Below are 57,671 nucleotides of genomic sequence, written 5' to 3'. Positions count from 1 at the left end.
ATGGAGAATAAAAACGGTCAGACGAATTGGAATCATTTTGAACAACAGCTTTTTCAATTGGCAATTGCTCTATACCCGGAATGGTTTCTGGTTTTTCCTCAACTATAGGTGCAGTTTTAGCTGGTTCTTCAACTTTTACATCACCTCCACCATCGGTTTCTATTATAGCGATAACATCGCCAACTTGTGCAACCTCATCTTCTTTAAATAGTTGTTTTACTAACTTTCCTGCAACTGGTGATGGCACTTCAGAATCCACCTTATCTGTTGCTATTTCTAAGATGGTATCATCCAAATCGATAGAATCACCAGGTTGTTTTAACCATTTAATAACTGTTGCTTCAGCAACACTTTCACCCATTTTTGGTAATAACAGTTCGTATTGAGCCATATTTTATAACAGTATTATATATTGGTATTGCGACAAAAATACAGTTTTTATTCGTTGTGTTGGTCTTCTCTAAGTAGATTTAATAACATCATTAATGCTGAAGCAGCAGAACGTTCGATGTTTTGAATACGCTTGTTGCTGAAATTAAACACTTTAGCAACCGTTTTATTTTTACTTGAAATTGCAATCCATACGGTACCAACAGGCTTGTCTTCTGTTCCTCCGTCCGGTCCGGCAATTCCACTTACCGCAATAGAATAGTCGGTTTTGAATTGTCTAACTGCACCTTCGGCCATTTCGGTTACGGTTTCTTCACTTACAGCCCCAAATTTAGTTAATGTACTTTCTTTAACACCCAAAATTGATTCTTTCAACTCGTAAGCATACGCAACAGCACCACCCCAATAAACTGAAGAGCAGCCTGGATGCTGCGTTATTAAATGTGCGATATAACCACCGGTACAACTTTCTGCAGTTGACAAAGTTAAGCTTTGCTTTTTCATGATGTCGATAATGGCTTTCTCCAATGGAACGTCATCATCTATAACTACAAATTTTTTAACTTTTGCTATGATTTGATTGGCATATTCATCAACTTCCGCTTTTAAGTTAGTTTCATTTTCTCCCTTAGCAGATAAACGCAAACGTACCTGACCAAGTTTAGGCAAATAAGCTAATTTAATATGGGCTGGTAAATTGTCCTCAATGTCTTCAATTTCTTTGGCTAAAAAAGATTCGCCAATATTTGCTGTAAGGATGGTTTTATGAACGATAGATGGAAGTTTGAAACGACTGGTAATCCGAGGTAAAATCTCATCATCCACTAAATACATCATCTCATACGGAACGCCGGGCATGGATACAAAAATCTTGTCATTTTGTTCAAACCACATACAAGGTGCTGTTCCATTTCTGTTTACAATGACCTCACAACCATCAGGAACATCAGCTTGTTGCATATTAATATCAAGCAATGGGCGATTGTATTTCTTAAAGATGGAAGTCACCATTTCGAGCGCACCTTCATCCCTTCTAAAACCCATTCCGAAATACTTTGCTAATGTTTTTTTAGTAATATCATCTTTCGTAGGACCTAATCCTCCAGTAATTAAAATAATTTCTGCTCGTTTTTCAGCATCAGCTAGTGCCTGTAAAATATGAGTTTCATCGTCAGATACAGATGTGATTTGCTTTACGGATACACCTATAGAATTAAGCTGTTTTGCCATCCAGGCAGAATTGGTATCTACGATTTGGCCAATGAGGATTTCATCGCCAATGGTTATAATTTCGGCTAACATATTTTTATTGGTAGGTGTTATAAAAACCTTGTCTTTTACTCAATTTTAAATCTTGTAGTATAGATGATTTTACTTTTATCGTTACAGAATAACTTTTATAAGCACCGTATGGAATCCAGTTTACACTCATATCCCAACAATGCAAATCGCGGTAAATGGCAATGTTCATTGGTGTTAAACCCTGGTTTTTAAAATCGTAACCAGAGTTAAAAGTGAATTTCCATTTTGGTGTTAAATTAAAATCACCATTAAAGTTTAATGTATTTGTAATTGTGCTAACGCCTAAATTGTTCGTATAATCAAACCTGTATTGAAAGGCGAAATTCCAGGGAATGTTAAAATCAACGAAAGCATTTGGATCACGATTGATTGCATTAAGCTGTTCTGATTGCAAAGGCGTCATACCTTGTTTTTCAACCTGCCCCTTTAATGCATCATAATTTTCATTCTTCTTTTTAACAGCAGCAGCATTAAATCCATAATCGAAAGAGAAACCAAAATTGGTTAATCTAGGGAAGTATTTTCCGTCTTGCCAAAAATACCTGTCAATCTCTACGTTTTGAACAAATGCCCCATTATTTGTTGAATCGCGAAGCACATAAGGATTTAAAGTGCCATTATAATTTATACCTAACTTATCGGTAAACTGCGAACGACCACTAAAGCTAATCGGAGTTAGTTTTTTTGATGGAGCCAATAGGTTGTACGAACCACTAAAACTTAAACCCTGTATAATTGGAATCTTTCTAAAGCCGGTTCCTGTAGTATCTTTAGGTGACCGAACTTTTAATTCTGTCGTATTATCTAAAATAAAACCAATAGAGGCTTGTTCTGTTGAAAAAGAACCAGGATATGCCATGCCTTCTAAACTGGAATAGGTTACTGGTCTGCCTGTACTTGGGTTTATTATAAACTTGCCATTCTGATCTATTGCTTCTTTAAAAATGCCTTTGCTTGGGTCGGTAAAATCTGGTGAATAACTAAAACTAACAGAAGGTGTCATTACATGGCGCAGTTGCTGAATGTTGCCCAGATTTTTAAATTCTCTTGTTTTACCATACACTTTCGTTGACATGCTGGTTGACAAATTATAACTTCCACCTCGTTTAAAACCGCTTAAAGTATCAATTCTTGATGTGTAAGTTCCATCTGTAAACGTAGTAAATCTTTTATTTATCGATTGAAAATTCCAAACTTCATTATACGTACCACCCATACTAAAGGTTAAATATTTTAATAAAGTAAAATTCATCCCGATAGGAATACTGTGGCTAAAACCTGTTTGAAGCCTTCTTAATCCTTCAGGTTTAAACAAAACACTGTCGGCTGTACTAATGGTGTTGTTACCCTGCAAACTATAGCCGACCGTAATTTTTTGATACCACTTTTGTTCACCACTTCTGTTTTTCGAATCAAACGGACTTATAGTGGACATGTTTAAGTTAAACTGTGGCAATTGCAAATATATTTGCCTGGTGCTAAAAGTTTGTTGCGCACTTAAGGCAGTACTAAAATTGAATAAACCACCAGCCAACACTTTTGAATACGCAATACTACTTGTTGATGTATTTGTTGCTATAGCTCTCTGATCATAAGTGGTATTGGCAGCGGTGGCTTGATAATATGTACTTGAACTTACGTTTACACTTGCGGTAAATGTAGAACCAGGGCTTGCATTTGGGTTTTGACTATGCGACCAACCTATCCGGAAATTTTTACCAATGTTCTCTTGCCCCTGAATACCATTTTTAGTATTGGCATAATTAAGGTTAATGTTTCCATTAAACTTATATCGTTTTATATAATTACTACTTAAAGTTGCCTCGTAAGAACCATTTGTATAGATCGTTCCCATTAATTTAGCATCCCAATAATCGTTTAAGCCTAAATAATATCCCGCATTTTGAAGGAAAAATCCACGAGATGCATCCTCTCCCGGTGTAGGTAATATAATACCTGAAGTTCTTTTATTTGTTTTTGGAAAAAAAGCAAAGGGTAAAGCAAATGGTGTTGGTACATCTTCAATTTGCATATAAACCGGTCCAGTAATTATCTGCTTTTCAGTTGCAATACCTTTGCTAATCATTAAACCGAAATGCGGATGTGGCAAATTACACGTGCTATACATCATATTTTTAATGTGTAACTCGTTATCTACTTGCTTTTTACTTTGTCCGCCAGAAAAGAACCCACCCTCTTGTTCAGAATATACACCGTAAACTTTTGCCCTAGTTGTAGCAGAATTATAGTATAACGAATCTGCTACCGCCGAACCTTCTGTACCCGATTTAAAAATTGGTCTACCAACGTATCTTTTCGTTTTCGGGTCCGTTTTCCCGCTTGCGTAAATAATATTATTTTTCTGGTCGTAACGAATATAATCAGCATCCAATTCAAAATCGCCATAAATAACTCTGGCATTTCCATACATATAAATGATGCTTTTGTCTTTGCTAAACCTTACAGAATCAGTGGCTTTGTATTCGATCTTCTTATCAAGATCGCTATTATTTTTTACTTTGATTTTAGTTGTATCCTTCTTAGAAGTATCTTGTTGTACAAGTTGCTGCAATGAAAATCCAGAATATGCGTTAGCTTTACCAACATAGAATGTTAATAAAATGACAGAAATTAGTAAAATAGAATTGCTAAGAAGTTTCAAATTCGTATTTGAATGTTATTTTTGCACAAATGTTTAATCAAAAACGTTCAAAATTAGTGAAAAATATACCATTGATGTATCTTAAAAACCTTTTAACACTTATTATTTGTTTAACACTCTTCAATACAATTGATAATCAAGCTATTGCGCAAGAATATAAAATTAAAACAATTGTTATTGATGCCGGCCACGGCGGTAAAGATGGCGCCACACATGGGGTTTATTCTAAAGAAAAAGATGTTGCTTTAAAAACAGCATTAAATCTTGGAAAAGCAATTCAAGACAGTATACAAGACATTCGGATAATATATACCAGAGAAACAGATGTTTTTATTCCTTTATATGAAAGAATAAATATAGCCAATAATGCGAAGGCAGATTTGTTTATTTCTATCCACCTTAATGATATGCCTGTTCGGGTTTCTCGCGTGGTTGATTACTACAAGAAAGTTAAAGGTCGCAAAGTTCCTGTGTATAGAACGATTACATCAAAAAGTACGTCAACAAGAGGAACAGAAACCTTCGTTTCGGGTACAAGGAGATTAGGCGAGCAAGATGAAGTTATCAAACGTGAAAACGCATCCATGTTTTTAGAAGATAACTACCAAAAGAACTACGAAGGTTTTATTGCAAATACACCTGAAAACGATATCATGCTATCAATTATGAAGCAAACAAATCGCGAAAGGAGTTTAAAATTTGCATCGATGTTGCAGCAAGAATACATTAACGTTGGTAGAATTAATAGAGGTGTACAAGAAAAAAGCCTTGCAGTTTTGGCCAGAGCATCAATGCCAGCGGTTTTAACGGAGATTGGTTTCGTTAGTAATCCTGAAGAAGAAGATTATATGAATTCACCGGAAGGACAAAGCGAAATTGTAAATGGAATTATTAAAGCGATAAAGAACTACAAACGACTTGCTGAAACATCGTTTTAAACTACCCTAATGAATTTTAAACATCCCATTATATTAGCATTACTGATTACTTTTTTTACTTATTCCATAAATACATTTGCGCAAGGATATAGAATAAAAACCATCGTAGTTGATGCCGGACATGGAGGTAAAAAACCTGGTGCATCTGGTAGTTTTTCTAAAGAGAAAGATATATCATTAAAAGTGGCTTTAAAATTGGGAGCGAAAATAAAAGAGGCAATGCCCGATGTAAAAATTATTTACACGAGAACTAAAGATGTTGATGTAGATTTATACCGCAGAGCAGAAATTGCTAACCAAGCCAACGCCGATTTATTTGTTTCCATCCATTGCAATTCGATGCCGCCAGGAAACAAACATATTAAAGGTGTTGAAACATTGGTAGCAGGATCGCACAGGTTAAAAGAGCAAGATGCGGCAATTCGGGAAAACGCAGATATTAAGCTAGAAAAAAATTATAAAAGCAAGTACGATGGCTACGACCCAAATAACCCTGCAACGTTTATTCTATTATCACTATTAAAAAATGCCTTTAGAGATAAAAGTATTAAATTTGCAAAGATGGTTCAGAATAGCTACACAAGCAGAGATGAAAGACTGAGTCGAGGAGTTAAAGAACAAGGTGTTTTGGTTTTACAACGATGCGGAATGCCAGCTGTTTTAACTGAGGTAGGTTTTATTAGTAACAAAGATGAAGAGAAGTACATTAATTCTGAATCAGGTCAAAATGAAATTGCTTCATCAATCTTAGCAGCAATAAAAACCTATAAAAAAAATGTAGAAGTACAATAAACTGGCATCATAAATGATGATTCGTTTATTTTAAATTAGTATTTTAAACCAAACAAAATAGCAGATACAAGCATTATGTAATTACAATTACATTTTTAAGTATCTAATATCAACAAATGTACTAAGGCGAAGATAAATTATTAATTTTGCCGTTTGTAGCCATTAAAGAAAAAACACTCATGAAGATTAAGAACGAAACCAAAGTAGGTATTTTAGCTGCTTTTGCAATTGCTTTATTAATTATAGGATACAATTTTTTGAAAGGAAATTCAATATTTTCTAGCGAAACCACATTATACGCCAGATATGGAAGAGTAGATGGTTTAACAGTTTCAAAACCAATCTTAATTAATGGTTACCAAATTGGTCGTGTTGCTGCATTGCAATTAGAACCAGGAGGAACAATTTTAGCTACATTGAGTATCAATAGCAAATACGAAATCCCAGAAAACAGTATTGCAAAATTAGAAGGAACCGACCTTTTAGGTAGTAAGGCAATCGTAATGTCTTTAGGTACATCTAAAAAAATGGCTGAAGATGGCTTTACTTTAAACGCAAATGTAGAAAAGGGATTAATGGAGCAGGTTGAACCGGTACAGAAAAAAGCTGAATTGATTATTGGTAAAATGGATTCAATCCTGAGCAGCGTAAATTCAATTTTGAATCCTAACTTTCAAAAAAATGTTGATAAGAGCTTTAGCAGTATTGCCGGAACATTAGCATCATTAGAAACAACATCTAAAAAAGTTGATGGTTTAGTTGGTTCTGAAAGTGCTCGTATCGAAGCTATTTTCAGAAATGTTGAAGGCATTACAGCCAACCTAAATAACAACAACAAGAAAATCAGCGATATTTTAACAAACATAAATACAGTTACAGATAAATTTGCTGCCGCTAATTTTAAAGAAACTTTAGATAAAGCAAACAACGCCATAGCAGATTTACAAACTGTAATATCAGGAATTAAAGATGGTAAAGGAAGTCTAGGCTTATTGTTGAATGACGACAAAATGTACAACAACCTAAATAGCGCTTCAAAAAATCTTGATGAGTTGATGATAGATTTAAAAGCCAATCCTAAACGTTACGTTCACTTCTCGGTATTTGGAGGTGGCAATAAAAAAGATAAATAATTAATTAATATATAGTTAAGAGCCTTGCAGTTTAAAATTGCAAGGCTTTTTTTATACCTATACCATCAAGAAAAGTAATTCCAGTATTATTATTTTATGTTTTCTTTTTAGTTGCTAAATCTCCAAAAAGTTAAAAAGGTATCGATGCAATATGATTTAATAAATTTTGTTCAATTACAATTGAAAAGTCCTGCCTTCTATAGCTAATTCTGTATTTTCGAAAACGGATTGGGTTTCTTCCAATAACATTTGAAGCGTTTTATAACGTGAGGAAAAGTGACCAATTAATAATTTTTTGGCGCCAACAACATTGGCTATCTCGCCAGCCTGAAGCGCAGTGGTATGGTGGGTTTCGTTTGCCCTATCCAAAAGTTCATGCAAAAAGGTTGCCTCATGGTATAGTGTATCACAATCTTTTATGGTCGAAAAATATCGTTCATCATACATCGTATCAGAACAATAAGCATAACTTTTAGGCGGATCTGCAGGTGTAGTGTAATCTTCGCTTTTTATAATTTTTCCATCTGGCAATTCTACATCAATACCTTTTTTTAAGGCGGTGTAGTAAGCCATAGGTATTTCATCAGCTTTCTCTTTAATCAGTTTTCTTTGCCTTGGTTTTTGCTCAAATAAAAATCCTGTTGTAGGAATTCTATGATTTAGCATGATGGTCTTAACCGTCAACTCGCTATTTTCAAATATTTTAAATGATTCATTAGCCTCGATCGGAAAGAACTCTATCGGATATCTTAAAACCGTATCGGAGTATTTAAACTGAATCTCCAAAATTTCGAGCAATGGCTTGGGACCAAAAATTTGCATGGATTTGGTTCGACCGTTTAAATGCAAACTAGAAAGTAAACCGATTAAACCAAAATAATGGTCGCCATGTAAATGACTTATAAAAATATAATCTATCCGGGTTGCTTTTAAATTGTATTTGGTCAGTTGTTGCTGCGTACCCTCGCCACAATCTATTAAATAATATTTTTCATTACAATTTAAAAGCTGTGCTGATGGATTCCTGTTGAACACAGGTGTTGCCGAACTGCTTCCTAAAATTGTAACTTCAAATTTCATAATGGTAAGATGTAAAAAGCCTCGTAGATGTAAAAATCTACGAGGCTTAAATTATTTTAGTGAAAATTATTTCGTGCCGCCTCTAAATTCTTTTTCCAATTCATTCATAAAGATAAAATCAGTTGCTTCTTCTAATGTATTTACAAACGTTACAGATTGGAATATGTTTGATAATTCGATTATCGGAGCTATTTCATTATTTATCCCTGTTACAATGAACAATCCATTTGCCGCCTTACAGAGCCTATCTCCTACTAACAAACAACTTAAATCCTGCGCATCATTACAATCTTTCACATGACTTAAATCAACAATAATATTTTTAAATCCCTCTGCATTAAGTAAATACAGTTCAGATTTTAAACCTGGTGCGTTATCATTTGTAAACTTAGGTTCTTTTAATTTTAAGGTTACGTATTTTTCGTGTTTATCTACTGAAAACTTCATCTCTTCTAATCTTTAATATACGAATGTATAAAAATTTATAAGGTTTCTAAAGCCTTTAAAACATTGCTTTGAATACGGTTAGAAATTGCATCGGCATCAGCTTTTATAAATGCTTCTCCAACAATTTTCTCGTAAAGTTCAATATACCTTTCTGAAATGGAATTTACAATTTCTACTGTCATTTCTGGAACAAGCTGACCATCTTTGCCTTGAAAACCATTTTCTATCAACCACTTTCTTACAAACTCTTTTGAAAGTTGTTTTTGAGGTTCATCAGCATTTTGACGCTCTTCATATCCATCAGCGTAAAAATAACGTGAAGAATCTGGCGTGTGAATTTCATCGATTAAATAGATTACACCATCGGCCTTACCAAATTCATATTTGGTATCAACTAAAATTAAACCACTTTTCGCAGCGATTTCTGTTCCACGTTGATATAAAGCATGCGTATATTTTTCTAATTCTTCATAATCGGTAATTGAAACAATTCCTTTTGATAAAATATCTTCTTTAGAAATATCTTCATCGTGCCCAACTGATGCTTTTGTGGTAGGTGTGATAATCGGTTGAGGTAATTTATCGTTCTCTTTTAATCCATCAGGTAATGAAACTCCACAAACGGAACGTTTCCCGGCGCTATATTCTCTCCATGCATGTCCTGCCAAATAACCTCTGATTACCATTTCTACTTTAAAAGGCTCACAAATTCTTCCGATGGTAACCATTGGGTCTGGAACATCAATTACCCAATTTGGAACAATATCTTTTGTAGCCGACAAAAATTTTGCGGCGATTTGGTTTAAAACCTGTCCTTTAAATGGAATAGCTTCTGGTAATACCACATCAAATGCAGAAATACGGTCAGACACAACCATAACCATAACTTTATCGGCTATTGTGTAAACATCGCGTACTTTACCTTTATAAAAATTACTTTGATTAGGAAAATTAAAATGGGTTTCTTTTAGTGCTTTCATGAGGGGATAAAAATAAATAAAAAAGTCGGAAAGTCCGAGGTCGGAAGATAGAAGTCAGCAGATAAAATGTATAAATAAAAACCCTCGTAGTCTTATCAACTACAAGGGTTAAATTATATTTAGTAATTCATGCTCAATTTATTTCATCAGCTTTATAGCAATTAAGACCCTGAATTGAATTCAGGGTGACGGTTGTCCTCATCTCTTTTCGAAAACTAATTGTTTCCATAAAATTAAATGTAACCGAAGTTTTATTAGAAGATACTAGATAACGTCTGGCCTATCCTCACCGTCATGCTGAATTTATTTCAGCATCTTTCCTGCTAATAAGACCCTGAAATGAATTCAGGGTGACGGGCTGTCGTAGCATAACTTCGGATACCTAACTTTCTAACTTCCAACTTACTGGATATCTCCGTAAGCTTTTAATATATCTCTTACCAATTTATGGCGAACAACATCTTCTCCGCTTAAATAAATAATATCGATGCCTTTGATGTCTTCTAAAATCCTCAGGCCATTAAACAATCCGGACATTTGTTTTTTAGGTAAATCGATTTGGGTTACATCGCCAGTTACAATAAACTTAGCTGTAGGGCCCATACGGGTTAAAAACATTTTAAGCTGCATATCAGTCGCATTTTGTGCTTCATCCAAAATCACAAAGCAGTTATCTAAAGTACGGCCACGCATAAATGCCAAAGGCGCAATTTCTATCGTTCTGTTTTCGATATAGAATTTTAACTTTTCAGCAGGAATCATATCATCCAAAGCATCATAAAGTGGACGTAAATATGGATCGATTTTTTCTTTTAAATCTCCTGGCAAGAAACCAAGATTTTCACCTGCTTCAACCGCAGGACGAGTTAAAATAATCCGCTTAATTTCTTTGTTCTTTAAAGCACGAACAGCTAAAGCAACAGCCGTATACGTTTTACCAGTACCAGCAGGACCAATTGCAAATAAGATATCATTTTTGGTAATGCTACTAACCATTTTGCGTTGGTTAGCGGTTCTGGCTTTTACCAATAAGCCATTGGTGCCAAATACAATTACCTCGCCACCACCGCCTGATGGATCTACAGCAGATTTTTTTTCTACGCCAATCGCCTTAGCGCCCAGAATAGATTCAACATCGTTGCTAGTCATAGAACTATATTTCTCCATGTGTGCAACCAGCTGCGTGAACTTATCTTCAAACGCTTTAAGTTCCTGTTCATCACCCAGAACGGTAACTCCACTACCCCTCGCAACGATTTTTAATTTAGCGAAAGCACCTTTAATCATTTCGTAATTCTCGTTGTTCGCTCCCCAAAAATGAGCAGGATTTACGGTATCCAGAGTTAATTTTAATTCGTTCAAGCTGTAGTATTTTAAAAAGTTATCGGGGTATATTAATTAAAATTTGAATATTTGCACACGTTTGTGCTTGTACACAAGAATAAGCAATAATATTGAATTTTTAATGGCGATAATTACTTTAACAACAGATTTAGGTTCGAAAGATTTTTACCAGAGTGCCCTTAAAGGTAGTCTGTTAAGTCTTATGCCTAATGTTAATTTAGTTGATATTACTCACGAAGTTCCTTCATTCAATATTTCCTATGCAGCATTTGTTTTAAAGAATGCTTATCCATATTTCCCAAAAAATACCGTGCACCTTATTGGCATCGATTCTGTTTATAGCGAAAACACTAAATACATTGCCGTTAAACACCGCGATCATTTTTTTGTTGGTGCCGATAATGGTATTTTTTCTTTGCTTTTTGATGATATTCCTGAAGATGTTGTAGAGCTAAATATCATGCAAGATTTGAAATATCTTCACTTTCCATTGGTTGATATTTTCGTTAAAGCTGCTACACATTTAGCAAAAGGAGGACGCTTAAAGGATATTGGTTTACCTGTAGCAGAGATTGAACAAAAGATGCTTTTACATCCTGTAATTGAGCGGGATATAATTAGAGGAAGTGTAGTTTACATTGATACTTTCTGCAATGTAATTACAAATATTACAAAAGATCTTTTTACAAAAATTCAAAAGAATCGAGAGTTTACGCTTTACTTTAGAAAGAGTGAAACCATCACTCAATTAAGTTGGCATTATAACGAAGTTCAAGAAGGTGAAAAACTTTGCTTATTTGGTATTAGTAACCACTTGGAGATTGCTATTAATAAAGGTAAAGCAAGTGGATTGTTAGGATTACATCTTGGGGATATTGTGAGGGTTGAGTTTCATTCGTAAAAGCTGAAAGATTAAAGACCAAAGCTAAAAGATTAATTTCCCAAACTATATAAGAGCGGTCGTCATTGCGAGGCACGAAGCAACCTTAATGCGTTCGCTGTAAACCAATCATTTTAAGATTGCTTCGTGCCTCGCAATGACGTAGTTCAAATCCAAACAACATCTACTCTTTTTACGTTTATATCGAATGATGAAATATTTTTTCTTGTGCTCCATCCTATTCATGAGCATTCAAACTTTTGCTCAAGCAGATACAGCAAGTTATGCAGCTCAAAGGGTTAAAGTGAATTCTTTATTGCAAGAACGTAGTCAGCGGTTTGGACAATACGACGAAAGTTTGAACCAAAGGACAGGCATATTTGGCTGGCAAACTAAGAAGGACATTAAAAATTCCAATGAAATACTCCGTCAAGTGGTATTAACGGATAACAATATTTTTAAGGAATTGAAAGTTTTGATGGACTATAAAGACCTGCAAAATCAACAAAAGGTAGCCGTTGCAGATAATTCTCAAGAAAGAATTGAAAGTTACATGCGAACCATCAAAAAGTTGCAAGACCAGAACGAAGAGCTGAAAAGCGATTTGGCTAAGAAGAATAATCAAAGTGTATCAACCTACATCATTGCATTTCTACTTTTAGTTATGGCCGGTGGATTTTATTTCTTCAATAAGAAATTAAAAAAATATGAAAAAAGGATTGTTTAAGATTTTGTTAAAAATCAATAAGGTAATATTACCTAGTCTTTATAAAAAAGACCCCAACAAGCTTACTCCTTTTCAAAAAGCAGTATTGGGCTATCGTTATTGGGTATTGACAAAGGCTTTAGATTAGAAATATAAACCTTATAGGTTTTTAAAACCTATAAGGTTTGAAAAAGAATTTATTTCTTAAAATGCTCAATAATCAGCGTAGCCAATTCTGTACCGATACGCTCTTGCGCCTCGTTTGTTGATGCACCAATGTGTGGTGTTAATGATATTTTAGGATGTGTTAAAATTTCAGCCAATGGTGTAGGCTCATTATCAAATACATCTAATCCAGCAAAAGCAACTTTACCAGAATTCAAAGCCTCAATTAAAGCAGGCTCATCAATTGTACCACCACGAGAGCAGTTTACAATACCTACGCCATTTTTCATTTTTGCAAATTCTTCAGTACCTAAAATAGGTTTATCTGCAAATGGTGTGTGTAAACTCAAGAAATCACTTCCGGCAATTACTTCATCTAAAGAAACCGTTTTAATCGGAATACTTACCGATTGTCCGCCTTGAAAGTCCAAAGTTATTTCAGTTTCAGATGGATATAAATCATAAGCCAAAACATTCATTCCTAAACCTAAAGCTACTTTAGCCGTTGCTCTACCAATACGACCAAAGCCAATTATACCGATGGTTTTACCGCTTAATTCAGTTCCTTTTGCATACGCTTTTTTTAGGTTATTGAACTGCGTTGCACCTTCAACAGGCATTTTACGGTTAGCATCCTGCAAAAATCTAATGCCTGTAAATAAGTGAGAAAATACCAATTCTGCAACCGATAATGAAGATGCAGCTGGTGTATTAACAACCGCAACACCCTGACTACGAGCATATTCTACATCAATATTATCCATACCAACGCCACCTCTTCCAATCAACTTAATATTCGGAACGGCATCAATCAATTCTTTTCTAACTTTAGTTGCACTACGAACAGTAATTGCATCGTAGTTTTTCAAAGCCTCAGCCAATTGTTCTTTTGGAATCGTTTCTGTATCAACCTGGAAACCTGCTTTTTCTAATAATTCTTTACCGATAGGGTCAATTCCATCGTTTGCTAATATCTTAATCATTGTTTTTATCATTGCACAGATTTTTTGGATTACACAGGTTATCAAAATGCATCTGTGTTTATCTTTTCTTATCTGTGGTAAAATGTAAATTTTAATTTGCTTTCGCTTGTTTTTCTTCGAATAACTGCATCGCATCAATTAATGCATGTACGCTGGTAATTGGCAAAGCATTATACATAGATGCACGGAAACCGCCCACACTTCTATGGCCTTTAATACCAACAATTCCCTCTTCTTCAGCATATTTCAAAAATGGTTTTTCCAATTCAGGATTTTCCATTACGAAACACACATTCATTCTAGAGCGGTCTTCAACGGCACAGGTACCTTTAAATAATGGATTTCGGTCTATTTCTCTGTAAAGCGCTTCTGCTTTTTGCTTATTCTCTTTTTCAATTTCTGCCACACCACCTTTAGATTTTAACCAACGAAGATTAAGAAGTGCTACATAAATAGAGAAAACTGGTGGTGTATTGTACATCGAACCATTATCAATATGCGATTGATAGTTTAACATCGACGGAATTTTACGGTCGATTTTACCCAAAACCTCATCCTTTACTACCACAATTGTCAAACCCGCCGGACCAATATTTTTTTGTGCACCAGCATAAATTAAATCGAATTTCGAAACATCAATTACACGGCTCATGATGTCTGATGACATGTCGCAAACAACAGGAACATTCGTTTCCGGAACTTCAAAAAGCTCTGTTCCATAAATGGTATTGTTAGAGGTATAGTGGAAATAAGCGCTATCAGCAGGAATTTCAAAATCTTTTGGAATAAAAGTATAATTCGAATCTTTAGATGATGCTACTACGTTTACATTACCCACAAATTTAGCCTCTTTTAACGCTTTAGTTGCCCAAACACCTGAATCTAAATAACTTGCAATCTGTCCATCACCCAATAAATTCATCGGAACCATAGCAAATTGTAAACTTGCACCGCCCTGTAAAAATAAAACGGAATAACCCGATGGCAAATTTAATAACTCTTTCACCAACTTATCTGCTTCAGCAACAACGGCCTCAAATTCGGTTGTTCTGTGCGAAATTTCTAAAATCGATAATCCATCGTTAAAATCTAAAACTGCCTGTGCAGCTTGTTTAAACACTTCTTGAGGTAAAATACAAGGGCCTGCGCCAAAATTATGCTTCATCTTATTATATAAATGATTGTTGGCGTAAATGTAAAATTTTTAAAGCAGTTCTACCTACAAAATAGTATCATAAAAAATTAAATTTTGTTAAAAATTCAGCCAAAATCAGTGGTTTTATTACACTTTTTGCAATTAAAACGATTAACGTAATGTTGGTAATTTAATACGATTTGAAAAGCAAAACCAGTAGTCTTTAGGATCCAGCAGTCCCGCCATACGCTGCAATCTTTTTGTTACTGTTATACGGAACTTATCAGTTGCTGCAACAAAAAGTATTTCCGCTTTTGTCGGGTTTAAATGATTCAGGTTCCGTAATGCTTAGGTTGGTTTTCCAAACAAAACGTATAATTTGGCTATTTTTTATAATACAATTATAATTCCCATGATTGAAATCATGGGCTATGTTTCAAAATGTAAAAGCAATTGTAATAACCAGATAAATTTGCATAACCCACGATTGAAATCGTGGGTAACCTAATATTAACCTTTTCCCAGCCGCAGAACCCACAATTTCAATCGTAGGTTACCTCACAAAACCTATATTTCATCACTAAAATCCTGAAATCCTATAATCTTTTAATCCTGTTCCCAATCACTAATTAGTTTTTTAACTTCACAATTAATTTCAAATTAAACTGCCTACCAGTTAAATAATTCGGAATCGCATATTGCACATTATCAACATCTTTAAGCCAAAGATAGGATACTGTGTTATTAATATTCAGCATATTAAAAACCTCGAAAAACAGAATTACCGAATTAAAATTTTTATCTAAAAACTTAGGCTTATGTAATGCAGCATCATCTAAAAAATCTTTTGAAAAGCCGATATCAACACGTTTGTAGGAGGGTACGAAAAATTTATCTAAATACTTTGGTGTTTGCGATGGACCAATAGGCAAACGAGAACCATAAAGAGCGTTCAAATGCACTTTATAAGTCGGACTATTTAGTAATCTATCCTGAAAAAAAACAGAAAAATTAACCCTTTGGTCGGTTGGGCGTTTTAAATAACCAGGATAAATAGTTTGTCCGTTTTGCACATAACTATCGCCAACAATATCTTCATTTGCATGCATCACCGACATCCGAAAATACGAAACCAGATCCTTTACAAACTCGCCGCCAATACTAAAATCTGCTCCATAAGCATAACCTTTCGAAACCTCATTAGCTAAATATTTAATCCTTAAGTTATCAATTTTGTAAGGAATTAATCTATCAGAATATTTAAAATAAGCCTCAGAGGTGAATTTTAGCCTGGTTCCGAATGCATCAAAAGCATAATCGTAACCAACAGATGTGTTGTATGAACTTTGTGCTTTCTGGCTGATATTCAAAATTCCGGTAAAATCTCGAATGGTTCGGTAAGAAGGCGGTTGTTTATACACACCTGCGGTAAACCTTAAAATTTTATTATTTGAATTTGGTCGGTAAGCAATCAACATCCGCGGACTAATCAACAATTGTTCGCTTAAAGAACTGTAAGTGGCCCGAGCACCCAATTGCAATTCTGCATAATTAGAAAGCGAATAACTATCCTGTATATAAGCACTGTAGTTTTTAATATCAATATTGTTTTCTACGTTGATTACATTTTGCAGTACAACATCTTTTCCATTGTTTGGCAAAATATATCCGGCTGAATCAGTGTAGTTGTATTCGTTCAATCTATCATCATATCTAGATTTATCAAATTTCAATCCCCATGAAAAAACGTGGTTATTAAAATTCTGGTCGACCTTTATTTCTGAGGCAAAAATCTGGGTATTTAAACTGTTCCTACCATAATTGTAGTAACTACCAATTCCTCTGTTTTTAGTTACTGGACCAAAACTATCGGGTGAAAAAGTATTGTCAACCTCATCAAAAACATAACTACCATTAATATCAAAACGTTCGCGTTCGGTGATGTTGAAGTAACTGTTTATAAATTTAATAACCTGATTGGGCTTCGGTGAATAGGTTGCTGTAACTGCAGTTCCCAAAGTTTGGTAATCGTCAATCTCCTGGCCTGTGTAATCTACATCTAAACGTAATGTGGTGCTTAAAGTACCGAATTGTGTTTCACGATTGGTTGGTTCTAACTTAAACTGCCCCAAATTAAAATTTCCTAAAACACTGATATTAAACTTTTGAGAAAAATCATATTGATAAAGAATTTGTGCATCGCCAAAATTCGGACTATAACTCCCCTTTTCATCCTGTTTAATTAACACGCTCGAATTGTTTTTATAGCGCAAACCAGCGAGCAAAAAACTCCGTTTAAAAATCCGCTTTGAAGTTAAAGAGGTGTTTAAAAAACTGGTACTTAAGATGGTTTGATTGCTGTCGGGTTTATCGTATCGAATATCCAATACAGAAGAAAGTTTATCGCCATATTTAGCCTCGAAACCTCCTGCAGAAAATTTGGCTTTTGTAACCAATTCTGAATTTATAAAACTCAATCCCTCCTGCTGTCCGTTACGGATTAAAACGGGTCGATTGATTTCTACATCATTAATATAAATTAAATTTTCATCGAAATTGCCACCACGAACGCTGTATTGTGCACTCAATTCATTGTTTGTAGATACACCAGGCAATGTTTTGAGCATGGTTTCAAAATTTCCGGAAACCAATGGCATGGAGGCGATATCTGATATATTTATCGTGGTGGTATTACTTAGCTGATTTTGCTTATTGGTAATATTTACCTGCTCAAGCTCATTAATATTGGCTATTAAGTTTACTAGCTGCGTAATCCTGGCGCCAGATCGCTCGTTAAATTTTAAGGTTTGTGGTTGATAACCTAGTAGAGAATACTTAATGCTAAAGGTTTTCGACTTTGAATAAATGGTGTAAACGCCAAATTCATCCGTCACGGTAGATTGCGCCTGACCTAAAACGATAACTGTAACCTGAGCTAAAGGTAGTTTCTCATCATTATAAACTATTCCCGAAACCCTAACTAATGGCTGTGCTACAGCTAAACTGCAACCCGCTAGTAAAAGAAAAAGGATTAGCCGAAATTTGAGCATTTTTTAGCGTAGAGATTTGGTTAATTTTTTACCACAGATTCACACAGATATTTTATTTCGAAAATCCGAGGACGAGCATCTTGAAATTTATAAATACTGTGAATTTTCTAAATCTGTGTTCATCCTTTTCATCTGTGGTTAAATGCTAATACCTGTACTTAATAAATTTTTCATTTTAGAAATGGTTTCTGTCGGATTATCAGTTGCAAAAACTGCATTGCCAGCTACAAATGCATTAACGCCAGCAGAAACCAAGGCACTGATATTTTGTAAACCCACTCCGCCATCAACCTGAATTATCAATTCTTCATTTCTCCCTTGAATCAATCGATTTAAATTCTGAACTTTTTTATAGGTGTTGTGAATAAATTGTTGTCCGCCGAAACCCGGATTAACAGACATAATTAATACCAAATCCAAATCTTCAATTACATCTTGCAACAACGTAACAGGTGTATGTGGATTTAAAGCCACTCCAGCCTTACAACCCGATGCTTTTATCAATTGAATGGTTCTATGTAAATGCGTACAAGCTTCGTAATGAACCGTAATTCTATCTGCTCCAGCTTTTGCAAATTCGCCAATGAAATTATCTGGCTGAACAATCATCAAATGAACATCAAGCGGTTTAGTAGCATGTTTTTTAACAGCAGCCATCACCGGGAAACCAAATGATATATTTGGAACAAAAACACCGTCCATTACATCTACATGAAACCAGTCGGCCTCACTTTGATTAATCATTTCGATATCGCGTTGTAAATTGCCAAAATCGGCAGAAAGTATGGATGGGGCGATGATGTATTTCATTTAATTTATTTTGTCGTCATTGCGAGGAACGAAGCAATCTTAATGCACTTATAATGAATAAATGAGATTGCTTCGTTCCTCGCAATGACGAATTGGTTATACAATTTTAGCTATAGATGCAAGTTACAAAATCATTATTAAACAAAACAACCAACAATAAAAAACCCTTTCAGTTTTAGGCTGAAAGGGCTAATCATTTAATATCTTCCGACTCCGGTCTTCCCGACTTCGGACTTTACTTACGCTTGTGGCGCAGTTGGTTTTTCTGGTCTTGGCAATAATACTTTACGAGAAAGTTTCATTTTACCTTGTTTATCGATGTCTAATAATTTAACCTCGATTTTATCACCTTCTTTTAAAACACCGTCCATAGTTTCTAAACGCTCCCATGAAATTTCAGAGATGTGTAATAAACCATCTTTACCTGGCATAACCTCAACAAATGCACCGAATGGCATAATTGATTTTACTTTTCCTTGGTAAACTTCACCAATTTCTGGTTTAGCTACGATGTTACGAATGCGACTTACAGCAGCATCGATAGCCGCTTTATTGTCAGCAAAAATTTCAACGATACCTTTACCATCTACTTCTTCGATAGAGATTGATGCGCCAGTTTCGCGTTGCATTTCTTGAATAATTTTACCTCCAGGGCCGATAATTGCACCAATAAATTCTTTCTCAATAGTTAAAGAAACAATACGAGGTGCGTGTGGTTTGTAATCTTCATTAGGACTGCTGATGGTTTTCTTCATCTCGTTTAAGATGTGTAAACGACCTTCTTTAGCCTGTAGTAAAGCTTTAGTTAAAACTTCGTAAGACAAACCGTTGATTTTTAAGTCCATTTGACAAGCAACAATACCATGTTCAGTACCAGTTACTTTAAAGTCCATATCACCTAAATGGTCTTCATCACCTAAAATATCCGAAAGGATTGCGTATTTACCAGTTTTCTCATCGGTAATTAAACCCATTGCGATACCAGAAACTGGCGATTTGATTTTAATACCAGCATCCATCAATGCCAATGTACCAGCACAAACCGTAGCCATTGATGATGAACCGTTAGATTCTAAAATATCAGAAACGATACGGATAGTATATGGATTAGCATCACCTTGTGGCAATACTTTTTTCAAAGAACGTTGCGCCAAAGCACCGTGACCGATTTCGCGGCGACCAGCACCTCTGTTTGGTCTAACCTCACCAGTTGAGAAACCAGGGAAATTATAGTGTAATAAGAATTTGTTGTAACCGTTGAAGAACGCACCATCAATCATTTGCTCATCATCTTTGCTACCTAAAGTAACTGATGTTAACGACTGAGTTTCGCCACGTGTAAATACCGCCGAACCGTGTGCAGCAGGTAAATAACCAACATCACTCCAAATTGGGCGAATTTCTGTAGTCTTACGACCATCTAAACGAATACCTTCATTTAATAACAAATTTCTGATTGCATCGTACTGAACATCATGGTAATAATGTTTAGCCATTGCTTTAGTTAAATCTGCAGTATCTTCTGGCATAGCATCAAAAAACTCGTTAATAATGGCTGTGAAACCATCTTTACGAACATCTTTATTGCCACCAGCTTTCGCTACAGCATAAACTTTATCGTAAGTATCAGCATAAACCTTGGCTTTTAAATCAGCATCGTGGTCTTCGTGGTTATATTCACGTTTTACCGTTTTGCCAGTAGCCTTTGTTAATTCTACTTGAATTGCGCATTGAACTTTAATTGCATCGTGTGCAAATTTTAAAGCTTCAACCATTTCATCTTCCTGAATTTCATCGCACTCACCTTCAACCATACCGATATCATTAGCCGAACCAGCAACCATAAATTCTAAAGTTGCACGCTCTAATTGGCTAGCCAACGGATTGATTACAAATTTGCCATCAATTTTTGCAACACGTACTTCAGAAATTGGACCGTTGAAAGGAATATCAGAAACTGATAATGCTGCAGATGCTGCTAAACCAGCTAAACAATCTGGCATAACATCCTTATCAGCAGAAATTAATGAAATCATCACTTGTGTATCAGAGTGATAATCTGAAGGGAACATTGGGCGTAAGGCTCTATCTACCAAACGAGAAATTAATACTTCGTAATCTGATAATCTAGCCTCGCGACGTAAAAATCCACCTGGAATACGGCCAGTTGCCGCATATTTTTCTTGATAATCAACCGATAATGGTAAAAAATCAGTTCCAGGTTTAGCACCTACAGTAGATACTACAGTTGCTAACAACATCGTATCGCCCATTTTTACTACAACCGAACCATCAGCTTGTTTAGCCAATTTACCAGTTTCAATTTCTACAATTCTGCCATCGCCCAAATCGAACGATTTTTTTATTACATTCATCTAATTAAAATTGTGGTGTGTTTTCCTCTTTGCCCACACCTTGTTTATATATGTTTTTGTTTTTGCAAACTTCAGCAAGCCTTAAACCTGCCTAATTTCCATTAACTTGTTGTAAAGCTACTGAAAAATAAAAAGCCATTCTATAAAGAATGGCTCTTGTTGATAAAATTACGCTTATTTTTGTTTAATGATATCACGTAGCGATAAAGCTTTGATGATAGCACGATAGCGCTCAATATCTTTTTTGTATAAGTAAGCCAAAATACCGCGGCGTTTACCTACCAATTTTTGAAGTGACAACTGAGTAGAGAAATCTTTACGATTTTTCTTTAAGTGTTCTGTTAAGTGCGCAATACGGTATGTAAATAACGCTACCTGACCTTCAGCAGAACCCGTATTGGTTTCTACTTCGCCGTGTTGTTTAAAGATTTCGGCTTTCTTTTCTGGACTTAAATACATTCTTGAATAATATTAAAGTGTTTAATAATTAATTAATTGTGGCGCAAAGATAACGCTATTTTAAGTTATAAACAAGAGTAATTTGCAGATAGGATTTTTAAGCTAATTGCTTGATTATTTGGAAAGCAATGTTCCGTTTTTCATCGGTTACCAAACACCCGCCATCGCTACAATCTTTTTGCCTATCGTGTTTCCTTTGTCGTCTTTGCGAGGAGGAACGACGAAGCAATCTCATTCGGAAAATGTTGCAAAAAGGATTTTCGCTGAGTCGGGTTTAAAGAACTTAAAATTGTGAAAGAAAATTAGTTATTATTATTAGTGTCTAAAACTTAAAAGTAAACAAAAACTTAAAATACTAATAATATTAAAAACCCTACTTTTGCACAAATATTTAACCTTTGGAAAAGAATCAATTTAGTATTTTCGAAACCGAATTACGTGTACGTCCTGATGATATAGACATGTTTAATCATGTACATAACAGCAAATATTTGGATTACGTATTAGCCGCCCGATACGAACAAATGGAAAAATTCTATGGCATGCCATGGGAGCATTTTACTAAGCAAGGTTTAGGATGGGTAGTTAGTCACGTAGATATTAATTTCAAGCGCCCTTTGTTAATGAATGATTTGATGCTCATCCGAACAGGAATTTTAAACATGAACGATAAAGGATGCGCTGTGCAGTTTGAAATCATCAATCAGAAAACCAGAAAAGTAGCCTCTGATGGTATTTTTGATTATGTATTAATTGATTTGAACACTTCCCGGGGAACAAAAGTTACAGATGAAATGATTAAGGCTTATAGTATATAATATTTTTAAGTGGTCATTTCGAGCGAAGTTTCGCTTCGCTTCAGTCGAAGTCATGACTAGCTATTACTATAAATAAATTAATCAATTTCTATAAAATCAGTCATCAAAATTTGACAATCCAATAATTTATTTATCTTTGCCCTATCAAATAACAGAACGATGATAGTATCTGCAATCCGTTTTAGGTTTTAGATAACCGAGGATTCCCTCCCATTTTTCATACATGTACGCTTACACGCGTATCAACTGGTTTATACATTACATTTTACACTTATTTTATGTCACAGTCAACAAAGACACAGGGCAAACTATCTTCTTTTTTTGATGTACTCATACAATCTTTGAAAGGTAATGAAGTCGATCTGACTTCAATAAGTATTACAAGGGCAATTATTTTATTGGCAATCCCAATGATGTTGGAAATGGCTATGGAATCTGTTTTTGCTTTAGTTGATTTATATTTTGTTGGTCATTTAGAAAATAGTAGCCACGCAATCCAAACTGTTGGCTTAACAGAATCTGTTTTAACCATCATATATTCCTTAGCGATCGGATTAAGTATGGCAGCAACGGCAGTTGTATCGAGAAGAATCGGCGAAAAAAATCCAGAGGCAGCCGCAAAAGCTGGTATGCAAACTATTGTAATTGCAGTAGCTATTAATATCTTAATCAGCATTGCTGGATTGATTTATGCCAGAGATATCCTTTTATTAATGGGTGCATCCACAGAAACGGCGAATCAAGGAACAACTTTTATTCGCATAATGATGGGTGGAAGTATTATTATAGTGCTGCTATTTTTAATCAATGGAATTTTTAGAGGTGCGGGTAATGCTGCAATTGCGATGCGAAGTTTATGGATAGCCAACATTGCTAATATTATCCTATGCCCTATTTTCATCAATGGTTTCGGGCCAGTTCCTGCATTTGGCTTAACTGGTGCTGCAATTGCAACAACTATTGGAAGAGGTTTGGGGGTAACTTACCAGATTTATAATTTGTTTAATGGAAAAAATGCTCTAAAAATTCGAATAAATCAGTTTATTCCTGATTTTGAGCAAATTAAAGCTATAATAAAAATTGCTGCTCCGGCTATTTTCCAATTTGTAATTGCAAGTTGCAGTTGGGTTTTTTTAGCAGAATTGGTTGCAACAACAGGTGGTGATGAAGGTTCTGCAGGCTACCAAACCGCATTGAGGCTGATGATGTTTTTCTTATTGCCAGCCTGGGGATTAAGCAATGCGGCTGCAACATTGGTTGGACAGAATTTAGGTGCAGGCCAGGTTGATAGAGCTGAACAGTCGGTTTTTCAAACTATGAAATACATTTTTGTTTTTATGGCTGTGGTAAGTGTACTCTTTCTAACCTGTGGACATTTGTTTGCTGCATTTTTTACATCTGATGAAAAAGTAATTGAAATAGCAAGCCGAGCATTAAAAATTTTAAGTTTTGGCTTTATCATTTATGGAATGGGAATGGTGCTAACCAGCGCTTTTAATGGCGCCGGAGATACATGGACACCAACAAAAATCAACATTTTCGCTTTCTGGCTTTTTCAAATTCCATTAGCGTATTTTCTTGCTAAATATCTGGAAATGGGTCCGACTGGTGTTTTTATTGCCATCCCAACTGCAGAAGTTGGTATTGCAATAGCAGCATTTATCTTGTTTAAGAAAGGCAAATGGAAGAAAACAATGGTTTAATTTTAAACCTTTAGTAATTTTTAGCACACTTAAAGGGAAAAGCTCCAAAAGAACTACAGCCTTATGTTAAATAAACTTGATTGAAACGATATCCTTTTTTGCTGCAATAACATTCATTAGCGAACAGGTGTTCACAAAAAAGATAAAGTGGAAAGCAAGACGGTAGTAACCGAAGAAACAGTGATTTCAGTTTCCAAATAAAGCTAAATAACTTGTTTTACTACTCCATTTTCCATCCTAAATTTTCCATTAAAAACTATATCTTTGCGCAAAGATGAAGCATATACGTAATTTTTGCATTATTGCACATATTGACCACGGAAAGAGTACACTAGCCGATAGGTTATTAGAATATACTGAGACAATTTCGAAGCGTGAAGCGCAGGCGCAATTGCTCGATAACATGGATTTGGAGCGTGAGAGAGGCATTACGATTAAAAGTCATGCCATACAAATGAACTACAAAGTTGGGGATATTGAGTATAATTTTAACTTAATTGATACACCAGGGCACGTAGATTTTTCCTACGAAGTTTCGCGTTCTATTGCCGCCTGCGAAGGTGCTTTGCTTATTGTTGATGCATCTCAAGGTATTCAGGCTCAGACGATTTCGAACTTATACTTAGCTTTAGAGCACGACCTTGAAATTATCCCGATTTTAAATAAAATGGATCTACCTGGGGCAATGCCCGAGGAAGTGAAAGACCAGATTATTGATTTAATTGGCTGTAAACGTGAAGATATTATTCCGGCATCGGGTAAAACCGGCATGGGCATTCCTGATATTATTCAAGCTATTGTAGACCGTGTTCCAGCTCCGGTTGGCGACCCAACGGCACCTTTACAAGCGTTAATTTTCGACTCTGTTTTCAATTCGTTTAGAGGAATTATTGCTTATTATAAAGTAGTAAATGGAGAAATTAAAAAAGGTGATAAAGTAAAATTCATCAATACTGGCAAGCAATATTTAGCAGATGAAGTTGGAATTCTGAAACTGGATATGTCGCCACGTAGCGTGGTTAAAACCGGCGATGTAGGTTACATTATTTCCGGAATTAAAGAAGCTCGCGAGGTTAAAGTTGGTGATACAATTACAACTGTTGAAAGACCATCTTTAGATTCCATCCAGGGATTTGAGGAAGTTAAGCCGATGGTTTTTGCTGGTATTTACCCAGTTGACACCGACGAATATGAAGAACTGCGTGAGGCAATGCACAAATTGCAATTAAACGATGCATCTATCGTTTTCGAACCTGAAAGTTCGGCAGCATTGGGCTTTGGTTTCCGTTGCGGATTTTTAGGCATGCTGCACATGGAAATTGTGCAGGAGCGTTTAGAACGCGAATTCGACATGACGGTAATTACTACCGTACCCAACGTTTCGTACATTGCACATACTACAAAAGGTGATGAATTTATCGTAAACAATCCATCAGATTTGCCCGACCCAAGCAAATTGGATTCGGTGGAAGAGCCTTTTATTAAAGCAAATATTATCACCAAAGCTGAGTTTGTTGGTCCGGTAATGTCGCTTTGTATTCAAAAAAGAGGTACAATTATTAACCAATCCTATTTAACATCAGATAGAGTTGAACTGGTTTTTGAAATGCCAATGGCAGAAATTGTATTCGATTTTTATGATAAATTGAAAACGATTTCCAAAGGTTACGCATCTTTCGATTACCATCAAATTGGTTACCGTAAATCGGATTTAGTCCGTTTAGATTTGCTGTTAAATGAAGAACCTGTTGATGCTTTATCATCGCTAATTCACCGCAGTAATGCTTACGATTTTGGCAAGAAAATCTGTGAAAAGCTGAGAGAATTAATTCCTCGCCAGCAGTTTGAAATTAAAATTCAAGCCTCTATCGGTGCAAAAGTTATTGCCCGCGAAACGCTAAGTGCTTTACGTAAAGATGTAACTGCCAAGTGTTATGGTGGTGATATTTCTCGTAAACGTAAGTTATTGGAGAAACAGAAAAAAGGTAAAAAACGCATGCGCCAGGTTGGAAACGTAGAAATTCCACAAAGTGCATTCATGGCAGTTTTGAAATTAGATTAAAATAGATTTGAGATATTAGATTTGAGATTTTAGATGCTAACCGTCCAATCTCAAATCTAATATCTAGTGTCTCACATCTTATAAGAATGAAATTATTAGACGGTAAATACGTATCAGAAAAAGTTAAAATTCAGATTGCTGAGGAGGCTGCAGAATTTTTGAATACTAGCGGTCGCAAGCCGCATTTGGTTGCAATTTTAGTTGGCAATGATGGCGGTAGCGAAACCTATGTAGCCAGCAAAATGAAAAATTGTGAAAAGGTAGGTTTTAAATCTTCGCTTTTTAGATACGATAATTCGGTTAGTGAGGCAGAATTATTAGCGAAAATTGAAGAAATTAATCAAGACGCTGATGTTGATGGATTGATTGTTCAATTGCCTTTACCGAAACACATCGACCCGGAAAAAGTTACCGAAACTATTGATTATAAGAAAGATGTTGATGGATTCCATCCAGTAAACCTGGGTAGAATGATGCGTAATTTACCTTGTTTTATTCCGGCTACGCCTTATGGAATTTTATTGATGTTGCAAGAATATAACATCAATACCACCGGAATGCATTGCGTTGTAGTTGGTAGAAGCAATATTGTTGGAAGCCCGATGAGCATTTTAATGGCTCGAAATGCCAACACGGGGAATTGTACCGTAACGCTTACACACTCTCGCACAAAGGATTTAAAAGAACAAGTTTTACAAGCTGATATTATCATTGCCGCTATCGGTAAGAAGAATTTTATCACCGCCGATATGGTTAAGTCTGGTGCAATTGTTATTGATGTGGGTATTAACCGAGAAACTTCTACTGAAACAAAATCTGGCTTTAAACTCTACGGCGATGTAGATTTCGAAAACGTAGCACCGATTTCATCTTACATTACGCCTGTACCTGGCGGTGTAGGCTTAATGACGATTGTTGGATTACTAAAAAATACTTTAGCATCGGCTAGGAAAGAAATCTATAATTAAGGTAGAAGGAAGAAAGGTTTAGGGTTTAGGGTAAAGACCTATCCCATAAAATATTCAAAGGCAACTCAACTATTTGAGTTGCCTTTTTTACGTGTAAATATTTTTAGCTTTACGTAAAATAATTATATTTGTTTTTAAATTTGATGTTATGGATTCGAAATTAACCTTAAGCTTTAATCAAGATGTTGTTAAAAAGGCTAAAAAATATGCCGCCGATAACAACATTAGCTTATCTCGTTTAATTGAGCATTTATTAATTCAGGTTACAGCTAGCAACTATAAATCATTAGAAGATTATCCTATTTCTGATTGGGTAAGTATGGTTGCTGAAGGCGAAGTTGAGTATAAAAAAACACCTAAAGCTAGTCGCAAAGCATCGATGGATGAATTCTTTTCTTCTAAAAAATAATCTGTGAAAATATTTTTAGATGCGAACGTTCTTGTTTCTGTTTTAAACAAAGAGTATCCATTGTTTACTTATTCATCTAGAATTTTAAGCTTAGCATCGCACCCAAAGTTTGAAGTTTACACATCACCACTTTGCCTAGCCATTGCTTTTTACTTCGCAGAAAAGAAACACAAATCCGTATTGGCTAAGCAAAAAATAGATTTGCTTTGTCAACATATTAAAATTGCTCCAAATTCTTCCGAAGGTGTTTTTAATACATTATCAAATAAATCAATACACGATTTTGAGGATGGATTAGAATGTTATGCAGCAGAATCTGTTGATTGCAAATGCATTATTACTGAGGATATTGAGGATTTTTACTTCGCTGAAGTAGAGGTTTTAAACTGTCAGGAATTTTTCAACAGGCATTTGCTGAATTGAATTAATATTTAACCACAGATTTTCATAGATAAACACAGATATAAATATTGGTAAATTGTACAATTATTGAATTAGATATTGCGTGGTTAGCTCACATTTGGAGTGCTTACAATTTGGCAAAGGAATTAAAGAATAAACAAGTAATTAGATATGGTATCTATGTTCATCCTTATTTATCTGTGGTTAAAAATTACCCCCAAAGTTTACTCCACCAACTTTCTTCAAATCCAATATACAAACCATCTTCCCTGATTTCAGTTGGATAAATATCTATGTAATCGCCTTGTCCCTCTGCTCCTCTTCCGGTTTTCAAATTGTACTCGTAGCGATGAACCGGGCAAACCAAATGTCCATTTTTACACCATCCGCCAGAAAAATGACCACCAGCATGCGGGCAAAAAGATTGCGCAGCGACAATTTCATCTTCATTATTGATAATACAAAGCTGCTTTCCACCTACGTCGAGCGTTTTAATGTTACCCTTTGTAGGAATCTGCATCTTATTTAGCGCTTTTAACCACTTCATCAGGCTAAAATAGGGATTTAAATATCAGTGTTATTTCATCTTTCGATTAAATTTTAGGAGATGAACGCCTAGCCGATATTTTTTTAAGATATTTGCATCCTCAAAAATGAAACAAGACATACCAGAAGACGGCACATTACTTCCATTAATGGAAGAATTCTATACAATACAAGGCGAAGGATTTAATACCGGCAAAGCAGCCTATTTTATTCGCTTGGGTGGTTGCGATGTAGGCTGTCATTGGTGCGATGTAAAGGAAAGCTGGGATGCCGAAATGCATCCACTTACACCTGCTGATGTGATTGTAGAAAATGCCGATAAATTTCCGGGTAAAGCCGTGGTAATAACAGGTGGCGAGCCTTTAATTTACAACCTTGATTATTTAACAAATAAGCTTAAAGAACGCGGTATTTTAACTTTCATTGAAACTTCTGGGGCTTATCCACTTTCGGGAAATTGGGATTGGATTTGTTTATCACCTAAAAAATTCAAAGCGCCTCGTCCAGATATTACACCATTTGCACATGAATTAAAGGTTATCGTTTTTAACAAAAGCGATTTTAAATGGGCAGAAGAATATGCGGCAATGGTATCTCCAACTTGTAAATTATATCTTCAACCGGAATGGTCAAAATCGAAAGAAATTACGCCAATGATTATTGAATATGTTATGGCCAATCCAAAATGGGAAATCTCTTTGCAAACACACAAATTTTTAAATATTCCTTAAAAACAATACATTAGCTTAATAACCAATGTATTTATGAGGTTTTGTTTTTTCCTATTATCAATATTTTTAAGTTTTAGCGTTTTCGCACAAAGCTCTAGCAATAAGAAAGCCCAAAATTTCTTCGAAAGAGCTAATCCACTTATTGATAAACAGGATTATTTATCGGCAGAACAGGTTTTAAAGAGCGCTCTTGAGGCCGACCCACTATTTCAAAATGCATATATTTTACTGGCTAGTGTTTACAGTTTTGAAAAAAAAAACAACGAGGCAAAGGCTGCTTATCAAAAAGCAATTTTGATAAATAAAAATGTAGCGCCAATTGTAATCTACGGTTTGGCAGAAACTGAATTTGCAACACAAGAATACGATAAGGCCAAGCAACATTTCGCGGAATTTCTAATACAAGATTCTTCATCTGAAAGAGCTAAAAAAGTAAAAAAATACCTATCCGACTGTGATTTTGCATCTATCGCCATCAAAAAACCTGTTAAATTTAGTCCGGTAAACCTTGGTCAAGGGGTGAACACAACCGATGCCGAATATTTCCCGGCGCTTACCGCAGATGGAGAAACCTTAATTTTTACCAGGCAGGTTAATGGAAATGAAGATTTCTGGACAGCTCAGTTTAAAAACAACTCCTGGAACTTAGCCACACCATTATCAACAAAAATAAACACCGCCAAATTTAATGAGGGTGCTCAAACCATTTCTCCAGATGGAAAATATTTATTTTTTACAGGCTGTAATCGTCCCGATGGTTTAGGAAGATGCGATATTTACGTTTCGCATCGGGAGGGCAAAGATTGGGGTGAACCTTACAATGTGGGCAAACCGGTTAATTCCGAATATTGGGAATCGCAACCTGCGATTAGTCCTGATGGTAGAACCCTATATTTCATTAGCAATCGCCCGGGTGGTTCTGGTGGTTATGATATTTGGAAAAGCACCATTACTGATGATGCTAAATGGGGACCAGCCATTAATCTTGGTCCGGAAATTAATACTGCTTTTGATGAAAATACGCCCTTTCTGCATGTAGATGGAAAGACGTTATATTTTTCATCGGATGGCTGGCCAGGCTTTGGAAACAAAGATATTTATTACAGCAAAATGGATGATACCGGCAAATTTCAAAAACCGATTAATTTAGGCTATCCCATTAATTCGTTTGAAAATGAAAGTGGATTAATTGTAAGCGCTGATGGTAATTTCGGCCTGTTTTCTTCAAACTTAAAAGATGGTTTCGGCGGACAAGATATTTATAGTTTTGGCATACCTGAAGCAGCGAAACCAATGAAAGTTAGTTACGTTAAAGGGATTGTAAGAGATAAAGACAGCAATAAAACGATTGAAAGTAATGTTCAGGTTATCGATTTAAAAACCAACCAAACAGTTTTTTATGATTATACCGACCCTGAAACAGGCCAATTTCTAGCAGTAATGCCGATTGGTAGCAATTATCTGTTCAATGTGAATGCCGAAGGTTATTTATTTTACTCGGAAAATTTTGAGCTCAAAGCTGGTGACATTAACAAACCTTATCAAATCGAAGTTTACATTGAAAAGATTAAACAAGGTGGCAACGTTACTTTAAAAAATATATTCTTCGATACCAATAAATACAATCTACTACCGGCATCCATTAGGGAGTTAGATTTATTAATCGATTTTCTGCATCAAAATGAGAAGGTAAATATCGAAATCCAAGGTCATACCGATAATATTGGCGATGATAAACTAAATGAAAAACTTTCGTTTAACCGAGCCAATGCAGTTTATAATTATTTGGTTAAAAATGAAATTGATGCAAAAAGGCTTACCTTTAAGGGCTTTGGCGCAAGCAAACCAATTGCTGATAATAAAACAGAAATTGGCAGAAAAAGCAACCGTAGAACATCATTCCTAATCACCAAAATTTAGTATGTCGCAAAACTACCAAAACCACAAAAGGTTTTATCCACTATTCCATTTCTTCACCATTCCGTTAACTGTTGTAGGTTTGGGTTTAGCCATTTATGCTTATGTCGCCATCCCAACAATTATCACAGGCTTAATTGTATTGGCATTCTTTTTAATTGCAATTGTTGCCGTAATGGCAAGAATGTTCGCCCTAAAAGCCCAAGATAGAGCGGCAAGAGCAGAAGAAAAGTTACGATATTTCATCTTGACAGGAAAGTCTTTACCAGCTGATTTAAAACTGGGACAAATTCTGGCGCTACGTTTTGCGAGCGATGAAGAATTTTTAGCTTTGGTTGATAGAGCAGTTACTGAAAAACTATCTGCTGATGATATTAAAAAATCGATTAAAAACTGGCGTGGAGATTACCACAGGATTTAAATATTTATGATACAATTGTTAAACCTTTCAAAAGATTTAGCAATTGTGTATTTATCTTTCAATAAGATAATAAACAAGAAGCATTTAATAAAAGTTCCTTCAGTATAGAAATTCCTCTGGCTTGTTACAAAGATTTCTCGGCTTCGCTCGAAAAACGATGTGATTAGATAGTAACATAATTATGGAACTTCACAGAAATCGTAATATTGAATCAAACAGTCCATTAAAACTTCTTTCCTTTTAAAACCCTTATTTCCGAACCTTCTGCAAGGATTACTGAATCTGGTTCAGCACCATTTAGAAAGGCAAAATCGTTTCCATAATTTACTGCAAAATCCACGTCGATGTTAAAACTTTTAATAGGATAAACTTCCCATCGTGGGTGTTCAACTCCGTATTCAGAAGTTCTGTTCGGTCCGATTTTGGTATAGCCCCAATAGTGTTCAGTTATGAATTCTTCCTCACTGCCAACAGCAATCTCTTCAGTTTTTGATGCAGCAGTAACCGAAAATTTATTCCATATCTTGTTTTTCCACAGATAATCTACCTAAATTTGATGCTCCTCCTCTATCCAAGTATGTTTCATGGGCAAAGTTTGGTAATGCTCTTTATAAATGGTATTTGCTACAAAACTAATCGCAGGCAATGGTACAATTTCACTTATAAAAACAGCACCACGTTTCCAAATACCGTTTTCATTATATTTAACGTAAAATCTTAAATTAACTTCTTCAAAGTTAGTATGATAGGGAATATTAAAACCTTTCAGTTTCACATCCAAAAACATAAATCCAACCAAACTCACATAATATTTTCCATGCCAATCATCTAATTCGGTATGTGGAGGTAAATATTTTTTAAGAATCTCAGCATCAACAGCATATTGAGCCAAAGCTAATTTACGCCATTCTGCTGTTAAGAAAACTCCTTTGTTTAAGGCCATTATAAAATTGCTTGTCTAATTCGAATTAACTTGGTTAACGTTTCTTCCAATAAATCTAAATGCAACATATTGGCACCATCCGATTTTGCGTTTGCCGGGTCGGGATGTGTTTCGATGAATAAACCATCTGCACCCACAGCAATTGCGGCTTTAGCAATAGTTAAAATTAATTCTGGTTTACCACCCGTAACGCCACTACTTTGATTAGGTTGTTGTAAAGAATGCGTACAATCCATCACCACAGGAACTCCAAAACTTTGCATTTCAGGTAAACCACGATAATCAACAATCAAATCCTGATAGCCGAAAGTATTTCCTCTATCAGTTAAAATCACTTTATCGTTTCCGGCCTCTTTCACTTTTTCTACTGCAAATTTCATAGAGCCTGCAGAAAGAAACTGACCTTTTTTAACGTTAACCACTTTCCCGGTTTCTGCAGCAGCAATAAGCAAATCCGTTTGTCGACATAAAAAAGCCGGGATTTGCAATACATCTACATAAGCGGCCGCCATTGCCGCCTCTCCACTCTCGTGTATGTCGGTAACAGTTGGCACACCAAACTCACGACCGATTCTTTCTAAAATTCTTAGCGCTTTTTCATCACCAATTCCGGTAAAAGAGCTGCCTTTGCTCCTGTTTGCTTTGCGATATGAACCCTTAAAAATATATGGAATTTTAAGTTTATGGGTTATGGTAATTATTTTTTCAGCAATTCTCATGGCAATATCTTCGCCCTCAATTGCACACGGACCAGCCATTAAAAAGAAATTTCCCGAATCTGTATTTTTTATTTTATCTAAGTAGTTAAGCATAATTGAGATTTGAGATTTGAGACTTGAGATATGAGATTTCAAAACATGAACTGTCTCAAATCTAGTATCTATTATCTCAAATCTAATTTTAATTCCCTAGTTCTGACATAAATTTAATTCGCATCAATTGAATTTCCTCGCGGGTGTAATCCGTTTCGCCGAGTTCATTAAGTGCCTCATCGATAGAATCACTTTCGGCTGCCCTAAAATAATCGAAAACCTCATCTTGCCTGTCATCGTCAATCACTTCATCAATAAAGTAATTAAGATTTAGCTTCGTTCCTGAGTTTACAATCGATTCTACTTCTTTCAAAATTTCCTCGTAAGTGATGCCTTTAGAATCTGCAATGTCTTCCAAACCAATCTGTCTATCAATATTTTGAATGATAGAAACCTTCATTTGAGATTTATTGGCCTGTGTTTTAATGATTAAATCTATTGGCCTTTCAATGTCGTTATCCTCTACGTATTTTTTAATTAATTCGATAAATGGACTACCAAATTTCATTGCCTTACCAGAACCTACACCAGAAATTTGCTTCAATTCTTCTGAAGTAATTGGGTAATGCGTACACATTTCTTCTAAAGATGGGTCTTGAAAAACTACAAACGGAGGTACACTTTTTTGCTTGGCAATTTTTTTACGCAAATCTTTAAGCAACTGTAGTAAATGCGTATCTAATGCTCCCGAACCATGTTTTAAATCGTCATCATCATCTTCACTTCCGGTTTCAATTATCGGTTCGTTTAAAATGAACTTTAAACTATAAGGATTGATGATGAAATCTTTGCCCTGCTTGGTTAACTTCAGTAAGCCATAATTGTCTATATCCTTAAAAAGAAAATTATTTAGTACAGCCTGGCGGATGATTGACTTCCACATTAAGGCTCCATCTTGCTTGCCAATACCAAATTCTGGAATTTTACTGTGCTCGTATGCGATGGTTTGAGCGGTTTCCAAACCAAGAAAAACGTTTAATAAATGTGAATCGTCAAATTTTTCTCCGGTTTTCTCTATAAATTTTAATACGGTTGATAATTGTTCTTCGGCTTCAAATTGTTTTTTAGGTTTTTTGCAATTATCGCACATGCAATTGCAGCCTGTTTCATTAAAGTTTTCGCCAAAATAATGCAAAATCTGTTTACGGCGACAAACGCCCGATTCTGCATAATCGATAACTTCTTTTAATATTTGGGTACCAATTTCTCTTTCAGAAACCGGCTTATCTTTCATAAATTTTGCAAGTTTATCTACATCCTTTTGTGCGTAAAACGCGATGCAAACCCCTTCTCCGCCATCACGGCCAGCCCTACCAGTTTCCTGATAATATCCCTCCATACTTTTTGGCACATCATGATGAATCACAAAACGTACATCAGGTTTATCGATACCCATACCAAAAGCAATTGTAGCTACAATTACTTCTGCGTCTTCCATCAAAAATCTATCCTGCGTTTCAGCCCGTATTTTTGGTTCTAAACCGGCATGATATGGCAATGCACTAATTCCATTTAGGTTTAACGCCTCGGCTACCTCCTCAACCTTTTTTCGGCTCAGGCAATAAATAATTCCAGATTTGCCGGGATTCGATTTGATGTATTTTATAATTTCTTTAGTAATATCCCTTTTCGGGCGGATTTCATAAAATAAATTCGGTCTGTTGAAAGATGATTTAAACAAGGTCGCCTCCGTCATTCCAAGATTTTTCATAATATCTTGCTGAACTTTCGGCGTTGCAGTAGCCGTCAAAGCAATAATAGGAATATTATCACCCAAGCCTGCAATTACTTGCTTTATCTTACGGTATTCAGGTCTAAAATCATGTCCCCATTCCGAAATACAATGTGCCTCATCTACAGCAACGAAAGAAATTTTAATCAGATTTAAAAATTCGATATTTTCTTGCTTTGCTAAAGATTCTGGCGCAACGTATAATAATTTCGTCTGACCGCTTAAAAGATCAGATTTTACCTGGGTAATTTCTGATTTGTTTAGGGATGAATTTAGAAAATGTGCAATACTATCATTACCACCAAAAGCCCTTAATTGGTCTACCTGGTTTTTCATTAAAGCTATCAATGGAGAAATAACAATAGCTGTTCCTTCACTCATTAATGCTGGTAATTGATAGCAAATAGACTTCCCTCCGCCCGTTGGCATAATAACAAAAGTATTGTTGCCCTCTAATATATTTGTAATGATCGACTCTTGATCACCTTTGAAATTATCAAACCCAAAGAAATTTTGCAGGTTATCAAATAACGACTTTTTCACGTCCATTTTGTGTAATAAAATATGCGATGCTATTTTTCTATCCAAAATAACATAATTTTACAAGAAATTCAAGTATCCACCAACAATTTTTTTCTCTTTGGAAAGTAAAAAATCAATTATACAATCGGCTGTAAGCACATTAGAGCTAGAAGCAGCGGCAATTTTAAACGTTGCGAAAAATATTAATGATGATTTTGAAAAAGTGGTATCAACCATTTTACAATCTGAAGGACGTGTAATTGTTACCGGAATAGGCAAAAGCGCAATTATTGCACAAAAAATTGTAGCCACCTTTAATTCTACGGGTACGCCAGCAATTTTTATGCATGCAGCCGACGCAATACACGGCGATTTAGGGATGATTCAAATCAATGATATCATTATTTGCCTATCTAAAAGCGGAAATACACCAGAAATTAAAGTACTTGCACCTTTGCTTAATAATGCAGGTAACAAATTAATCGGTATGGTTGGTAATTTGAATTCCTTTTTGGCGCAGCAAGCCGACTTGATTTTGAATGCGAGTGTTGAGAAAGAAGCTTGCCCGCACAATTTGGCACCAACTACAAGCACCACTGCACAGTTGGCTTTAGGCGATGCTTTGGCGATTTGCCTTTTGGAGTGCCGTAAGTTTAATGAAAGTGATTTCGCTAAATACCATCCAGGTGGTTCTTTAGGGAAGAAATTATATTTAAAAGCACGCGACTTAGCGCTCACTAACGAAAAACCATCGATAAAGCCTTCTGCATCAGTAAAAGAAGTGCTTATCGAAATTAGCAAAAACCGTTTGGGTGCTGTAGCTGTTATTGATGATGAAAATAGAATTTTGGGCATAATTACCGATGGTGATATAAGGAGGATGTTAGAAAATAATGGTAACATTGCAACTTTAAAAGCCGAAGATATTATGGGTAGAAATCCTAAAAGTATCCAACACGATGCACTTGCCGTTGAAGCTCTTGAGTTAATTAAATTTAATAATATAACGCAACTACTTGTCTTGGATCAAAAAACTTACTTTGGCATTATTCACTTGCACGATTTACTTAATGAAGGTATCGTGTAATTTTAAATAAAACAATGAACAAAAATTTCTATGCATTAATTATGGCAGGCGGCGTTGGTAGCCGATTCTGGCCAGTTAGCCGTACAGAACATCCCAAACAATTTATAGATTTTTTCGGTGTTGGAAAAACGCTTATCCAGAGTACTTACGAAAGATTTTTATCAATTTGTCCTCCTGAAAATATTTTCATTGTTACCAATGAAATTTATTCAGATTTAATAAAGAGTCAAATTCCTGAAATTACAGATAATCAAATATTAGCCGAGCCACTTTTAAGAAATACAGCACCTTGTATAGCTTATGGTTGTTTAAAGATTGCAGAATTAAATCCAAACGCTACTATTGTTGTTGCTCCATCAGACCATACAATTGCAGATTTAGAAGGATTTAATAAATCAATTGAACAGGCTCTAAAAGCAGCTTCGGAAAATGATTGTTTAGTAACGCTAGGTATAAAACCAAACCGACCTGATACTGGCTATGGATATATACAGCATACCGACCATGTTCTTAATACCGATAAAGATTTACATAAAGTTAAAACCTTTACTGAAAAGCCAAATTTAGAATTAGCAAAATCTTTTCTACAAAGTGGCGACTTTTTGTGGAATGCAGGTATTTTTATTTGGTCGGCAAAAGCAATTTTGAAATCTTTTGAAAAGCATTTGCCAGATATGTATGAAATCTTTAATTCTGGCAGAAACGATTTAAATACAAAGCGTGAAAAGGCTTTTATAAATAATGCATATTTCCAGTGCACCAACATTTCTATCGATTTTGGAATTATGGAAAAGGCAGATAATGTTTATGTGTTGCCTGCAGATTTTGGCTGGTCTGATTTAGGAACCTGGGCATCTATTTACGAGATGACCGATAAGGATTACGTAGGCAATGCTGTTATCCCATCAGAACAAGTAATTATGTTTGATTCATCTAACTGTATGGTTAATGTACCAAAAGATAAATTGGTGATATTAAACGGATTACATGATTTTATTGTTGTTGAAAATAACAATATGTTGCTAATCTGTCCTAGAGACGAAGAGCAAAGAGTTAAAGAGTTCGTTGCAGAAGTAAAATCCAGATATGGAACGAAGTATATCTAATTTTTATAAACTCAGAACCAAATTAAATAGCCCTAATTTATTTACATAAGTTAGGGCCATTTAATTTTACAGCTGTTTTAATTTCTTAGAATATCTAAGATGTTCTTTGTCTAACCGCTTCGTATAAGATTACTCCGGCAGCTACTGAAACATTTAATGACTCTATTTTACCAGCCATTGGTATTTTTGCCAAATGGTCTGCAACTCGCAAAAGTTCATTTGATATGCCCTCATCTTCAGAACCCATTACAATTGCTGTAGGCATCGTATAATCTGGCGCATAAATAAAATCATTCGTTTTTTCTGTACATGCAACTATCTGCAAACCACTTTCTTGAAGAAATAAACACGTTTTATGAAGGTTCGAATGGCGGCAAATTGGAATGCTGAACAATGCACCAGCTGATGTTTTGATAGCATCAGCATTAATTTGAGCAGCATTTTTAAGTGGAACAACTATAGCATGTACACCTACACATGCCGCTGTACGAGCAATAGCACCCATATTTCTAACATCGGTAACGCTATCTAAAACTAAAATCAATGGAACTTCTCCCTGCTCAAAAACAGCTGGGATAATATCTTCTATATTTTGATAGGTAATTGGAGATATCACAGCAATAACACCTTGATGGTTTTTTTGCGACATCCTGTTTAGCTTTTCGACAGGAACAGAATTTAATGGTATTAACGTACCAGATAATAACGCTTTCAATTCTAAAAATAGTTCACCACCCAATCCGCGTTGAACATAAATTGTTTCGATATCTCTTCCTGCTTTAACCGCTTCTATTACCGCTCTGATACCAAAAACAAATTCGTTATTCTCTTTTACGCGTTGTGGTTTTCTAAAATTATCCATGTTAAAAATTTGTTTTGCAAAAGTAATTGTTTTTATGGCAAAGGCTAATAAATTTATTTAGCCAAGAAAATTGATAGTCGATTTTTAAAAATTTCTGCATCTAATTTTCGCCTTAGCTTTATTAACATTTTATTGTGTATAAATTTTTAATTTTCTTAAAATCACTAAAAATATAAATTATTTATGTTTCAATCTGTTAGGAAACTAGTAAGAACTAATTCAAACAAACGGCATAACTTTTAACTACTTTTGTTCTATGAGTTTTGAAAACGAACAGGGCGGAAAAGGCAATATTATATCCCGAAAAGCAAGATTAACCAGTACAGTGAGTTCCATGGGCAAGCTTCCTCCTCAAGCATTAGATTTAGAGGAAGCTGTTTTGGGTGCTTTAATGCTCGAAAAAGATGCTCTATCTGCCGTTATCGACATCTTAAAACCAGAAGTTTTTTATCAGGAAGCTCATCAGAAGATTTTCGCTGCAATACACATGCTATTCGAAAAATCTAAACCTGTTGATATTTTGACAGTTACTGCCGAGTTACGCCAAATGGGAACTTTAGAAATGGTTGGTGGCGCTTACTACATTACAAACCTAACTAACCGTGTTGCATCTGCAGCAAATATAGAATACCACGCACGTATCATTTCTCAGAAATACATACAGAGAGAATTGATTCGAATTTCTACTGATATTATTACAAGTGCTTATGAAGACACGACTGATATCTTTGATTTATTAGACCATGCTGAAAAAGGTTTATTTGATATTGCCCAAAACAATTTGCGTAGAGATACCCAGAAAATGGATGATATCATCAAGCAATCTTTAGCAACACTTGAAGAATTAAGAACCAAAACTGATGGTTTAACAGGTGTTCCGACAGGGTTTACAGGCTTGGATAGGATTACAGGTGGCTGGCAAAAGCAAGATTTGGTAATTATTGCTGCCCGACCAGCGATGGGAAAAACAGCTTTTGTACTTACCTGTGCTAGAAATGCCACGGTCGATTTTCAAAAACCAACAGTTGTATTTTCTTTGGAGATGTCGAGTGTGCAATTGGTTAATCGTTTAATATCTGGTGAAGCGGAAATTGAACAAGAAAAAATTAGAAAAGGGAATTTACAAGAGTGGGAATGGCAACAATTGCATAGCAAAATTGGTCGTTTAACTGAAGCTCCTCTTCTAATTGATGATACTCCAGCATTAAATATTTTCGAGTTCCGTGCAAAATGCAGAAGATTAAAATCTCAATATGATATTCAGTTGGTTATTGTAGATTACCTTCAGTTAATGCATGGCAAGGGTGAAAATGGAAAAGGTGGCGGTAACCGTGAACAGGAAATTGGTAGTATTTCAAGAGCATTAAAATCTGTTGCAAAAGAACTCGATGTGCCGGTTTTAGCGTTATCGCAATTAAGTCGTGCTGTGGAAAGCAGACCTGGTTTACAGGGAAAACGACCAATGCTATCAGATTTACGTGAATCTGGTTCGATTGAACAGGATGCAGATATGGTTCTATTCCTTTATCGACCTGAATATTATGGCATTACCGAAGATGAACAAGGACGATCTCAAGCCGGAATTGGCGAGGTAATTATTGCTAAACACCGTAATGGAGAAACCGGAATAGTACCTTTAAGGTTTATAGGTAAGTTTGTAAAGTTTACCGATTTAGAGGAAGATTTCTCTGCCCCAACATCATTCGCAGCAGATGCTTCTGCAGGCATGATGCCATCTGGGGCTTTTGATAATTACCACAATCCAAGCCCAAGAGGAAATACGATTATTATGCCTTCAAAAGGTAATGATATGGAAGATGATGATGTACCACCATTTTAGGTGTAAAAAGGAAAATGGATAAGCTAGTTTTTCCCACGATTAAAATCGTGGGTTATATGTCTGGGTTGAAAGGTAATTTATACACTTGCAACAATGCCCACGATTTCAGTCTTGGGCTGTATAAGTTGGTTTTACATGTGAATTGATAAAATGAAGATGTTAAACAGAATAGTTTCTTCGTAATTTATACTAGTTTAAATTCGGTCAAACATCTTCCATCTACCATTTACCATCAAACATCTTCCATCACTTATCTCCCATCCTTAAAACAGATAGCCGATTAAAATTCCAGCCAAAACAATTATCGGCGGGCTAATTTTGGTATAATTAAGAAGTAAGAAAGTTACTACCATAATCCCAAGAAATAACCAATTGAATCCCATCGGGATAAGCAATAATATAAATGCTGCAATTATAAAACCAACACTTACTGCATTAATTCCCGATAAACTGTGGCGAATTCTAGATATTTTTTTCAAGTCATCCCAAAAAGGAACGATAAACAAAACTAAAATTAGTCCGGGTAAATTAACACCAATTACCCCAATTAATCCTCCAAGTATTTGTCCCCAAACGCCATAGCCAAAGTTTCGCATACTCAAAGCGCCCAGGTAGCTTGTAAAAGAGAATGTTGGACCAGGCAGTGCCTGTTGCAATGCAAAGCCTGATAGAAATCCCGATGCATTTAAATATTGCTTCATCTCTACAAACTCGGTAAACATTAACGGCACCAAAACCTGTCCACCCCCGAAAACCAATATACCATTACGATAAAAATTTTCTAGTAAACGAATTGGCAAACTAAATGGCGAGGTTCTGTTAATAATTGCTCCAATTAAGGCAAATAGCAATAGTGCACCAAGAAAATAAATCATTTTTCTTGGATTGATATTGGAGAACAGCTTGACACGTAAATTTGTCTCCTCATCAGGGGTTTCGATTGCTGATGATATCATTCCGCCAACCAAAATAGCAATTGGAAACACGTATGCATTCCTTAAAACAAAAGTTGCTACCACAGATGCTACCGCGAGAAATATAGAAACTTGTGTTTTTAGAACTTTTGTGCCAAGTTTAAAGGCCCCATAAGCTACAATACCTAAAGCAATTGGTTTGATGTATTCTAAAATATCAATGAATTTTTGCTTCTGATCTAACATCGCATAACTTATTGCAGCGAAAGTCATGATGGCGGCCGTAGGTAAAATCCAAATTAAAAAAGTTATTATAGCAAGTTTCAATTTACCAACTTTCCAAGCTATTCCTACTAAGGTTTGTGTAGATGCTGGTCCGGGTAAAACCTGCGCCAACGCATTTAATTCCAATAATTCTTCTTCTGAAATGAATTTTGTATTATGAACAAAATACTTTAAGAGCAAAGCCAAGTGCGCCTGAGCGCCTCCAAATGAAGTGAAAGTGAAAAATATAACGTTGCGAATAAAAAGCCATTGCTTTTTTACAACTAGAGTTTTTGGCTGCATTTAAAGGAATTAATCTTTTAAAGTAATGTATTCTTGTACTTCGCTAAATATGAGCAATTAATTAATACTTTAATACTAATCATCTTCGTAATCTAAACCTGCAGCAGAATTGTAAGCGCCCTGCAATTCAGAAAAAGCATGCATATCCCTTTTACTTCTAGCAACACCCATTCCGGTTTGATAAATTTCGATTGCCTTTTCTTTCTGGCCATCCTTTTCATATAACTTACCCAAATGGTAATATGTTCCCACGTAATCTGGGTGTTTATCAGTTAACTGAAGGTAAAAAGAATAGGCTTTTTCTTTATCATTTAAGTTGTTATACTCTGTGGCTAAGGCATATACTATAAATGGATCATTAGGATCGCTTTCGAAAAATTCTAATAACTTACTTAAACGGGTAGTTGACATTTTATTTCCTTGCTTTTTTAATTAAATTTGCAGAAAGACCTTATATATTGACAGCGTAAATATGAAATCATTATGAGAGATAATCAAGTATTAAAACCATTATTGATTAATCATACCAAATAGAAACCAATTATACAATTATATACATATATGAAAATATTAGTTTGTATCAGTAACGTGCCAGACACGACAACAAAAATAACCTTTACCAACGATAATACAGAATTCAATACTGCAGGAGTACAATATATTGTTAATCCATATGATGAAATTGCCTTATCTAAAGCAATAGAACTTACTGAAGGTGGCAAGGGTACTGTTTCCGTAATCAATGTTGGTGAAGCGAGCAACGACCCAACCATTAGAAAGGCTTTAGCAATTGGCGCTGATGATGCAGTTAGAGTTAATGCTGCCCCAAGAGATGCGTATTTTGTAGCTAAACAAATCGCGGAATATGCAAAAGATAAAGATTTTGATATTATCCTAACTGGCCGCGAATCTATCGATTACAATGGTAATCAGGTTGCAGCAATGGTTGGAGAATTTTTAGATATTCCATCGATATCAATCATAAAAAAGTTAGAAACTGATGGTTCTAATTACACAGTAGAAAGAGAAATTGAAGGTGGAAAAGAAGTGGTAACCGTAACTGGAAAGTTTATCGCAAGTTGTGCAGAAGGTGTTGCTGAACCAAAAATCCCGAATATGCGTGGAATTATGTCTGCCAGAACAAAACCTTTAACCGTTGTAGATGCTGTTGCTATTGAAGAAGTAACGAAAGTTGTAAAATACGATACTCCTGCTCCTCGTGGCGCCGTAAATTTAATTCCTGCCGACCAAACAGAAGAATTGATTAACTTACTGCACAGCGAAGCCAAAGTGATTTAACAATACAACATTAATCAATTAAATAATATTAACACAAATCCTTATTTTAAGGATAAAGAAATAAATATATGTCAGTATTAGTATATGTAGAGCAAGCTGAAGGCAAATTTAAAAAATCGGTTTTTGAAGCCGTTTCTTATGCAAAAGCTATCGCCGACCAACAATCAACAAACTTAACTGCAATTTCTATAGGCGATGTAGCAGATGGTGAACTAAAAGAATTAGGTAAATATGGTGCCGCCAAAGTTTTAAATGTAAGTGCAGAGCAGTTAAAAACGTTTGTTAACCAGGCTTATGCGAGTGTTATTGCTGCTGCCGCTGAAAAGGAATCGGCTGATATTGTTGTTCTATCCAATTCATTTTCGGGTAAAGGATTAGCGCCACGTATTGCAGTTAAACTTAAAGCAGGTTTGGCAGATGGTGCTGTAGAATTACCTAAAACCGATGGTGGTAAATTTGAAATTAAGAAAACTGCATTTTCTGGTAAAGCATTCGCTATTACCGAATTAACATCGGCAAATAAAATCATTGCTTTAAATCCAAATGCATTTGGTGTAAAAGAAAATGCAGTAGAAGCTGTAATCGAAAGCTTTTCAGCAGATATTAAACAATCTGATTTAGGTACGGTGATTAAAGAAATCGTTCGTGCTACAGATAAAATTTCATTACCTGATGCAGAATTAGTTGTATCGGCTGGTCGTGGATTAAAAGGTCCTGAGAATTGGGGTATGATTGAAGAATTAGCAAACTTACTTGGTGCAGCAACAGCATGTTCTAAACCCGTTAGTGATGCAGATTGGAGACCACATTCAGAACACGTTGGTCAAACCGGAATATCAATCAGTCCGAATTTATACATTGCAATTGGTATTTCAGGTGCAATTCAGCATTTGGCTGGTGTAAGTTCTTCAAAAGTAATTGTTGTTATCAATAAAGATTCAGAAGCTCCATTTTTTAAAGTGGCCGATTACGGTATTGTTGGTGATGCTTTTGAAGTAGTTCCAAAATTAATTGAAGCATTAAAAGCACATAAAGCTTAATTTTTGTCATTCCGAGCTTGTTGAGAGATTAAATAAGATAGTTCGACAAGCTCAACATGACATCCATAAATATGAAGAAAGTAAAATTAGATATTGTTGGCTTATCTTACAGCCAAACTCAATCGGGTGCTTACGCATTGGTTTTGGGCGAAGTAAACGGACGCCGTAGATTACCAATCATCATTGGCGCATTTGAAGCTCAAGCGATAGCCATTGAGATTGAAAAAATGACTCCAAGTAGGCCGCTGACACACGATTTATTTAAATCGATGGCGGATACTTTCCATATTAATATTCAGGAAATTATTATCTACAACCTTGTAGATGGTGTTTTTTACGCAAAGTTAATTTGTAACGACGGTAAAAACACCCATGAGATAGATGCCAGAACATCTGACGCGATTGCTTTAGCAGTTAGGTTTAATGCAATGATTTACACTTATGAGTTTATTTTAGCTTCTGCAGGCATCGTAATTGAAGGAAATGATTTTCTTTTTCTCGAAAACATGGACAGCATTGCCAAAGAACCAGATGCAGAAACAGTTCCATCTGCTTCAAGTCAACCAGGTTTTGGTGAATTGACTGTAGATGAATTACAACAAAAGCTTCAAGAAGCAATTGCTGATGAAGCTTACGAAAAAGCAGCTAGATTAAGAGATGAGTTGCACAAAAGAAGTTCAAGTCAATAATTATCATATTTTATAATTATACCAGATTATATTTTAACACAATTTTATATCGGATAAATTATACAAACTATTATTGAATTGGAAACCTTATTGAGTATACGCTTTGGAATATTTAATAAAACTGAACAAAATCTTATTATTTTCTCGAAAGCATCTTATTAATACATAACATTATCAATATTTTTTATTCCAATTTAGATAATCTTTTAAAATAGTTCTATATTCAGCTTTTACTTTCAAATCAAACAGACTATTTATGAATGTTAAGTTTCGCTTAACTATAATGAGTTTCATGCAATTTTTTGTGTGGGCAGCGTGGTTAATTACAATTGCAAATTATTGGTTCGGGACTAAACAATGGGATGGTGCTGATTTCGGGATTATTTTTTCTACAATGGGCATCGCATCTCTTTTTATGCCTACCATTACAGGCATACTTGCCGATAAATGGATTAATGCAGAAAAACTCTATGCTATCTTGCATATTCTATACGCAGCAACTATGTTTTATTTGCCGCAAGTAGAAAATCCTCATAGTTTTTTCTGGGTAATGCTGGTGGCAATGTGTTTTTATATGCCAACAATTGCTTTAAGTAATTCGATAAGTTACACGACGTTAAAAAATGGAAATTTTGATGTTGTTAAAAATTTTCCGCCAATACGTGTTTGGGGAACTGTGGGCTTTATTGTAGCCATGTGGATTACCAATTTAACCGGAAATAAAGCCAGCGCAAATCAATTTTATATTGCAGGCATAAGTGCTTTACTACTAGGAATTTACTCCTTTACATTACCAGCCTGCAAGCCTTTAAATTTAATCAGCGAGAAAAAATCATTTATACAAAAACTTGGATTAGAATCTTTTAAGCTATTTGCTGATTATAAAATGGCGTTATTCTTCATATTTTCGATGTTTTTAGGCGCTGCGCTTCAACTAACAAATGCTTATGGCGATGTTTTTTTAGACGAATTTAAATTATTTCCAGTTTTTGCAGATTCATTTGTAATCCGATATTCTACCATAATTCTGTCTATTTCTCAAATATCAGAAACACTATTTATCCTAGCTATTCCATTCTTTTTAAAACGATTTGGAATTAAATGGGTTATTGCCATCGCCATGTTTGCCTGGGTACTTCGCTTTGCTTTATTTTCATTCGGCGACCCATCTGCAAATTTATGGATGATAATAACATCTTGTATTGTTTATGGCATGGCTTTCGACTTCTTCAACATCTCAGGTTCATTATTTGTTGAAACTTCCACAACACCTAAAACACGTTCATCTGCACAAGGATTATTTATGATGATGACAAACGGCTTTGGAGCCGTTTTTGGAAGTCTTGTTTCTGGCTGGATGATTAATAAATATTTTACAACTTATTACAGCAGCATAGATTCGCTTTCTAAATACGTAAAGAGTGAAGCAGACAACAAACATTTGCTTAAATTTTTAAATGATAAAGGCATTAGTGTGTTGCAAAATGGCGATTTAAGTAGAGCGTTGGATGTAAAAGACTGGCATAACATCTGGTTGTCTTTCACAATTTATGTTCTTGTTATTGCTATAGTTTTCGTTGTTATTTTTAAACATAAACATACTAGAGCAGAAGTAGAAGCAATTAATCATTTATAACCTCTTAATCCCTTATGTCAACCGGTAAATACAGAAAAGAACACAATTGCTTAAACTGTGGTTCGCATGTAGAAACGCATTATTGCAGCAATTGCGGACAACCAAATCTAGAATTGAAAGAAAGTTTCTGGGGATTTATCAGCCATAGTATTGCGCATTATTTTCATTTTGACAATAAATTTTTCCAAACGCTCACTCCACTATTAATCAAACCCGGGCAAGTAACATTAGATTATCTGGCAGGAAAAAGAGCCAGGTACATCAACCCGGTGAGTATGTACATATTCGTATCGATTGTGTATTTTTTGGTGGCATATTCTCCAGAACATTCTAAAAAAAATAAAGAATATAAATCAAGTAAAACTGCTACAGAAAAAGTTACTGCCATTGATAGTGTAAGCAAAGAATTAGCAGATGCTGGAATAGTTAATGGCAAAAGTGCCGAGGTTTTAGATAAGGTTAAGGCCGGATTTAAGGAAGAAGTTGATGTAGAAAACTTTAAAGAGCTGGGTTTTAAGGAGCAGGCTGTAGTTCTATCTAAATTAAAAACCCAGGGTACTACAAATAAATCTGATTCACTAAAAAAAATAATATCTAAACTTTCTAGCATTCATAATGATAGAAATGATAGTACGTATAGCGCATACCTTTCCCGACAAAAACAATTACCCTTACTGAAACAGGATAATTGGTTTGAACGGATGGCGACAAAACGTTCGATAGCAATTGGAGAAAAATCGGAGGTAATAAAAGAAACATTAGAACATAACCGTCCAAAACAATACTTTCTAATGATGCCCCTTTTGGCTCTATTTATCATGTGGAATTTCCGTAGAAATCACATTTACTATTTAAACCATTTAATTTTTACGATACATGGAATGACGGCCTATTTTATTGTATCAATATTTACAAAGCCTTTAAACAAATACATTTTCGGCGAACATTCTGTACTTGCAAACATTATCGAACTCGGCGTGGTTATCTGGATTGTGTGGTATTTTTATAACGCTCTGAAGGTATTTTATCAAAGGAAACGAGGAGCTACAATTTGGAAGATGGTATTTATTTTTATACTCTACGGTATTGCTCTTGCAATTACGGAGACGATAATGCTAAACGTTATATATTACGTAGCAACCTAAAGTATATAAATTTTAAGCATAAAAAAATCCCAGGCTTTTATTAAAGCCTGGGATTTTTTTCGCTGTTGTATTATCTTACTTTCTATCTTTTATTGCAACAAAATCTCTGTCGGTTTCACCTACGTAAATCTGACGAGGACGACCAATTGGTTCCTTGTTTTCATGCATTTCTTTCCATTGTGCAATCCATCCTGGTAAACGCCCTAATGCAAACAAAACGGTAAACATTTCTGAAGGGAAGCCTAAAGCACGATAAATAATACCCGAATAAAAATCTACGTTTGGATATAATTTTCTATCGATAAAGTATTGATCAGTTAATGCTGCTTCTTCTAATTTTTTAGCAATTTCTAAAATCGGATCATCAATACCTAAGTTCTCCAAAATATCATCGCAAGCTTTTTTAATGATTTTAGCACGTGGATCGAAGTTCTTGTAAACCCTGTGTCCAAATCCCATCATACGGAAAGAATCATTTTTATCTTTCGCTTTGTTAATCCATTTTTCAGTATCGCCACCATCTGCTTTAATTAACTCAAGCATATCAATTACAGCTTGATTGGCACCACCATGTAGCGGACCCCAAAGCGCTGCAATACCTGCTGCTATCGATGCATATAAATTACAATCGCTAGAACCAACAATACGAACGGTTGAAGCAGAACAATTTTGCTCATGATCTGCATGCAGAATAAGCAGTTTATTCATAGCACTAACTACAATCGGGTTTACATCATAATCTTCTGTACGTTGACCAAAAGTCATCCACAGAAAATTAGTAACATAATCGTACTTGTTTTTTGGATAGATAAGTGGGTGACCTAAAGATTTTTTGTAGATAAATGAAACGATAGTAGGAAGCTTAGCCAATAATTTGATAATGGTTAAATCTTGCTCTTCTGCAGTTTGATTTGGCTTTAAACACTCAGGATAAAATGTAGATAATGAGAATATTAACGAACCTAGTTGCCCCATTGGATGTGACCTTGATGGATAACCATCAAAGAATTTTTTCATATCCTCGTGAATCAATGTGTGTTTGCTAATTTCAGCCTGGAAACCATCTAGTTGTTCTTGAGTTGGAAGATTACCATAAACTATAAGATATGATACCTCTAAAAAGCTTGATTTTTCGGCAAGTTCCTCAATCGAATAGCCTCTGTATTTCAAAATACCTTTTTCGCCATCCAAAAATGTGATTTTACTTTTTGTAGAACCTGTATTTTTGAAACCTGTATCTAAAGTAACAAAACCGGTTAAATCTCTCAATTTTGAAATATCAATCGCCTTTTCGTCTTCTGTTCCTGTAATTACCGGTAATTCAATTGTATTACCATCAACTTTAATTTCTGCAATATCTGACATATTATTGTGTTGTGTTTATAGCTTTCTAAATTATATAAAATTAATATACATGCATAGCAAATCTGTTAATTTAATATGAAATATTAGTCAGTATGACGTAACAATCATGATTAACAAAATTATGCTTTATGATTATTTTGCTTTAATCTCTTCGGTAACTCTACCACATTCCAGCATCTCTTTACCATAATAAGGATTTCTAATTTCCTTTTCTGTAGATAGCCAATCTCCCCCATCGCCTTTATTTGCCATTGGGCAATGCTGAACATAAATAGTTCCCTGCTCTAGCTCATCAGCTTTAACGAAAGCGATCAAGTCCATACTTAAAGCGGTAAAATCTTTTCTTTGTGCAATTAAATCATTAGTATCTGCTATATTTTTGGCTATGCTTGCCGTAGTTTCGCATCCTTCGAAATTAGCAAGACTAGTTTGTAATTCTTTGGCAGCTTTTTGCGCATCAGAAGAATCAGATTTCACCAAGGCATTTTTAAGGTTTTCATATTGAAGAAAAATCTGTTCCTTTTTAGCATCTTTAATTACAACTTTATTTGTTTTTGTTGCAACAGAAACTGTATCGGTATCTTTTAAATCTGTTGATTTTTTCTCTGACTGATTGCAGGCCATTAAAGAAGCTAATATCGTTACGCCTAATATCCTTTTCATAGTATTTGGTTTTCGGCTCAAATTAGCAATTTAAATATTAATTAAATAAAAAAAGCCCCCGAAAATTTCGGAGGCTCCCATTAAATGATGTTTTAATTATAATTTGAAATTATATCCTAATCTCAAAGCAAATTGTCCGGTCTTCATGAAGTACAAATCAGAAGCACTGTTATTTACATAACCTTCGTATTTTGCACCAATTTCTAAACCGTTTGTCCACTCATAGCCTAAACCACCCGTGTAAATAAAGTTCATTTCAGCACCTTCTTTCAACGCTAAACCAGTTCCTGCACCACCAGTTACATACATTCTATCGATAACGAATGCCTTTACACCGCCCATTACTGGAATAAATTCGAAATTTAAAGGACTGCCTTTCCATTTCAATTTAGTGTAACCACCAGATGCATAAACAGCAACATCTTTACTCAAATCATATTGTAACTTTAAATCTGCACCATAACCGTAGTCCATTTCAGATTTATCAGGGAAAAGCCCACCTTGAACACCAACACCAACTTTAAATGCCATACCGTTGGTAGTCATCATTGGAGTAGAAGTTGTTTGAGCCTGTAAGTTTGATGTTGCAAAAATCGCTACTGCTGAAGCGACTGCAAAAATTTTAGTAATTGTTCTCATTTTTGGATGTATTTAAGTAATTAATTAAGGTTTAGATGTACATACGATTTCCAAGAGAAAACAGATTTTTATAAAATTATTTTTTTGAAATTTCTGAAATAAAAAAAAGCCCCCGAATACGGAGGCTTTCGATAAAATAATATTTTGTTGTTACTATAAGCTAAAACCGTAAGCTAAACGGATACCAGCATAACCGATACTTCCATTATTAGAATAACCTTCGTATTTAGCTGCTAAATCTAAACCATTACTCCAAGAATAACCGATTGCAGGAGAATAAACGAATGAAGTACCAGAACCTTTATTTGTACCGAAACCTGCACCTAATTCTGCTAAGCCATAAGCACCTGCACCTGAATCATTAAAGAAATATTTAACACCTGCCTTTACTGGAATAACGCCAAAACTAGCATCAAAATCTTTAACTTTAAAATTTGTATAACCAGCTGTTACAGGAATTGATAATTGTTTATCAATATCAAATTGATAACGTAAATCACCACCGATTGCGAAGCTATAACCTTCAGTTGTTGGTACACCAACGTTTAATCCTATTCCTAATTTTTGAGAAGATTGTGCATTTACATTGGTAGAGAAAAATAGCGCCACTACAGCTGCTGAAGTAGCAATAATTTTAGTAATTGTTTTCATTTTAATTAAATTTTTGAGTTAAACGAATAACTGCACCTTTACAAACCTTGTGCCAAAAGCGGCAAAATTGATGCATTAAACTGTAAATACGCTACATTTTGACATTAAAAGTTCTTAGAATCTGAAAGTTTTTCTAAAACCTGTCGTTTTAAGGTGTCTACCGGCAAAGACGCATCGAGCCAGTTAATTCTTACACCATCTTTTTCCATTTTTCTGAAGAAGGTATTTTGTCTCTTTGCAAACTGACGAATAGCAATTCCTAACTTTACGTTCAGGTCTGGATAATCGATTTCTCCCGAAAGATAACTTGCAATAAACTTATATTCCAATCCATAAAATACAAGCATTTCTTTGCTTACTCCTATTGCCAACAAGCTTTCCACTTCTTCAATCATGCCATTTTGCAATCTTTGTTGTAACCTAGACAGAATATTAGAGCGGGTTCGTTCCACTTCATTTTTTAATCCAAATACGATAGATTCAATTTTTGGTCTTTCAGGCGAAACAATTTCATGCTCATTTAAGTATTCAGCGATTTCGATTGCCCGGATCAACCTTTTTATAGAAGACTGGTCTGCATGTTGTGTGTTTTTAACTGGATATTTTGATAGTTTTTCTATCAATTCATCTTTAGATAACGCCTCTAATTTAGCTCGGAAATATAAATTGGCAGGAACGGCGGTGTATAACTGGTTTTGTAGAATGCTATGAATGTACATTCCAGTTCCACCACAAAGAATTGGCAGTTTTTTTTTCTCAACAATGGATTGATAGGAACTGTAAAAATAGTTTTTGAAGGCATCAACGTTATACCGCTCGCCAGGTTCTAAAATATCTATAAGATGATAAGGAATAAGTGTTTCTCCAATTTGATACTCTGCCAAGTCTTTGCCTGTACCAATATCCATTCTTTTAAAAACCTGTCTGCTATCGGCGCTAATAATTTCACCATTTAGCTCTTTAGCGATTTGGACTGCAAGTTTCGTTTTGCCCGAAGCAGTTGCACCTAAAATTATAACTAGTTGGTTTGGGTTCATACGAATTAAAGAATTGTTAAAACTTTAAAATGAATTTTATGCTTCCTGTATTAAATACTTTCGTACTATTAATAGGCGTTTCATTTTTTTGTAATTGCCGATTTAAGTTTTCATCAATACTAAAAAACTGTGGATCTAAAATTCCAACTTTTTCAAAAACAATTTTCAAATAACTATCTCCAGCCGACCAATCTCTATCGGCATAAGTCATTATATCATTTGGTTTCAATGCAATTTTTACATGCTTTATCAGTTTACTTAATCCACCTGAAATAGAAAAGCCACCTTTAATCGCAAAACGAATTAATTCAATAGATTTATAATTATCGGTGTGGTTCATTTTTCGAAGGGCAGAAAACGTTGCAACTGCAAAGAGTTCATTGTTGTAATAAAGTCCAAATTTATGCCTCGAGCTTACCGCACCCTGAAGATGAAATTCATTTATAAATTTATCTGCTTCTGGCTTATTTAACTTTCTAACTTCCGTTTTTCTTCCATGAATCCTAATATTTAAGCCTAATAAAGATTTTATCCTATAAATAACTTGTTTGGACTTTACCAACCAAACATCTTCCCATAAATGAATCAATTTAACATTATTCCTAGAATGCTGGTTTTGGATCTGAATTAAATCTTCGGGCAGAAAATTATTTGTGGAATTAACCAGATGAATTATAAAACTATGTTTAGGAAATGATATAAGATTACCATCAATAGAATTGTATATAATGGCATTCATCTGCAAGGCAAGTAAGAATTCGCTTCGCCAGCTATCGCCTGCCTTTATAAAATTCGAGTTAGAACTGTTCAATAAGTTTGCCGTAAAATATTTAAAATTATTTTCAGCAAATTTAACTTTTTACGCTGGATAAAATCTATACCCAGCCTTTTTCTTTAAAATGTGTGTGGATAATTTCGATAAACGTTTCAATTTCTTTTAATTGATCTTCATCAAGCTCAGAAATTGAAAAACCTTTCTTATCATCACCGAATTCGACTAAATCTTGTGCCGATTCAAATTCACTTGTATGCAATTGGACATCAACATTTGCAGCATTTATAAAAATTCCTACGAAAAAACGTTCGGTGGTTTTACCATCATTTTCTATTACATTTTTTTCACTTACTAAAACATAATTTGTTTCCGAATTTTCTTTAACGGTGTAACCTCTGGCGGCATAAGGTTGTAAGCTTGCTCTAATGGTTTGGAAGATTTCTACAAGGTCAGTTTTCATATTTTAGCTTTTGTGAGTTTAACATTTCTACTTAACTTTTGTTTATAATATTAATCTAACCACCATTTTTGAACAGGAAAATTTTCACTCAAACTAACTGTTTCGCCTAATTTTGGCGTAGTAATTTGTAAATTTCTCTTTTCGGCTTCAGTTTTTACTCGCTCAATTGGCTCATTCCAAGGATGCATCGCTAATGTAAATTTACCCCAATGAACTGGCATTAAAATCTTCGCATTTAAATCAATCGCAGCCTGAATGGTTTGCTCCGGAAACATGTGGATGTATGGCCAAAGTTCGTTGTATTGTCCACATTCTAACAAAGCGATATCAAATGGCCCGTATGTGTCGCCTATTTGTTTAAAATGCGTATCGTAACCAGAATCTCCTCCTAAAAACATCCTATAATTTGGCACCTCCAATACAAATGCCGACCACAAAGTTTGATTTCTTTTGAATTTACGACCTGTAAAATGACGAGCGGAAACTGCCGTAAACTTTAAATCATTGTGTAAGGATATTGACTGCTCCCAACAAAGTTCATAAATTTTATTGGCTTCAATACCCCATCTTTCTAAATGAGCGCCCACACCAATTGATGTAACCACACTTTTAATTTGAGGTGCAATTTTCAAAATCGTTTGATAATCAAGATGATCGTAATGATCGTGTGTGATCACTAAAACATCAATGTTTAAAAATTCTTCTGCCTTAACAAAATTTGTACCTGGAAATGCCTTGCTTCCAATAAATGAAAAAGGCGATGGTGTGATGCTAAAAATTGGATCGACTAAAATCCTTTTATCGTTTATTTTAATTAGATAAGATGAGTGTCCAAACCATATAATTTCGGGCGAACTACTTTTAGGCTCTGTATTTAAATCCGGTTTAATAAAACTTAAAGCTTTTGAAGGGATTTTTTGTGGATGTTTTCCAAATAAAAATTTGTTGAGTACAGTTAAAAAGCTTACGCCTTCAGGCTGCATTGGCGTTAAAGAATTGTTTTGCAAAGCCCCATTGCGATAGATGGGTAACTCGCGGATTTTCGTCTGCCGCTCTCCTTTCGGTAATCTCCCAAATACAGGCAGGTTAATTACGACCACAACAAATAGAACCAGTAATATGATAATGTACAATGTCATTTTTACAATAATTATATCGGCTAAAGTAAGCTGAATTTTTACTTTAATGAATGCTAAATAGTTTAAAATAAGTAAAATATTGCATTAATATCTTCATGCAAAATAAGCAGCATTAACTTTTAAACATATCAATGCGATAAAATTCATGGCTTAAATTGATAAATTTCGTATAATTACAATGAAGAAACTTTATCGCCTAAACCAATAAATGCAATCGAAGCCAACAACCATAAAGGAAATAGCCAAAATTTTGAATTTATCGCCATCAAGCGTATCAAGAGGTTTGCACGATCATCCAAGTATTGGCGCTGTGACGCGTGAAAAGATTAAACAGCTTGCTAAATCATTAAATTACGAACCAAATAATGCTGCTATTCTTTTTCAAAAAGGCAAAACCTACACCATCGGTGTTATCCTTCCAGAATTGACAGAAAACTTTTTTTCTACAGCAATATCCGCTATTGAAGATGAGGTTTTGAAGAAAAACTATACTGTAATTTTTGCTCAATCTCATGATGATTTTGATAAAGAGGTACGCCTAGTTGATAAAATGAAGAACCAAAGAGTGGATGGTTTACTGGTTTCTATAAGTAAGGATACTTCTAATTTCGACCATTTTGAAAAACTAAAGGCGTTTAATATTCCTGTTGTTTTTTTTGATAGAATACCACCGTTTAAAAACGTACATTATGTTGCTTGTTCTTTAGAAAACGCTACCATTAAAGCAGTTAATTTTCTATTGAAAAAAGGACACCGAACCATTGGTATGATTAATGGACCAACAACTTTGTTTGCTAGTGGCGAGCGAAAAGATGGTTATATGCAAGCCATAAATTTCAATCGGTTAAAGTTCGACCCAACCTTGGTTATTAATTGCGATTTGACTGAAGAAGCTACCATTGATGCAGCAAATCAGTTAATTAACCATCGGCGAAAGCCTTCTGCAATTGTTGCATTTAACGATTACATTGCATTATTCTTAATTAGATATTTAAAAAAATTAAAAATAGCAGATGAAATTGATGTCGTAAGTTATGCAAATCTTCCAATTATGGATTATTTAGATTATTCGCCTATAGCATCAGTAGAACAATATCCTTACTTGCAAGGCCAAAAAGCGGCAAATATTTTAATGGATTTAATTAATAGTCCACAGTTAGAGAATCAAGCATTTTATAACACCATTGTAGAATCTGATTTGATAATTAATGAAAGCAAATCCGATTAAAAAATTAATAATGACCTTTTAGCTCAGGCTTTCTGTTTGTGAATAATCAAGTTCTACTTTATCGCACATCGTTAATATTTTTAGCCAAAAATCGTGAGTTCGATAAAGCTCATTAATTGACACTTAGATTTTACAATAAAATCTTTCGAGCTTTTTTTGCTATTTTCGCTTATAACATGTTAAATATACAATCGAAGCTTCCAGGTGTAAGTACCACCATTTTTTCAGTAATGTCTAAACTTGCAGCTGAATACAACGCCATTAATTTATCGCAAGGTTTTCCAGATTATCCAAGCGACCCTAAACTTACAGAACTAGTAAATAAAGCTATGAAAGATGGCTTTAATCAATATGCACCCATGCCCGGCAATGTTTTTTTGAAGGAAGCCATTGCCGAAAAAGTTGAAAATTGCTATAATGTTAAATACAATCCAGATACAGAAATTACTGTTACCGCTGGTGGAACCCAGGCAATTTTTACTGCTTTGGCTTCCATCATAAATCCTGGCGATGAAGTAATAATCTTTGAGCCAGCTTATGATTGTTATGCACCTACAATTAAACTTTTTGGTGGTTTAGTTAAAACCTATCAGCTTGCACCACCAGATTATGGTATTGATTGGGACATGGTAAAAAAGCTATTTACTTCCAGCACAAGGATGATAATTTTAAATTCGCCTCAAAATCCAACTGGTAGTATTCTTTCAGAAAGTGATATGAAATCGCTCATTAAATTAATAAGTGGAACAGACATTTTAATTATCAGTGATGAGGTGTATGAACATTTAATTTACGATGAGCAAAAACATAAAAGCGTAATGCTTTATCCAGAATTGAGAGAAAGAAGCTTTATTGTAGCCTCATTTGGTAAACTTTTACATGCAACAGGTTGGAAATTGGGTTACTGCCTTGCTCCAGAACAACTTACCAAAGAGTTTAGAAAAGTACACCAATTTAATGTTTTTAGCGTTAATAGTCCGATGCAACAAGCCATTGCCGAATACATTAAAAACCCTGATAATTATACAGGTATTACTAATTTCTTTGAAACGAAGCGAAATTACTTTAGAGGACTTTTAGCTGATACGAGATTTGAACTATTGCCTTGCAAAGGTTCATATTTCCAATGCGCCAGTTACGCCAAAATAAGTGATGAGAAGGATGTAGATTTCAGCATCAGGTTGATAAAAGAATTTGGGGTTGCCACCATTCCAGTTTCGGCATTTTACCAAAAAGCAAACGACCATAAAATTATTAGATTTTGTTTTGCCAAAGAGCACGCTACACTAGCCTTGGCAGCAGATAAATTAAGAAATGTTTAATCATCGTCCCTAACCCCTAACTTATGGAAACACCTATTTACACCCAAATAGAAAACCTGAAAGTAACGATTTTTCAGGCCTACCTTTTTTGGGAAAACATAGAAAAAAACCTTCTGAATTTAGCCTTGCGGTTATCTATGGGCGTTAGAGAAAAAACGGATTTAATCGTTCTTCCCGAAATGTTTAACAGCGGCTTTAGTATGAATTCGGAAGCATTATCCGAAGAAATGGGCGGAAAAACCATGCAGTGGATGCAGAAAATGGCAAATCAATACAATTGTGTTGTTACCGGAAGTTTAATAATTAGAGAAAACGACAAATATTATAATCGCCTGGTATGGATGGAGCAAAATGGCGACCATAAATATTATGATAAACGCCACTTATTTGGTTTGGGTGATGAAGACAAAAATTTTAGCTCTGGAAGTGATAAACTTATTGTAGAATTAAAAGGCTGGAAAATAAGACTTGCGGTTTGTTATGATTTACGTTTCCCGGTTTGGTTGCGCAATGTTAACGAAGAATATGATATTTTATTAATCGTTGCAAGTTGGCCAGACAAGCGTTCGGCACATTGGCGAGCTTTAATT

General features: G+C 35.0%; 52 protein-coding genes and 1 pseudogene (2 of these 53 running past the window's edge). 25 read left to right on the top strand and 28 right to left on the bottom strand.

Features of this window, described 5'->3' with window-relative positions:
- The 3 genes in view from D7004_RS11995 to D7004_RS11985 are tightly spaced (at most 47 nt apart) and all read right to left on the bottom strand, a layout consistent with a single transcriptional unit that may run on beyond the window.
- Positions 1–391: the beginning of a dihydrolipoamide acetyltransferase family protein gene (locus tag D7004_RS11995; RefSeq protein WP_123206087.1), read on the bottom strand. It extends 953 nt beyond the left edge of the window; 391 of the gene's 1,344 nt are visible here — the first part of the coding sequence; it begins with the start codon at positions 389–391; the stop codon falls past the left edge of the window.
- Between the two features lie 47 nt (positions 392–438).
- Complete coding sequence (locus D7004_RS11990) at positions 439–1,692, bottom strand: competence/damage-inducible protein A (RefSeq protein ID WP_123206086.1); 1,254 nt, start codon at positions 1,690–1,692, stop codon at positions 439–441.
- Positions 1,693–1,696: 4 nt separating this feature from the next.
- A complete protein-coding gene (locus D7004_RS11985) occupies positions 1,697–4,354 on the bottom strand; it encodes a putative LPS assembly protein LptD (protein WP_123206085.1) in 2,658 nt (885 codons plus the stop codon).
- A gap of 29 nt (positions 4,355–4,383) precedes the next feature.
- Between D7004_RS11985 and D7004_RS11980 the strand changes: the two genes are divergently transcribed.
- The 3 genes from D7004_RS11980 to D7004_RS11970 all read left to right on the top strand — a co-directional run bounded on the left by D7004_RS11980 (position 4,384) and on the right by D7004_RS11970 (position 7,217).
- Positions 4,384–5,292, top strand: a complete 909-nt coding sequence (locus tag D7004_RS11980; protein WP_244214323.1) for an N-acetylmuramoyl-L-alanine amidase family protein — start codon at positions 4,384–4,386, stop codon at positions 5,290–5,292.
- Between the two features lie 9 nt (positions 5,293–5,301).
- Positions 5,302–6,084 carry an N-acetylmuramoyl-L-alanine amidase family protein gene (locus tag D7004_RS11975; protein WP_123206084.1) on the top strand — a complete coding sequence of 261 codons (783 nt, stop codon included), beginning with the start codon at positions 5,302–5,304 and terminating at the stop codon, positions 6,082–6,084.
- Positions 6,085–6,263: 179 nt separating this feature from the next.
- Complete coding sequence (locus D7004_RS11970) at positions 6,264–7,217, top strand: MlaD family protein (protein WP_123206083.1); 954 nt, start codon at positions 6,264–6,266, stop codon at positions 7,215–7,217.
- Between the two features lie 174 nt (positions 7,218–7,391).
- Here D7004_RS11970 and D7004_RS11965 read toward each other — a convergent pair whose 3' ends face one another.
- The 4 genes from D7004_RS11965 to D7004_RS11950 form a co-directional block, all read right to left on the bottom strand.
- Positions 7,392–8,297, bottom strand: a complete 906-nt coding sequence (locus D7004_RS11965; RefSeq protein ID WP_123206082.1) for a ribonuclease Z — start codon at positions 8,295–8,297, stop codon at positions 7,392–7,394.
- 66 nt (positions 8,298–8,363) lie between these two features.
- The gene (locus tag D7004_RS11960; RefSeq protein WP_123206081.1) at positions 8,364–8,744 is read right to left on the bottom strand and encodes an STAS domain-containing protein; all 381 of its coding nucleotides are present in this window, start codon (positions 8,742–8,744) and stop codon (positions 8,364–8,366) included.
- A gap of 35 nt (positions 8,745–8,779) precedes the next feature.
- The gene (locus D7004_RS11955; RefSeq protein ID WP_123206080.1) at positions 8,780–9,724 is read right to left on the bottom strand and encodes a phosphoribosylaminoimidazolesuccinocarboxamide synthase; all 945 of its coding nucleotides are present in this window, start codon (positions 9,722–9,724) and stop codon (positions 8,780–8,782) included.
- A 402-nt stretch (positions 9,725–10,126) separates the two neighbouring features.
- On the bottom strand, positions 10,127–11,086 hold the full coding sequence (locus D7004_RS11950; RefSeq protein WP_123206079.1) for a PhoH family protein: 960 nt from the start codon (positions 11,084–11,086) through the stop codon (positions 10,127–10,129).
- 103 nt (positions 11,087–11,189) lie between these two features.
- Between D7004_RS11950 and D7004_RS11945 the strand changes: the two genes are divergently transcribed.
- Positions 11,190–11,969 carry an SAM hydrolase/SAM-dependent halogenase family protein gene (locus D7004_RS11945; RefSeq protein WP_123206417.1) on the top strand — a complete coding sequence of 260 codons (780 nt, stop codon included), beginning with the start codon at positions 11,190–11,192 and terminating at the stop codon, positions 11,967–11,969.
- Positions 11,970–12,192: 223 nt separating this feature from the next.
- Complete coding sequence (locus tag D7004_RS11940; protein WP_244214322.1) at positions 12,193–12,675, top strand: hypothetical protein; 483 nt, start codon at positions 12,193–12,195, stop codon at positions 12,673–12,675.
- A 176-nt stretch (positions 12,676–12,851) separates the two neighbouring features.
- Here D7004_RS11940 and D7004_RS11935 read toward each other — a convergent pair whose 3' ends face one another.
- The 6 genes from D7004_RS11935 to rpsO all read right to left on the bottom strand — a co-directional run bounded on the left by D7004_RS11935 (position 12,852) and on the right by rpsO (position 21,631).
- Entirely contained in the window at positions 12,852–13,802 is a 951-nt protein-coding gene (locus D7004_RS11935) for a D-2-hydroxyacid dehydrogenase (protein ID WP_208646832.1), read from the bottom strand.
- 91 nt (positions 13,803–13,893) lie between these two features.
- Positions 13,894–14,967: a 3-phosphoserine/phosphohydroxythreonine transaminase gene (gene serC, locus D7004_RS11930; RefSeq protein WP_123206077.1), complete on the bottom strand. Its 1,074-nt coding sequence runs from the start codon at positions 14,965–14,967 to the stop codon at positions 13,894–13,896.
- 599 nt (positions 14,968–15,566) lie between these two features.
- Positions 15,567–17,987: a TonB-dependent receptor gene (locus tag D7004_RS11925; RefSeq protein ID WP_123206076.1), complete on the bottom strand. Its 2,421-nt coding sequence runs from the start codon at positions 17,985–17,987 to the stop codon at positions 15,567–15,569.
- A 138-nt stretch (positions 17,988–18,125) separates the two neighbouring features.
- Positions 18,126–18,797, bottom strand: coding sequence for a ribulose-phosphate 3-epimerase (rpe, locus tag D7004_RS11920; RefSeq protein WP_123206075.1), 672 nt, complete (start codon positions 18,795–18,797; stop codon positions 18,126–18,128).
- A gap of 239 nt (positions 18,798–19,036) precedes the next feature.
- On the bottom strand, positions 19,037–21,172 hold the full coding sequence (gene pnp, locus D7004_RS11915) for a polyribonucleotide nucleotidyltransferase (protein WP_123206074.1): 2,136 nt from the start codon (positions 21,170–21,172) through the stop codon (positions 19,037–19,039).
- 174 nt (positions 21,173–21,346) lie between these two features.
- Complete coding sequence (gene rpsO / locus D7004_RS11910) at positions 21,347–21,631, bottom strand: 30S ribosomal protein S15 (RefSeq protein ID WP_025146265.1); 285 nt, start codon at positions 21,629–21,631, stop codon at positions 21,347–21,349.
- Positions 21,632–22,029: 398 nt separating this feature from the next.
- On the opposite strand from rpsO, the gene D7004_RS11905 reads away from it, so the two are divergent.
- The 6 genes from D7004_RS11905 to D7004_RS11880 all read left to right on the top strand — a co-directional run bounded on the left by D7004_RS11905 (position 22,030) and on the right by D7004_RS11880 (position 28,014).
- Entirely contained in the window at positions 22,030–22,449 is a 420-nt protein-coding gene (locus D7004_RS11905) for an acyl-CoA thioesterase (RefSeq protein ID WP_123206073.1), read from the top strand.
- Between the two features lie 278 nt (positions 22,450–22,727).
- Complete coding sequence (locus tag D7004_RS11900; protein ID WP_123206072.1) at positions 22,728–24,152, top strand: MATE family efflux transporter; 1,425 nt, start codon at positions 22,728–22,730, stop codon at positions 24,150–24,152.
- Positions 24,153–24,426: 274 nt separating this feature from the next.
- Complete coding sequence (gene lepA / locus D7004_RS11895; RefSeq protein WP_123206071.1) at positions 24,427–26,214, top strand: translation elongation factor 4; 1,788 nt, start codon at positions 24,427–24,429, stop codon at positions 26,212–26,214.
- A gap of 86 nt (positions 26,215–26,300) precedes the next feature.
- On the top strand, positions 26,301–27,182 hold the full coding sequence (locus tag D7004_RS11890) for a bifunctional 5,10-methylenetetrahydrofolate dehydrogenase/5,10-methenyltetrahydrofolate cyclohydrolase (RefSeq protein WP_123206070.1): 882 nt from the start codon (positions 26,301–26,303) through the stop codon (positions 27,180–27,182).
- Between the two features lie 148 nt (positions 27,183–27,330).
- Complete coding sequence (locus D7004_RS11885) at positions 27,331–27,591, top strand: DUF6364 family protein (protein WP_123206069.1); 261 nt, start codon at positions 27,331–27,333, stop codon at positions 27,589–27,591.
- A 3-nt stretch (positions 27,592–27,594) separates the two neighbouring features.
- Positions 27,595–28,014, top strand: coding sequence for a PIN domain-containing protein (locus D7004_RS11880; protein WP_123206068.1), 420 nt, complete (start codon positions 27,595–27,597; stop codon positions 28,012–28,014).
- A 190-nt stretch (positions 28,015–28,204) separates the two neighbouring features.
- Here the strand turns inward: D7004_RS11880 and D7004_RS11875 are convergent, their stop codons facing one another.
- Entirely contained in the window at positions 28,205–28,540 is a 336-nt protein-coding gene (locus D7004_RS11875; RefSeq protein ID WP_123206067.1) for a Rieske (2Fe-2S) protein, read from the bottom strand.
- Between the two features lie 106 nt (positions 28,541–28,646).
- On the opposite strand from D7004_RS11875, the gene D7004_RS11870 reads away from it, so the two are divergent.
- The 3 genes from D7004_RS11870 to D7004_RS11860 are packed head-to-tail and all read left to right on the top strand — an operon-like array spanning position 28,647 to position 31,608.
- Positions 28,647–29,270 carry a 7-carboxy-7-deazaguanine synthase QueE gene (locus D7004_RS11870; protein ID WP_123206066.1) on the top strand — a complete coding sequence of 208 codons (624 nt, stop codon included), beginning with the start codon at positions 28,647–28,649 and terminating at the stop codon, positions 29,268–29,270.
- A 33-nt stretch (positions 29,271–29,303) separates the two neighbouring features.
- Positions 29,304–31,190, top strand: a complete 1,887-nt coding sequence (locus D7004_RS11865; protein WP_123206065.1) for an OmpA family protein — start codon at positions 29,304–29,306, stop codon at positions 31,188–31,190.
- A 1-nt stretch (position 31,191) separates the two neighbouring features.
- Entirely contained in the window at positions 31,192–31,608 is a 417-nt protein-coding gene (locus tag D7004_RS11860) for a DUF6526 family protein (RefSeq protein WP_123206064.1), read from the top strand.
- A gap of 223 nt (positions 31,609–31,831) precedes the next feature.
- Here D7004_RS11860 and D7004_RS11855 read toward each other — a convergent pair.
- The 3 genes and pseudogenes from D7004_RS11855 to recQ form a co-directional block, all read right to left on the bottom strand.
- Positions 31,832–32,551: pseudogene (locus D7004_RS11855) on the bottom strand (YqjF family protein).
- The gene (kdsA, locus tag D7004_RS11850; protein ID WP_123206063.1) at positions 32,551–33,363 is read right to left on the bottom strand and encodes a 3-deoxy-8-phosphooctulonate synthase; all 813 of its coding nucleotides are present in this window, start codon (positions 33,361–33,363) and stop codon (positions 32,551–32,553) included. The pseudogene D7004_RS11855 and the gene kdsA overlap by 1 nt, the downstream one beginning before the upstream one ends.
- Before the next feature lie 88 nt (positions 33,364–33,451).
- Entirely contained in the window at positions 33,452–35,644 is a 2,193-nt protein-coding gene (recQ, locus tag D7004_RS11845; protein WP_123206062.1) for a DNA helicase RecQ, read from the bottom strand.
- A 91-nt stretch (positions 35,645–35,735) separates the two neighbouring features.
- Here recQ and D7004_RS11840 point away from each other — a divergent pair, with 91 nt between their 5' ends.
- Positions 35,736–36,704 carry a KpsF/GutQ family sugar-phosphate isomerase gene (locus D7004_RS11840; RefSeq protein ID WP_123206061.1) on the top strand — a complete coding sequence of 323 codons (969 nt, stop codon included), beginning with the start codon at positions 35,736–35,738 and terminating at the stop codon, positions 36,702–36,704.
- A 14-nt stretch (positions 36,705–36,718) separates the two neighbouring features.
- Positions 36,719–37,810, top strand: coding sequence for a mannose-1-phosphate guanylyltransferase (locus D7004_RS11835; protein WP_123206060.1), 1,092 nt, complete (start codon positions 36,719–36,721; stop codon positions 37,808–37,810).
- Positions 37,811–37,904: 94 nt separating this feature from the next.
- Here the strand turns inward: D7004_RS11835 and rlmB are convergent, their stop codons facing one another.
- On the bottom strand, positions 37,905–38,672 hold the full coding sequence (rlmB, locus tag D7004_RS11830; RefSeq protein ID WP_123206059.1) for a 23S rRNA (guanosine(2251)-2'-O)-methyltransferase RlmB: 768 nt from the start codon (positions 38,670–38,672) through the stop codon (positions 37,905–37,907).
- Between the two features lie 256 nt (positions 38,673–38,928).
- Between rlmB and dnaB the strand changes: the two genes are divergently transcribed.
- On the top strand, positions 38,929–40,512 hold the full coding sequence (gene dnaB / locus D7004_RS11825; RefSeq protein ID WP_123206058.1) for a replicative DNA helicase: 1,584 nt from the start codon (positions 38,929–38,931) through the stop codon (positions 40,510–40,512).
- Positions 40,513–40,775: 263 nt separating this feature from the next.
- Here the strand turns inward: dnaB and chrA are convergent, their stop codons facing one another.
- Positions 40,776–41,993, bottom strand: coding sequence for a chromate efflux transporter (gene chrA / locus D7004_RS11820; protein ID WP_123206057.1), 1,218 nt, complete (start codon positions 41,991–41,993; stop codon positions 40,776–40,778).
- A 75-nt stretch (positions 41,994–42,068) separates the two neighbouring features.
- The gene (locus D7004_RS11815; RefSeq protein WP_123206056.1) at positions 42,069–42,404 is read right to left on the bottom strand and encodes a tetratricopeptide repeat protein; all 336 of its coding nucleotides are present in this window, start codon (positions 42,402–42,404) and stop codon (positions 42,069–42,071) included.
- A gap of 150 nt (positions 42,405–42,554) precedes the next feature.
- On the opposite strand from D7004_RS11815, the gene D7004_RS11810 reads away from it, so the two are divergent.
- From D7004_RS11810 to D7004_RS11790, 5 genes are all read left to right on the top strand, one after another.
- Positions 42,555–43,292 (top strand): electron transfer flavoprotein subunit beta/FixA family protein, encoded by a 738-nt coding sequence (locus D7004_RS11810; RefSeq protein WP_123206055.1) that lies wholly within the window; start codon positions 42,555–42,557, stop codon positions 43,290–43,292.
- 68 nt (positions 43,293–43,360) lie between these two features.
- Positions 43,361–44,332, top strand: a complete 972-nt coding sequence (locus D7004_RS11805) for an electron transfer flavoprotein subunit alpha/FixB family protein (RefSeq protein WP_123206054.1) — start codon at positions 43,361–43,363, stop codon at positions 44,330–44,332.
- Positions 44,333–44,403: 71 nt separating this feature from the next.
- Complete coding sequence (locus D7004_RS11800) at positions 44,404–45,021, top strand: bifunctional nuclease family protein (protein ID WP_123206053.1); 618 nt, start codon at positions 44,404–44,406, stop codon at positions 45,019–45,021.
- Positions 45,022–45,277: 256 nt separating this feature from the next.
- Positions 45,278–46,657, top strand: coding sequence for a nucleoside permease (locus D7004_RS11795; protein WP_123206052.1), 1,380 nt, complete (start codon positions 45,278–45,280; stop codon positions 46,655–46,657).
- A gap of 14 nt (positions 46,658–46,671) precedes the next feature.
- Positions 46,672–47,802, top strand: coding sequence for a DUF3667 domain-containing protein (locus tag D7004_RS11790; RefSeq protein ID WP_123206051.1), 1,131 nt, complete (start codon positions 46,672–46,674; stop codon positions 47,800–47,802).
- A 75-nt stretch (positions 47,803–47,877) separates the two neighbouring features.
- On the opposite strand, the gene D7004_RS11785 is transcribed toward D7004_RS11790, so the two are convergent.
- The 8 genes from D7004_RS11785 to D7004_RS11750 all read right to left on the bottom strand — a co-directional run bounded on the left by D7004_RS11785 (position 47,878) and on the right by D7004_RS11750 (position 54,531).
- Entirely contained in the window at positions 47,878–49,167 is a 1,290-nt protein-coding gene (locus D7004_RS11785) for a citrate synthase (protein ID WP_123206050.1), read from the bottom strand.
- A gap of 132 nt (positions 49,168–49,299) precedes the next feature.
- Positions 49,300–49,830: a DUF3347 domain-containing protein gene (locus D7004_RS11780; RefSeq protein WP_123206049.1), complete on the bottom strand. Its 531-nt coding sequence runs from the start codon at positions 49,828–49,830 to the stop codon at positions 49,300–49,302.
- Positions 49,831–49,926: 96 nt separating this feature from the next.
- Positions 49,927–50,469: a hypothetical protein gene (locus D7004_RS11775; protein ID WP_123206048.1), complete on the bottom strand. Its 543-nt coding sequence runs from the start codon at positions 50,467–50,469 to the stop codon at positions 49,927–49,929.
- 153 nt (positions 50,470–50,622) lie between these two features.
- Positions 50,623–51,120, bottom strand: coding sequence for a hypothetical protein (locus D7004_RS11770; protein ID WP_123206047.1), 498 nt, complete (start codon positions 51,118–51,120; stop codon positions 50,623–50,625).
- A gap of 104 nt (positions 51,121–51,224) precedes the next feature.
- Positions 51,225–52,157, bottom strand: coding sequence for a tRNA (adenosine(37)-N6)-dimethylallyltransferase MiaA (miaA, locus tag D7004_RS11765; RefSeq protein ID WP_123206046.1), 933 nt, complete (start codon positions 52,155–52,157; stop codon positions 51,225–51,227).
- A 16-nt stretch (positions 52,158–52,173) separates the two neighbouring features.
- Positions 52,174–52,968 (bottom strand): hypothetical protein, encoded by a 795-nt coding sequence (locus D7004_RS11760; protein WP_123206045.1) that lies wholly within the window; start codon positions 52,966–52,968, stop codon positions 52,174–52,176.
- A 64-nt stretch (positions 52,969–53,032) separates the two neighbouring features.
- Positions 53,033–53,392, bottom strand: coding sequence for a hypothetical protein (locus tag D7004_RS11755; protein WP_123206044.1), 360 nt, complete (start codon positions 53,390–53,392; stop codon positions 53,033–53,035).
- A gap of 50 nt (positions 53,393–53,442) precedes the next feature.
- Positions 53,443–54,531, bottom strand: coding sequence for an MBL fold metallo-hydrolase (locus tag D7004_RS11750; protein ID WP_123206043.1), 1,089 nt, complete (start codon positions 54,529–54,531; stop codon positions 53,443–53,445).
- A 208-nt stretch (positions 54,532–54,739) separates the two neighbouring features.
- On the opposite strand from D7004_RS11750, the gene D7004_RS11745 reads away from it, so the two are divergent.
- From D7004_RS11745 to D7004_RS11735, 3 genes are all read left to right on the top strand, one after another.
- On the top strand, positions 54,740–55,759 hold the full coding sequence (locus D7004_RS11745; protein ID WP_123206042.1) for a LacI family DNA-binding transcriptional regulator: 1,020 nt from the start codon (positions 54,740–54,742) through the stop codon (positions 55,757–55,759).
- A 176-nt stretch (positions 55,760–55,935) separates the two neighbouring features.
- The gene (locus tag D7004_RS11740; RefSeq protein WP_123206041.1) at positions 55,936–57,081 is read left to right on the top strand and encodes a methionine aminotransferase; all 1,146 of its coding nucleotides are present in this window, start codon (positions 55,936–55,938) and stop codon (positions 57,079–57,081) included.
- Positions 57,082–57,104: 23 nt separating this feature from the next.
- Positions 57,105–57,671, top strand: partial view of a nitrilase family protein gene (locus D7004_RS11735; protein WP_208646831.1) — the 5' portion only. It continues 237 nt past the right edge of the window; 567 of the gene's 804 nt are visible here — the first part of the coding sequence; it begins with the start codon at positions 57,105–57,107; the stop codon falls past the right edge of the window.

Source organism: Pedobacter jejuensis (assembly GCF_003725795.1).
GTDB classification, from domain to species: Bacteria; Bacteroidota; Bacteroidia; order Sphingobacteriales; family Sphingobacteriaceae; genus Pedobacter; species Pedobacter jejuensis.
The sequence above is the reverse complement of the archived record's forward strand: the minus strand, read 5'-3'. Positions and strand labels throughout refer to the sequence as shown.

Coding starts and splice junctions, on each gene's coding strand:
- D7004_RS11990 (WP_123206086.1), bottom strand. CDS start 1,692: ATGTTAGCCGAAATTATAACCATTGGCGATGAAATCCTCATTGGCCAA.
- D7004_RS11980 (WP_244214323.1), top strand. CDS start 4,384: ATGTTTAATCAAAAACGTTCAAAATTAGTGAAAAATATACCATTGATG.
- D7004_RS11975 (WP_123206084.1), top strand. CDS start 5,302: ATGAATTTTAAACATCCCATTATATTAGCATTACTGATTACTTTTTTT.
- D7004_RS11970 (WP_123206083.1), top strand. CDS start 6,264: ATGAAGATTAAGAACGAAACCAAAGTAGGTATTTTAGCTGCTTTTGCA.
- D7004_RS11965 (WP_123206082.1), bottom strand. CDS start 8,297: ATGAAATTTGAAGTTACAATTTTAGGAAGCAGTTCGGCAACACCTGTG.
- D7004_RS11960 (WP_123206081.1), bottom strand. CDS start 8,744: ATGAAGTTTTCAGTAGATAAACACGAAAAATACGTAACCTTAAAATTA.
- D7004_RS11955 (WP_123206080.1), bottom strand. CDS start 9,724: ATGAAAGCACTAAAAGAAACCCATTTTAATTTTCCTAATCAAAGTAAT.
- D7004_RS11945 (WP_123206417.1), top strand. CDS start 11,190: ATGGCGATAATTACTTTAACAACAGATTTAGGTTCGAAAGATTTTTAC.
- D7004_RS11940 (WP_244214322.1), top strand. CDS start 12,193: ATGAGCATTCAAACTTTTGCTCAAGCAGATACAGCAAGTTATGCAGCT.
- D7004_RS11935 (WP_208646832.1), bottom strand. CDS start 13,802: ATGATTAAGATATTAGCAAACGATGGAATTGACCCTATCGGTAAAGAA.
- serC (WP_123206077.1), bottom strand. CDS start 14,967: ATGAAGCATAATTTTGGCGCAGGCCCTTGTATTTTACCTCAAGAAGTG.
- D7004_RS11925 (WP_123206076.1), bottom strand. CDS start 17,987: ATGCTCAAATTTCGGCTAATCCTTTTTCTTTTACTAGCGGGTTGCAGT.
- rpe (WP_123206075.1), bottom strand. CDS start 18,797: ATGAAATACATCATCGCCCCATCCATACTTTCTGCCGATTTTGGCAAT.
- pnp (WP_123206074.1), bottom strand. CDS start 21,172: ATGAATGTAATAAAAAAATCGTTCGATTTGGGCGATGGCAGAATTGTA.
- rpsO (WP_025146265.1), bottom strand. CDS start 21,631: ATGTATTTAAGTCCAGAAAAGAAAGCCGAAATCTTTAAACAACACGGC.
- D7004_RS11900 (WP_123206072.1), top strand. CDS start 22,728: ATGTCACAGTCAACAAAGACACAGGGCAAACTATCTTCTTTTTTTGAT.
- lepA (WP_123206071.1), top strand. CDS start 24,427: ATGAAGCATATACGTAATTTTTGCATTATTGCACATATTGACCACGGA.
- D7004_RS11890 (WP_123206070.1), top strand. CDS start 26,301: ATGAAATTATTAGACGGTAAATACGTATCAGAAAAAGTTAAAATTCAG.
- D7004_RS11885 (WP_123206069.1), top strand. CDS start 27,331: ATGGATTCGAAATTAACCTTAAGCTTTAATCAAGATGTTGTTAAAAAG.
- D7004_RS11875 (WP_123206067.1), bottom strand. CDS start 28,540: ATGAAGTGGTTAAAAGCGCTAAATAAGATGCAGATTCCTACAAAGGGT.
- D7004_RS11870 (WP_123206066.1), top strand. CDS start 28,647: ATGAAACAAGACATACCAGAAGACGGCACATTACTTCCATTAATGGAA.
- D7004_RS11865 (WP_123206065.1), top strand. CDS start 29,304: ATGAGGTTTTGTTTTTTCCTATTATCAATATTTTTAAGTTTTAGCGTT.
- D7004_RS11860 (WP_123206064.1), top strand. CDS start 31,192: ATGTCGCAAAACTACCAAAACCACAAAAGGTTTTATCCACTATTCCAT.
- kdsA (WP_123206063.1), bottom strand. CDS start 33,363: ATGCTTAACTACTTAGATAAAATAAAAAATACAGATTCGGGAAATTTC.
- recQ (WP_123206062.1), bottom strand. CDS start 35,644: ATGGACGTGAAAAAGTCGTTATTTGATAACCTGCAAAATTTCTTTGGG.
- D7004_RS11835 (WP_123206060.1), top strand. CDS start 36,719: ATGAACAAAAATTTCTATGCATTAATTATGGCAGGCGGCGTTGGTAGC.
- rlmB (WP_123206059.1), bottom strand. CDS start 38,672: ATGGATAATTTTAGAAAACCACAACGCGTAAAAGAGAATAACGAATTT.
- dnaB (WP_123206058.1), top strand. CDS start 38,929: ATGAGTTTTGAAAACGAACAGGGCGGAAAAGGCAATATTATATCCCGA.
- chrA (WP_123206057.1), bottom strand. CDS start 41,993: ATGCAGCCAAAAACTCTAGTTGTAAAAAAGCAATGGCTTTTTATTCGC.
- D7004_RS11815 (WP_123206056.1), bottom strand. CDS start 42,404: ATGTCAACTACCCGTTTAAGTAAGTTATTAGAATTTTTCGAAAGCGAT.
- D7004_RS11810 (WP_123206055.1), top strand. CDS start 42,555: ATGAAAATATTAGTTTGTATCAGTAACGTGCCAGACACGACAACAAAA.
- D7004_RS11805 (WP_123206054.1), top strand. CDS start 43,361: ATGTCAGTATTAGTATATGTAGAGCAAGCTGAAGGCAAATTTAAAAAA.
- D7004_RS11800 (WP_123206053.1), top strand. CDS start 44,404: ATGAAGAAAGTAAAATTAGATATTGTTGGCTTATCTTACAGCCAAACT.
- D7004_RS11795 (WP_123206052.1), top strand. CDS start 45,278: ATGAATGTTAAGTTTCGCTTAACTATAATGAGTTTCATGCAATTTTTT.
- D7004_RS11790 (WP_123206051.1), top strand. CDS start 46,672: ATGTCAACCGGTAAATACAGAAAAGAACACAATTGCTTAAACTGTGGT.
- D7004_RS11785 (WP_123206050.1), bottom strand. CDS start 49,167: ATGTCAGATATTGCAGAAATTAAAGTTGATGGTAATACAATTGAATTA.
- D7004_RS11780 (WP_123206049.1), bottom strand. CDS start 49,830: ATGAAAAGGATATTAGGCGTAACGATATTAGCTTCTTTAATGGCCTGC.
- D7004_RS11775 (WP_123206048.1), bottom strand. CDS start 50,469: ATGAGAACAATTACTAAAATTTTTGCAGTCGCTTCAGCAGTAGCGATT.
- D7004_RS11770 (WP_123206047.1), bottom strand. CDS start 51,120: ATGAAAACAATTACTAAAATTATTGCTACTTCAGCAGCTGTAGTGGCG.
- miaA (WP_123206046.1), bottom strand. CDS start 52,157: ATGAACCCAAACCAACTAGTTATAATTTTAGGTGCAACTGCTTCGGGC.
- D7004_RS11755 (WP_123206044.1), bottom strand. CDS start 53,392: ATGAAAACTGACCTTGTAGAAATCTTCCAAACCATTAGAGCAAGCTTA.
- D7004_RS11750 (WP_123206043.1), bottom strand. CDS start 54,531: ATGACATTGTACATTATCATATTACTGGTTCTATTTGTTGTGGTCGTA.
- D7004_RS11745 (WP_123206042.1), top strand. CDS start 54,740: ATGCAATCGAAGCCAACAACCATAAAGGAAATAGCCAAAATTTTGAAT.
- D7004_RS11740 (WP_123206041.1), top strand. CDS start 55,936: ATGTTAAATATACAATCGAAGCTTCCAGGTGTAAGTACCACCATTTTT.